We start from the raw sequence: 57,671 nt of genomic DNA on the forward strand, positions 1-57,671 counted from the left end.
GCCCTCGAAGCGCATGGCCGAAGGCCGAGTCTCGAGGGCTGAACGACGAGCCTCAAAGCGCCGAAAACCCCGCCGGAGCGAATCGGAGGCCAAAAATGCGGAGGCCGAATTACAAGTCCGCGATGGCTTCGATGATCGGCATGCGGGCCGCGCGCAGCGCGGGCGGGATCGAACCCAGCAGCGCGAGAACGAGTGCGGCCGAGGCGTATACGAGCAGCATCGGGCTCGGCGAATAGGTCACGGGGATGGTCATGGCCCGGCCGAACGCGATGTCGGCGAGGTACTGGACCGCGGCGCCGACGGCCAGCCCGAGCACCGCACCGGTCAGTCCGATGCCGGCGGCCTCGGTGAGCACCGCGCGCAGCATGAACCGGCGGCTGGTGCCCATCGCGCGCAGGACGCCCAGCTCCCGGCGCCGCTCCAGAACCGACAGCATCAGCGTGTTCAGCAGGGCGATCGTCGAGACCAGCACCACGATCCACAGGATCGAGCCGGACAGCGACGTGCCCTGCTTCACCCCGCCGGACACCGCCGCCACCGCGCCCGCGCCGGTGTCCACCGCCAGTCCCGGCGGCACGCTCCGGCGCAGCAGGTCGAGTTCGGCCGCGGGATTCACACCGGGCGCGTAACTGATGCCGAGGATGGTCTCCCCGGGCCGCTCGTACCACTGCCGCAACATGTCCAGATCCAGCAGCACCGTCCCGGTGATCGCGGAGAAGTACGGAATTACTTGCAGCACCTGGACTTTGCGGATACCCGTCGGGGTCGGCAGATCCAGCTCGGACCCCTCGTGCACGCCCAGCTGCCGCGCCACATCCCCCGACACGACCACGCCCTCCCCGCGCGCCATCCGGTCCTGCACACCGGGCCGGAGTTCGGCGACCGGTCCGGCCGGAACGCCGCGCTCATAGGCTTGCAGCATCACCTGGCCACGCCCCAGCGTCGCGAAGGCCATCTGGGCCGAACCCACGTCGGCCACCCCCGGCAGCGCCCGGATCCGGGCCTTCAGATCCGTCGGCAGCAGCGGCCCGGTCGGGAACTCCGCCAGCGAGGACGTGCTCACGTAGGCGTCCCGGCGCGCGAGGTCGGCGAAGTTGGCCGTCGCCGAATCGACCAGATTGTGCGACGCGCCGCCCATGGCGACCACCGCGGTCACACCGATCATCACCGTCATGGTTGTCGCCCAGACCCGGCGTGGCGCACGCTCGATCGTGGTGGCGCCCAACGCCCCCGGCGCACCGAACACGCGCGCGACCATCGCCGCGGACCGCACGATCGGCTCCGTCGCGGCGAAGCACAGCACCACCGCGGCGCTGATCGACAGCGAGATGGCCGCCAGGGACAACCGGCCGATGTCCGCGCGGGCGATCAGGATCGCCGCGGTGACCATGACGCCGCCGAGAAGTACCGCGCCCCAACGCAACAGCGGATTCACCACGTCGGATTTCGACACGCCCACCGGCGCCAGCGCCTCGATCGGCTGCACCTTGTAGATCTGCCGCGCCGCGATCGCGGCCGCGGCGGTGCTGGCCAGCACACATGCCGCGATGGCGACCGGGATCGCGTATCCGGGCACGAGGTATTCGATCCGCGCCTGCACCGAGGCCATCATCGCCGAGGGCACCTGATGAATCGCGGTGCGTCCCATGAACATTCCGAACACCGCGCCGATACCGCCGCCGATCAGGCCGAGCAGCGCGGCCTCGGCGATCAGGTCACGCACCATCGGCCCGCGCCGCCCGCCGATGGCCCGCAGCAGCGACAACACCGGACGCCGTTGCGCCACAGCCATACTCATCGCGTTGTAGATCAGAAATCCGGAGACGATCAGCGCGGCGGCCGAGGCCATCGTGGTCGAATAGCGCACCAATTGGATGGCCCCGCCCGCCTGCGCGGTGCGCAGGCTCGGGTCGGCCACCACCGCCCGGCCGTGCACCACCGCGGTGAGCGCCGAACGCAGTTGCCCCACATCGGCTCCCGGCGCGGGCACGATCTCGATCGAATCGAGTTGACCGGAGCGGCCGAGGATCTTCTGGGCCACCGGCAGTGCCGCCACGACGATCTGGCCACCGTTGAGCTGCCCGGACGTTCGGTCGTCCAGTACGCCCGCCACCGTCACCGTGGCCACCCCGAGGGTGAACCGCTCCCCCTCGTGTCGTCCGAGACCGGCGCCGACCAGTACGCCGTCCGGTACGGACAGCAGCTCGATCGCCTGCGAACGCATCGGCCCGGCCAGCGCGCTGCCCAGCGCGGATACGCTCGCATCGGCCCCGATCAGCAGCGTGCGGTCCGCGCCGACGCCGACCCTGGCCCGCACCATCGGCACCGCCGCCGAGACTCCGGGCACCGCCTGGATCTGCGGCAGCAGGCTCCGATCGAATCCACCGTCGGTGACGCCGGAGACCTCCAGTGCCGCTTTACCTCCCAGCGCCCTGGTGAGTTTGCCGACCGAGCCGGTGACCGAGCCGGAGATGCTCAGCACCGAGACCAGCAGCCCGGCCGAGACGGCCATCACGATCATCGCCATCAGGGTGCGGCCGCGATGCGCGAGCAGTTCACCGATATTGAACAGCCGCAAGCGGTCCCACGCGGCGGCGATCATGCGCGAACCGCCGGATGACCATCCACGGAACGTCGCTCGGCGGCGTGCTCACCGGCGGTGATCGACCCGATTCGCCCGTCCCGCAACGTGACCACGCGATCGCAGTAGTGCGCCGCACCCATGTCGTGGGTGACCATCACCACCGAATTCCCCTGCTCGGTGATCATGCCGAAGAGTTCCAGGATGGCCGCGCCGGTCTTGGAATCCAGGTTGCCCGTGGGCTCGTCGGCCAGGATCAGCGGCGGGTCCATGATCAGCGCCCGCGCCACGGCCACGCGCTGCATCTGCCCGCCGGACAGTTCGGCGGGGCGATGCTCGGCGCGCTCGCCCAGCCCGACCAGGTCCAGCAGTTCCAAGGCTCTCGGTTTGGCATTCCGTAATCCGGTGCCGTCCAGGAGTTTCGGGATGGCCACGTTCTCCCAGGCGGTCAGCGTCGGCAGCAGGTTGAAGAACTGGAAGACGAAACCCACACGGTGCCGCCGGAATTCGGACTGCCGGTCGTCACCGAGGTCGCCGATCTCCTCGCCCTGGAAGGTGATCGACCCGGAATCGGGCGAGTCCAGCGCGCCCAGCAGATGCAGCAGGGTGGACTTCCCGGACCCGGACGGGCCGATGACGGAGGTGAACTCGCCCGCGGCGATGTTCAGGCTGACGCCATCGAGGGCTCGCACCCGCTGCTGCCCCACTCGGTACTCCCTGACGACATCGGTCAATTCCAACATCGGTGTTCCCCTCCTCGTTTCGGCCCGCTCACCGGGCACTGTCTCCAGTCGTGGTGCGCGTCAGCGCACGAGCACCTCGGACGGATGCCACCGGCGAACGTCCTGGGCGTCGAGTACGGCGCGCAGCACCGGCTGTTCGGCGGCCAGCTCGAGGTATGCCTCGGCGGCCGACCGTCCCTCCAGCAACGCCAGGTCGAGCTTGACGTGCAGGTGGTTGTCCCAGCGGTACTGCAGCGCGGCCAGCACGCCGGCGGGCCCGCCGAACAGCCGATCGATGTCCGGAAGTCCGTGCAGCAGGCCAGGATTCGCCGGATCGGCGGCCGCGCGGGTCAGCACCACATCCAGGATCTCGGTACGGGCGTGCAAATCTTGCCAGGTCATGGCGCTCACCCCTTCCCTCTCGTGCCCGGCATCTGTCCGCCGAACGCTGTGGTGTCGACGCTACGGAGATGATCTCGGCGAATCGTCGTGCCGAGGGCGTGAGTTGGGCTCCTACTCCGGTAGGAGCCGGCACCCGCTCCAGGAACGATGATCGGTGTCACACCGACTGGCTAGCCTTGGTGCATGGAGGTGCTGCGGATCGTCGTGCTGACCGCGGCCGCGGTTCTGCTGACCACGGTGCTGTGGCGTGCGGTGGTCGGATGGCGTCACGCGCGCCAGCGGGTCGTGGAGTTCTGGCACGACCCGCGCGCCACATTCGACCAGCACATGGCCGAACTCCCGTTCGACTATCCCCCGGCGGTGATCCTCACCGCCGATCTGGCCCTGTCGATCGCCGCGGTGACCGCCGTGATCCAGCGGCACGGCTACTTCCCGACCGCCCTGCCCATCCTGGCGCTGTTGCTGGTCACCTTCGCCTTCCCGATCCTGACCATCTTCGGCGTCCCGCCGCGTCCGGGGCCGCTGTGCGCCGTCGGGCTGATCGCGCAGGGCTTGTTCCTGTTGCAGCCGGTGACGCTGGACGCCTCGCCGTTCGTACTGGTCGTCGTCGCCGGCGAGGTCGCGGCGATCGCCAGCAAGCGGATCAGCCTGCCGTTCGCCGCGATCGCGTTGCTGGAACTGCTGCTGTTCCACATCGTCGGCCCAGGGATCGACCCGCTGCCCAACTACGTCATCGGAGTCGTGCTGGGCACGCTGGTCGGGCTGATGATGCAGTACCAGCGGATGTACCTGTACCAGGAACGCGAGAATCAGGAGATCCGCGCCGCCCGCGCCGCCGACGAGGAACGCCGCCGGATCGCCCGGGAGGTGCACGATGTCATCGCGCATTCGCTCAGCGTGACTCTGCTGCATCTCACCGCGGCTCGTCATTCGCTGCAGACCGATCGCGACGTCGAGGAGGCGATCGACGCGCTCACCGACGCCGAACGGCTGGGCCGCCAGGCCATGGCCGACATCCGGCACACCGTGGGCCTGCTCGATCAGCGCCCGTCCAGCCTGACCCCCGAACCCGGAATGGACGATATCCCCGCTCTGGTCGAGGATTTCCTGGGTGCGGGCCTGAACGTGGATTACTCGGTGTCCGGGGATGTCACGACCGTCTCGGCGACGACGGGTCTGGCGTTGTTCCGGATCAGCCAGGAATCCCTGGCCAATATCGCCAAACACGCCCCGGACGCCGCGGCAACGTTGCGCATCGAGGTCACCGGTACGCAGGTCACCGCGGTTGTCACCAACACCCTCACCGGCCCGGTCCCCACTCGGCGCGGCCGCGGGATGGGCATCTCCGGTATGCGCCAGCGCGCCACTCTCATCGGCGGCACCCTGACCGCCGGACCCAGCGCCGGGCAGTGGCAGGTGCGCGCCGGATTCCCGATCGCCGACGCCTCACCGGGCCTGACGTGCCCGGTCTCGGGTTCGGACGATCATCTGCGGCCCGTGCGCGACGCGTTCACCGCTCTGACCCGCAAACTCCAGGAGGGTATGTGATTCCGGGTACTTCGCCGTCCGAGGAGAACGCACTCGGCGTTCTCGTCGTGGACGACCAGGAACTGGTGCGCGGCGGCCTGCGCCGGATCCTGCGCCGCCGCGACGGTTTCCTGGTGAGCGAATGCGCCGACGGCGACGAGGTCCCGGCCGCGCTCGCCGCGCAGCCCGTCGACGTCGTACTGATGGATCTGCGAATGAAGCGCGTCGGCGGCATCGACGCCACCCGGATCCTGCGCTCACGCAGCGACGCACCGCCGGTTCTGGTGCTGACCACGTTCGACGACGATCAACTGCTCTCCGGCGCGCTGCGCGCGGGCGCTGCCGGATTCATCCTCAAGGACTCCCCCGCCGAGGATCTGATTCGCGCGGTGCGCACGGTCGCGGCCGGCGGATCGTGGCTCGATCCGTCGGTAACCGGACGAGTGCTGTCGGCATATCGGACCGTCGCGCCGACTCCGGTGAAGACCCGTTCGGGCCTGGACGAGCTGACCGCTCGCGAGTACGAGGTGCTGCAGCGAATCGGTCGCGGGCGGGTGAACACCGAGATCGCCGCGGAGTTGGGGATCTCCGAGGTCACGGTAAAGAGCCACGTCGGACACATTTTCGGAAAGCTCGGGTTACGAGATCGCGCCGCGGCGATCGTGTTCGCGTTTGACCACGGAGTAGTCGCACCTGGAGAATCGTCGGCGTAGCGGGGCAGGCAACCCCGGTGAGGCAGCCGGGCACGGGTGTCGCACCCTGCCCAGGGACGGAGGTTTCACCGGTGAACGCATCGCGGCCGCGGACCGGCGGCCGATTCGGTCCGTACGAGCTGCGCTCCATGCTCGGCCGCGGCAGCATGGGCGAGGTCTACGAGGCGTACGACACCCACAACGATCGCGTCGTCGCCCTGAAGTTGCTGCCCGAGGAGCTGGCCCAGGATCCGGGCTATCGCGAGCGGTTCCGCCGCGAATCACACGCCGCGACGCGCATCGCCGATCCGCACATCGTCCCGATCAACCGCGCGGGCGAGATCGAGGGCATGCTCTATCTGGACATGCGCCTGATCCGCGGCGACAATCTGCGCGCCCTGCTGCGCCGGCAGGGGCCGATGGAGCCCGAGCGCGCGGTGCACATCATCGACCAGATCGCCACCGCACTCGATGCCGCGCACGGCGCGGGCCTGGTGCACCGCGATGTCAAACCGGCCAATATCCTCGTCACACCGACCGATTTCGCCTTCCTCACCGATTTCGGCATCGCCCGCAGCGAGGGTGACAGCGCGACCACGATGGTCGGCGTCACGGCGGGCTCGTACACCTACATGGCGCCCGAGCGGTTCGACTCCGGGCCGGTCAACGGCCGCTCGGACACCTATTCGCTGGCCTGCGTCCTGTACGAATGCCTTACCGGCACAACGCCTTTCCCGGTGCAGAACGTGAGCGGGCTGATCCGCGCGCATCTGTCCGAGACACCGCCGCGCCCGAGCCTGCAACGCCGGGACGTGCCCGAGGCGCTGGATGCCGTTCTCGCACACGCCATGTCGAAATCGCCCGACGACCGGTTCGCCACGACCGGGGAATTCGCCGGGGCCGCTCGTGCCGCGATGGGTCTGTCGGGCGAGCGCGAAACCGCCGTCGCGCCGCCACCGCCGCCGCCCGCCCCGGCCCCGGTCGAGCCGCCGCGGCCCGACGACACCGGCGCCGTGCAGGCAGGGCCGCTGCCGCCGCTGCCGCAACGCGTCGCACCAGGTCCGGGTGCGTCACGGCCGGTGTTGCGGCCCACAACGTTCCAGCCGTTCGGCCCCGACGGGCCGACGATCGCGGCGCAGTTCCAGCCGCGCGGCGACGAGCAGTACGAGCCCGCGCCCCAGCCGCGCGAGGAGATTCCCCCGGCCACCGGTTCGGCGACCACCGTCATGCGGACCGGCGCGGGCACGGGCATACCGTCCAATGCGGACGAGACGACCAACGCGATGGCTCGCGGGCCGGTCCCGACCTCCGCGGATCAGGACATTCCCGACGAACCCGCTCCTGCGCCACGCGGTTACGAGACGACCGGGTCGCTGCGCATCATCGCGCCGACCGATCCGGACGAGCACGATACCGGCAGCGATCTCCCGGTGATCACGCCAGCGGACCCCTCCCGGATGCCGCGGGAGGAATTCCAGTTCGCCCCGAAACCACCGCAGCCACCGGGACTGCCGCGGCGTTCGGACGAACCGGCCCCGCAATCGCCGAAGTTGCCGCAACGTGGGTCACAGCCGGAACCGGCTCTGCCGCAACGGGTATCGCAGGCCGAATCGATACCCCCGCAACAAGGCCGGGAACCGATCCGGTCGCCACAACTCCCGCAGCGCACACCGCAGCCGATCCCGCCGACGCAGCAATTCCCGCAACGAGCGCCGCAGCCGGTCCCGCCGGCGCCGGATCTGCCGCCGCGGGCGCCGGAATCGGCCGTCGCGGCATCGACCCCGCCGCCGCAGGAGCCCGAGCCTTTCGCCCAGGCGCCGAAATCGTCTCTGCGAGCACCGGAATCGGTCGATCCCACGCCGCACACCGAACTGCTTCCGCACGGCGCCACCGCAGCCGCCGCAGGGGTGATCGGCGCGGGTTACGCCGAGTACGAGGACGATTCGCAGTACGGCTACGACGACGAGACCGCGTACCGCACGGAGGACGGTTACGAGGACGAATACGACGATTACGATCCGGAGGCTACCGCCTCGGGCGAGGGTTACGGCGAATACGACGATAGTGAGTACGCCGAAAACGACTACGGCCGAAGCGGATACGACCACGGCGAATATGCCGACGGCGAATATGCCGACGGCGAATACGTCGATGGTGAATACGCCGACGGGGAGTACGCCGAGAACGATTACGTCTCGGGCGAATACGACACCAGCGCACCGCATTCCGTGCTCGATTACGGCCCCGACGACAACGGCGTCTACCCCGAGGACTACGAATACGCCGAGGCCGCAACAGGTTACGAGGATCGCGGCATAAAACCGAAGAAGCGTTCGGTGGCGGTGCCGTTGGTGCTCGGCTTCCTCGGCGCGGCGGTGGTCATCGGAGTCGCCGTGGTCGGCTGGCAGGTGTTCGGCAAATCTCCCACGACGAGTTCCTCGGCCGCCCAGCACGCCGGCGCGGTCACGGCGACCACGGCGCCGATGGCCGCACCGGCCACGCAGACCGCGGACACAACGACCACCGCGGCGACCTCGACTCCGCCCGAAGGATCCACGGCCTGCTCGTCGAGTTCGTCGGGGCACGACACCGCGTACACCCGGTCGGCCTCGGGTAACTCGCAGACGACCTGCGGTTTCGCCGAGGCGGTCCGCAAGGCGTACGCCAAGGCCGCCGATTCGAGCTCGGAGTCGCCGACCTCGGTGGTCGCGGTCAGCCCGACCACGGGCCGCTCGTACACCATGACCTGCAAGGCGACCGGCCGCTTGATCACCTGCACCGGCGGCGACAACGCCATTGTGTACGTGTACTGACCGGAAACCGTTCCGGCGCAAGTAGTTTCGTTTCCGCGAACGGGCGGCGGACGGTTCACCGATCCGACGAAACGTCACGCGTTACGTCACATTTGCGCCATCGCGACTCGGTGCATTTGACCCCGGGGGCGTGACGGCACAGAATGCCACGACTGAACGGTGGTCCGGACACGGGTCGCCGCGCGATGGTGGAGGTGGCCGGGTTGCAGGTACCCAGAGAGCCGGGCAAGTGGCGCAGGAGCCTCGGGGCGGCCGTATGCGGGCTGGCCCTACTGGCGAGCGCGGCATGCTCCAAGGCCGCCGAAGACACTCCACTCGATCCGGTCGTGACCCATCAGACCAGCTCGAGTCCCGGTCCGGTGGTCGCGTTGCCCGGATCGCTGGCCGCCGACTTCGCGTCGCTGCTGCCGACCCTGGGCGGGCACGCCGGGATGTCGGTCATGGCGGTCGGCGGCGACACCGCGACGTCCATGGGCGATTGGACCTCCGGCCCGGCCTGGTCGACGATGAAGGTGCCGCTGACCCTGGCCGTACTGAACAGCAACGGCAACACCCCCAGTTACGCCATGTCCGCGGCCATCACCGAATCGGACAACAACGCCGCCGACGCGCTGTGGCAATCGCTCGGCACCCCCGACCAGGCCGCCCAGGCCGTGCAGAAGATCCTGCAGCAGGGCGGCGACAGCACCACCAAGGTCCCCCCGACCCGGTCCCGCCCGGATTATTCGGCATTCGGCCAGGCCACCTGGGCGCTGGCCGACCAGGCCCGGTTCGCCTCGCACCTACCGTGCCTGCCCAACGCGAGCACCCTCACCGATCTGATGGGCAAGGTGGTTCCCGGCCAGCAGTGGGGCCTGGGCCATCTCCAGAACGTCGTCTTCAAGGGCGGCTGGGGCCCCGACCCGGCCGGCAACTACCTGGTCCGGCAATTCGGCCTGGTCACCACCTCGGGCGGTCAGATGGCGGTCGCGATCGCAGCCCAGGCGAATTCGGGATCCTTCGAGGACGGCACCGCGATGCTGAACAAGATCGTCCCACTGCTCACCCAGCACCTGAACGACCTCCCGACAGGTTCCTGCGCGAGCGCGCATTAGCCGGAATAGAGCCCGGTACGGGTCCGGCCCTGAAGACCCGTCCCAAGCGGCGCACGCCAAAACCGACGTACGCATGGCGAAGCGTCTCTGTCTGCTCCCCTACCGTGCAACACTGCGCACTCGAAGCCCATGACCGAAGGCCGAGCCCCGAAGCCGACACTCCGCGACGAAGCGCATCCGTCCCACTGGAAGCCGCCCACGAAGCGACAGGCTCACCAACAACAACCCCGAAGGTTCGACCCAGGCCGCGCCGAAAACCCGCCGAAGCGAAGCGAAGCGACGGCTGACGCGCCCAGCGGCGAAGCGTCTCCGTCCGCTGGGAGTCGCCCGCGAAGCGATAGGTTCAGCAACGCCAGCTCCAAGGGTTTTCGGCGCGGGCTCGTCGTTCAGCCCTCGAAGCGCATGGCCGAAGGCCGAGTCTCGAGGGCTGAACGACGAGCCTCAAAGCGCCGAAAACCCGCCGGAGCGGAGCGGCGGCCAAAGATACGGCAAGATAGGTGCCATGCGCATCGGAGTCTTGACCGGAGGCGGAGACTGCCCCGGACTGAACGCGGTGATCCGAGCCGTCGTCCGCACCGCGAACGGCCGCTACGGGGACGCGATCGTCGGGTTCCAGGACGGTTGGCGCGGGCTACTCGAGGATCGCAAGATCCACATCCACAACGACGATCGCACCGACCGGATCCTCACCAAGGGCGGGACCATCCTCGGTACCGCGCGCACCAATCCCGACGTGCTGCGCGACGGCCTCGGCCGGATCAAGCAGACTCTGGACGACAACGGCATCGATGCCCTGATCCCGATCGGCGGCGAGGGCACGCTCACCGCGGGCAGCTGGCTGGCCGACGAGGGCGTCCCGGTGGTCGGCGTGCCGAAGACCATCGACAACGACATCGATTGCACCGATACGACTTTCGGCCACGACACCGCTGTCACCATCGCCACCGACGCGATCGACCGCCTGCACACCACCGCCGAATCGCACCAGCGCGTGATGCTGGTGGAGGTGATGGGCCGCCACGCCGGATGGATCGCGATGAACGCCGGTATCGCGGCGGGCGCGCATCTGACCCTGGTCCCCGAGGTGCCCTTCGACGTCGACGAGGTGTGCACCATGATCAAACGCCGTTTCCAGCGCGGCGATTCGCATTTCATCTGCGTCGTGGCCGAGGGCGCCAAGCCCGGCGAGGGCTCGTTCGCCCTGCGCCAGGGCGGCATCGATGAATACGGCCACGAACGGTTCACCGGCGTGGCCCACCAGCTCGGCGTCGAGATCGAACGCCGCATCGGCAAGGAGGTCCGCACCACGGTGCTGGGCCACGTGCAGCGCGGCGGCACCCCGACCGCCTTCGACCGCGTCCTGGCGACCCGCTTCGGCGTGCACGCCACCGAGGCCGTGCACGACGGCCAGTTCGGCCAGATGGTCGCCCTGCACGGCACCGAAATCGGCCTCGTCCCCCTCTCCGAAGCCACCAAACAACTCAAACTCGTTCCGGCACACCGGCATGAGGAGGCCGCGGCGTTCTTCGGGTAGCAGTCCCGTCGGATGCCTTCCTGGACGACCAGGGCACCGAGCCGGGCGGATTAGCACCGAGTCCGAGGGACGGGCAGGCTCGGAGCGCTTCCGGGCGGAACATCGTCTCGGTTTCCATCCGCGCTGTTCCAGCGGCCAGGAGCGCGCAGCGGACACAGCAGTGCGCCTGGTCCTACCGGCCTGTTCCGGCGCAAAGGGCCTGCTGGTGCAGCTCGAGGGACCAGCATTGTGAGCGATCACTATCGCTTGCTCGCCGCTCCTGCTAAACGTCACGTGACTCGGAGTAGTTCTTCCTCGAGCGTCCCGAGCTGGCTACGCTCGTGCAATAGCCCAGTTAACGGGGAGGGAAGGAAGAAGTTGGACCATGTCTGCCGCCCCTCGACACCAGAATGGACTTACCGTATCCGGTCGGCCGATGTCGTTGCCGTTGAAAGACGTGCGGGGTCTGTCCCGGCGGATGGTCGGTCATTTCGTCAAAACCGTCGCCCCCTGCGGTACCTTGCCCGGTGACGCGATCCACGGCGACATCACCGTTATCACCCGCGTGTGCTTGGAACTGGCAGTCAGCATGCTGGATGGCAGCAACATCACGGAAAAGACCGGGCGACTCGAGGACGCCGCGGCGCAATGGGCTCGCGAAGGCGTGCCCATCGGTACTATTCACCACGCCATCCACGAGGGCTTCAAGATCGGCTTCGATCTGGTGGTGTCCACCGCCTCGGCCGAGCAGCGTGCCTCCGGCGCAGCCAACACCGAGCCGATACTCGGCCCCAGCACGACCGACTACCAAAGCATTCTCGACGGCGCCAAACTCGTGGTCGAGATGCTCGACACCATGACCACGGTGGTCTCGGTGGCCTATGTACGCGAACTGCGCGCGGTCGTATCGGAGCACCACACCGCGGTGCATACGCTCACCTCGGCGCTGCTCGGGGGGCACCCCACCTCGACCATGGCTCGCGAGTGTGGCATCGACATCGCCGCCCGCTACCGGGTAATAGCCCTCGCCATTCCTGCCCACCCGGACGAGTCCAATCCGGCGCTGGACGCGAAAGTCGTTGCCCGGCGCAAACTCCGGCGCGTGCAGGCAGAACTGGCCATTCGCTGCGACGACACCGTGCTGTCGCTGCTGTCGACCGACGGCGGCACCTTGCTCATTCCCGCCGCGCACATCACCGAGGCCGCTCTGGAAGACCTCGTCGGGCATCTGTCACGGGCCGGCCGGGTGCCCATCACCGCCACCATGGTCACCGCAGCCACCGACACCGTGCCCACCGCCGCGGACCAAGCCCACGAGCTGCTCGACATCGTCGCCAGGCTGGGATCGGGACCAGGTCTGTATCACTTCGACGACCTGGCTCTGGAATACCAGCTCACTCGCCCCGGCCCCGGTCGCGAACATCTCGGGTCGCTGCTCGATCCGCTGGACAAGCATCCGGAACTGCTGGAGACGCTGCAGGTCCATATCGCGCACAACCTGAACCGCCAGCACACGGCGCACCTACTGCACGTACACACCAACACCGTGGACTACCGGCTCAAGCGAATCGGTCAGCTCACCGGGTTCGATACCACCCAGGCGAGCGGGCTGTGGCACCTGCGTTCGGCATTGGTTGCCCACACTTACCGCGGGTGATCGGCGTGTGGTCCAGCATTCGACGGGACCGGAAACCACGCGCACGGCTTGAAATTCGATGCCGCCCAGGCGGCCTCGATAGACCGTGCCCGGCAGACCGGTCGGAACCGTAGCGAATCCACGGCTTCCCGAATACCCGTTTCAGGTGGGTGCTCGACATCCCGCCGTCCGGCAACGATGCCGACGACGGTCCACAACGGTGTGGACCTCCAACGGGCCCAAACCCATTCGGCCAAATCGAAATCGGATCACCTGATGGATTACATTCAGTGCCTCCTGTGCGGGAGCAAGTCGCTACCGACGACGAGTCGGTGCCGATGCCCGCATTTCTCCGACCGCGCCGAGGTAGGTACCCGGCCGGGAATGACTTCTGCCGATTGGTATGCGGTCGCCAGTTGGCTCGACCCGGGCAGGAATCATCCGGCAGGGCAGATGGGTTCGGAATAGTGACGCTCCCCCCGGCGGCCGCAGCGCAGCTTCCGCTCCGGCAAAACCATTCTGCTACAACATAATTCGTCGATGTCGGCGAATCGCCCTGCTCCGCCGAAGGATTCGACCACCTGCGCCGAGAAGGGTGCGCCCCGGCTGCCAGCGGTCACCGGCAGCGTCGTCGCCGGGTAGACCGTGCCCGCTCGACGTCGGTATCGACACCACCACCGAACCGACCGGCGGCGGGTCGGCGCCCTCCCGTTGGGCAAAGCCGACCCGGCGGGACGGCCGCTGATGTTAGTTTCTTGGCCGTGAGCCTCGAATCGGCCGGTGGCGTCGAGCAGCGCCCGTGCGATTCCCCGTATGTCGAGCGGGTCTATCGGGCTGAGCCGGGCGCCGGGGCGGTACCGGCGCGGATGCGGTCCGTGGCGAATTCGAACTGGGAACTCGTCGTGTGGCGCGACCGTGGACAGACGCATGTTTCGGTCCGCGGTCCCGAGACCGTTCCCACGGTGCTGGAGCTGGGGCCGAGTACAGGCCGAACGCTCGGGATCATCTTCCGGCACGGTGCGTTCCTGGCCCCGATGCCGGTGCCGGGGCTGGTCGACACCGCGGTGTCGAGTCCGCACACCACGGCCCGCTCGTTCGTACTGCAGGGCCAGGAGTGGGAAACCCCGTCCTACGACAACGCCGACGTTTTCGTCGACCGCCTGGTGCGCGCCGGACTGCTGGTGCGTGATCCGCTGGTCACCGATGTGCTCCGCGGTGATGCCACGACGTTGGTCACTCCACGGTCGGTGCAACGACGGGTAGCCGCGGCGACCGGGCTGACGCAGGGCGCGATCCGGCAAATCGAACGGGCGAGACAGGCGGTGCTGCTGCTGCGGCAGGGGGTGCCGGCGATCGAGGTCGCGCAGCGGGCGGGGTATCACGATCAGCCGCACCTGGCGCGTTCGCTGATCAGGTTCACCGGCCGCACGGCGTCCCAACTGCGCCGCGCCGACGACGAGGAGATGCTGTCGCTCCTGTACAAGACCGAGGTCGAGGTGCGCCCCTAGGTTTTGTGGTGTCGCCGGGAGCGCCGGCACACCGAACATTGGAGGCACGTCATGGCATTCACGCAGATCTACGTCAACCTGCCGGTCACCGACCTGGACGCGAGCAAGAAGGTGTACACGGCGATGGGGGGAACGATCAACCCCGACTTCACCGGGGACACCTCCGCGCAGGTGGTCTTCGCCGACGCGGTCGTGGTGCAGCTGATGACGCGAGAAACGTTCGCTACCTTCACCAAGCGAGACACCGCGGATGGTCCGATCGAGGTGATCAACGCGCTTGCCGCCGGTTCGCGTGAGGAAGTGGACCGCCTGGCCGACGCGGCGCTGGCCGCGGGTGCCACCGAACCGCGCGAGGCCCAGGACATGGGCTGGCTGTACAACCGGGCGGTCGACGACCCGGACGGCCACTGCTGGGAGCTGCTGGCCTACAACCCGGGCGCCATGGACGAGGACACCGCGACCGGCCAGGGCTGACGTCGGCAGCGGGCCGGACCGGTGAGGGGTAGGCAACGCTATGGCACTGCGCTTGCCCGCCCCACAGACCACGCGGCGGCGGATAGAGGTGCGAGATCCGGCTCGGCCGAGATTCGCCCGCTACTTGCCGTGCCACAAGTTCGGATCACGAACGTCCTCGCGCCACAACGACCTGTTACAGCTGATGAGCGGGCATACGGTCATGGTGATGAGGTCTTCCGCCCCTTATCTCGACAGGTTCGGCCGGGCAACCTCGATGAAAGGCTCCCCGCCGACACGCCGATACCGAGAGACGAGCTGACGATGCGCACCTACCTCGAACCCCGCCGCACCGCGCGTTCGGCTGGTGTCTTGGGGTCGACACGCTGCGCACCCACCCGATACCGGCCCGACCACGGATCTTCCGGCGCCGGCGTGTTGACCCTCGAATGCACGAAGGGGCGGTCATCGTGACTGTTGATGCACCCGCGCTGGGTGGAGTCCGGTCCCGTGATGAACTCCCGGACGAGTTCTTCACCCTGTTCCTGGACCCGACCCGCACCTACAGTTGCGCACTGTGGACCCGCCCGGACGACACCCTGGAACGAGCCCAGTCCGCGAAGATCGACCTGGCACTGGCTCAATGCGATCTGCGGCCGGGGATGACCCTCCTGGACGTCGGCTGCGGGTGGGGCTCGACCATGCTGCGCGCCATGGACACCTACGGTGTCAACGCGATCGGATTGACCGGTAACCGCCACCAGTACCGGTATGTGCGCGACCAACTCGTCGACCGGCTGATCCGCGGGCGCCCTTACGGCGGGGTCCGGCGGCAAGGCTGGGCCGAATTCGACCGGCGACCCGACCGCATCGTGTGCATCGGCACACTGGAACACCTCGCCCCGCAGCGTTACCCCGATTTCTTCGATTTCGCCTACCGGACCCTGCCCGAGGACGGAGTGCTGCTGGTGCAGACCGTCGTGGCACCAGACCACGATCACTCCGACGCCCACCGGACACGCTGCACGCACACCGATTTCCTGGGTGCCCCGCAAACCCTCTTCCCGGCCGGTCAACTCCCGCCACCGATCGGCCGCAACCCCACCGGGGTCACCGAGTACGCGGCAGATGCCGGATTCACCGTCACCCAAATCGGGAAACTGGGACCGCACTACACCACCACCCTGCAGTGCTGGGCCCACGGTCTGCGCGAGCACCGCGACGAGGCTATCGAGCTGGCCGGGGATGACACCTATAACGCCTACCTCGATTCCATGACCGGCTGCGCCGACTACTTCCGCGACGGCTATCTCGACGTCATGCAGTTCACTTGCAGAAAACTCACCACAGTGCACGAACCCGCGCCGTCCTCGATCGTGCCCCACGACATCCAGGCTCCGGCGGTGACCGGACGGCCTGCACTCGGTAACTCGTGGACCCACTAGCTGGGCCGGCGCACTGGACATCTCGCCCGGTGGCGGCCGGACGCACAGCCCGCGCGCAAGCCCGAACACGAGCGCTCGGGCCGTGGAAGAGGTTGTGCCGCAATGCCAACTGTCGTGTGCCGGGATCGGGGATGTTCGCCGGATACGGATGGTCTACGACCGATTGCCCGGCTGCGACGACGGGCTCCTACCGATCAACCAGACTCCCTTGCCTTCGAACGGTCCGAGCAAGTTGGTCACCGGGGTGGGCAATCAGCGCATCAGTCCGGTGACAGCCTTTCAGGGCCGGCACCATCGCCCCGGGCGCGAGGTGATTCCCTTCCCCCGCAACACTTTCAGCCGCTCCATCATTGCGAAGGGTAGTAACCGGCACGATTTCCTCGAGCGGCTCTCCGGAGTTGATTTCGGACCGCGCGATGCTGTTCAGGTCTGGGCCGGCCGACAGGTGCGGCTAGAGACGAACCGCCGCGCGGACGAGGTCGGCGACGGCTTTGGATCTGCTGTACGGCGGCCAGGCGATGACGGTCGTGACGGCCGGTGCGTCGGGAACCGGCACGACGGCGTGCCCCTCGCCCAGGTGGGTTCGCACCGACTCGGGCATGATCGCGCATGCTCGTCCGAGCGCGATCAGCTGGGCCAGCTGGGTGTGGTCGCGCACCTTCGGGCCGGGGCCGTCCGGGTAGCTGCCATCCGGCCGGGGCCAGCGCGGCAGCGGCAGGCCGGTGAGGGCGGCAACCTCGGCCGAGGAGATGTGTGAGCGGGTGGCGAGGGGGTGGCCCGCGGGCAGGACCAGGATCTGCTGCTCGGTGTGCAGATCCTCGGTGTCGAATCCTGCGATGGTGTCGAACGGCCGGTGCAGCAGGGCGACGTCGGCGCGCCCGTCCCGCAGCAGCCGTTCCTGTTCGCCGGGCCCGCACAGCATCACCTCGACGGTGACGGCGCCCGGTTCGGCGGCATACGCGTTCAGCAGTTTCGGCAACAGTTCGCTGGCCGCTCCGGCCTTCGTGGCCAGCACCACCCCGGCCCGGTCGGCTGCCGCGCGACGGGTGCGGCGCTCGGCGGCCGCGACCGCGTCGAGCGCGGCCCGCGCCTCCCGCAGCAGCACCGACCCCGCCTCGGTCAAGCTGATCGAGCGCGAGTTGCGTTGCAGCAGAACCACTCCGAGGCGTCGCTCCAACTGCTGGATCGCCCGCGACAGTGGCGGTTGCGCGATGGCGAGCCGCTCCGCCGCCCGCCCGAAGTGCAACTCCTCGGCGACCGCGACGAAATATCGCAACTCCCGCGTCTCCACCGCACCATCGTATCCGCGGCTCACCACGTCCGATACCCGTGCGGTATCGCTGACCACTCGGTAGGTCTTGGACGCACCACCCGGGCCCGAACCACCATCGACGGTATGAGTGAATCGACGATCGCGCTGGTGACCGGCGCGAACAAGGGAATCGGATACGAGATCGCGGCGGGCCTGGGCGCGCTCGGGTGGCGAGTCGGTGTGGGCGCGCGGGATGCGCAACGTCGCGACAGCGCGGTGGAGAAGCTGCGCGCGGCCGGGACCGACGCGTTCGGCGTACCGCTGGACGTCACCGACGACGCGAGCGTCACCGCCGCGGCCGAGCTGATCGCCGAGCACGCCGGCGGCCTGGACGTCCTGATCAACAACGCCGCGATCACCGGGGGCATGCCGCAGGCGCCCACCGAGGTGCATCCGGCGACCGTGCGAGATGTCGTGGATACCAACGTGATCGGGGTCATCCGCGTCACCAACGCGATGCTGCCCATGCTGCGGGAATCGGCCTCGCCGCGGATCGTGAACATGTCCAGCAGCGTCGGATCGCTCACGCTGCAGTCCACGCCCGGCACCGAAGTAGGGCCGATATCCGCCGCGTACGCCACGTCGAAATCTCTGCTCAACGCCGTCACGATCCAGTACGTCAAGGAACTGGGCGATACCGAGATCCTGATCAACGCCGCCTGCCCCGGTTTCACCGCCACCGACCTCAACGGGTTCCGCGGCGTCCGCACGCCGCGGCAGGGCGCGGCGATCGCGATTCGTCTGGCCACCCTGCCCGACGACGGACCGACCGGCGGATTCTTCGACGACGCCGGAACCGTGCCCTGGTGAAGTCCGCGATACGCAGATCTGCTTGATACCGGTTCCGCAGCGCTCCGACGGTCCCGGACAGGCCCAGTGAACAGGCGTGTGCCCCGGAAAGGGCATGCGCCTGTTGTCGTTTCGGCGGCGGCGCGGACCCGGCCGGGACTCGACGCGGTAAGCCGCGTATCGGCGATTCGGCCGCGCGTCATGCGTTCGGCGGCACGGCGGGACGCCCCACGGGCGAGGCCGAGTAGCAGGGAGGCTCGGCGGCTGCCCTGATGGCCGCTGCGATCCAGCAGGGGCGGCCGACGGGTTCCGATGCGCTGTTCGCCCGCGCGATCTTTCTCGCGCACAGAGGTTTCTGCACTGTTTCAGGGCACCGTTCATGCTTCGGAATTCCAGCACGGTGAATTCCGGAACGGATTGTTGCGATGTGCCGTGTTCCAGTGGGCGCATCGGGTTATGTCCGGCATCTGCTCGGGTTTCCAGTTTGTCGGTGGTAGTCATTACAGTCATGGCAGCACTCTCCGAAGACGTAGATTGCAGACGAATATCCGACGGCGGCTTGGTGATTCACGCACCATCCGGCACACATCGAGTACACACCGTGTCGTACCGGCTGGAGACCGAGCCGAAGACATTCGTCGCCAACGGAAAACGTTCCAATCAATCTGAACGCAACAGTCACAGCCAAAGGGGGCCTCATGACGATCGAAGCGACCACCGTGCCACGCAGGCTGCTCGCCAGACGGCTGGTCGAGTTGCGGGCGTCCGCCGACCTGACCCGAGACGCCGCGGCCGAACTGGCCGAGATCGGCCGACAAACCCTGTGGCGCTTGGAGAACGGCCGCACCTCGGAGGTCAAGAAGCCGACCATCCGTGCGCTGTGCCGCGTCTACGAGGTCGGTGACGAGGATCTGAACAATCTGCTGTGGCTGGCGGACGAGTCGCGCAAGGAGGGATGGTGGCAGCCGTACAGTATTGCGATCCTGCCCAACCGCGACCTGTTCTTCAGTCTCGAGGAATCAGCGAGCCGGATCATTTCGTTCCAACTCACCCTGATACCGGGACTCGCGCAGACAGCCGGTTACCGCCGCGCAATGGCATTGGACTACCTGCCGAAATTGAACACCGAGCAGATCGACCAGCACATAGAACTCCTCACCAAACGCCAGCAGCGCCTGAGTAATTCGGCGAATCCCGTAATTTTCGAGATATGGATCAGTGAGGCAACGCTGCGTCACCGAATCGGTGGCCCATCGGTAATGCAGGACCAGGTACATCATCTTCACGAACTCAGCATGAGTCCGAATATCTCAGTGCGCATTGTTCCGCTCTCGAACGAGGGATATATGGGACTCCAGGTGAACTCGTTCGTGCTGCTCGAATTCCCGAGCCACCTCAATCCGACACTTGCTCAACCTCCGGTGGTCTACATCGAGAACTATACTGGGGCTTTGTATCTGGACAAACCAGCGGAGATCGAAAGGTACCGACAGGCCCTGTCGGATATCGAAGCAGCATCACTTGACGAACACCAGTCCAGAGCGCTTCTGCAAGCGATCGAAAGCGAGTACGCGACATGAACATCGACCTGTCCACCGCTGAGTGGTTCAAGAGCAGACGAAGTCAACTCGGTGGCGACTGCGTGGAGGTCGCACACCTCGATCAAGGCATGGTCGGCGTACGCGACTCCAAGCACCCCACCGGCCCGGCACTGATCTTCACCCCGGCGGAATGGGATGCGTTCGTGGCCAAGGTGAATGATCACACGTAACCGACGACGCAAGCCTCACGACGCGGCGGGCACGACCTCGTTCGCCGCGTCGGCAGGCCGCTCCTGGGACTCGGCGCGGGACTGCCGCGCGCGCCGATCGCGATGGTGATGAATTTGATCCGGAGGCCATCAGATGCAGCCGGGTGATCACGGCGGTCAACCCGAACGCGACCGCCATCAATGTCACCAACCGCCCGGCTCGGGCCGCCACCGCATCCTCGTCCGCTGTCCGCCGATCATGAGAGACGACACTTTCATACCCTCGGTCCGAACGCCGCTGAACCGAATACGCAGGGGCCCAAGGGGTGAACGCGATGCCCACCCTTCGGCGCTTGCTACCTTGGTGTCGCCTCGACTGCGAAAGGAACTCCGAACCGTGGAACCCGGCTCCCCCGTCGACCTACAGAAGGATCAGCCCCATACCGCCCGCATGTACGACTATTACCTCGGCGGCAAGGATCACTACCGCGCGGACAGGGAGGCGGCGGAAAAGGTCGTCGGCATCTGGCCGGGGGTGCGGGTGGCCGCGCGGGAGAACAGAGCTTTCATCCACCGCGTGACGCGGTTTCTCGCACAGGCGGGCATTCGCCAATTCCTCGACATCGGAACCGGAATCCCGACCGAGCCGAGTCTGCATCAGGTCGCCCAGCAGGTCGCGCCCGAGGCGCGAGTGGTCTACGTCGACAACGACCCGCTGGTGCTCGTGCACGCCAGAGCACTGCTGGTCAGCTCACCGCAAGGCCGCACCAACTACGTCTCCGCCGACGTCACGATGCCCGAGACGATCCTCGACGCGCCGGGTTTGACCGAGACGCTGGACCTGACCCAACCGGTGGCGCTGAGCCTGAACGCGTTGATGCACTTCGTCCCCGACGAACACGGCGCCTACGACATCGTCGATACGCTGATGGCCGGGCTGGCACCCGGCTCGTATCTGGTGATGACGCATGTGACCCCGGATTTCGATCCGGCCGCGATATCCACCGTGGTCGGCATCTACCGTGGCAGCGGCATGCCGTGCCAGGTGCGCACGCGGGAGGAGTTCACGCGGTTCTTCCGGCAACTGGAGTTGGTCGATCCGGGCGTGGAGGTGCCACACCGCTGGCGGCCCGACGGCATCGCGCCCGCGCAGACAGTGGACGCGGAGGTATCCGCCTACGCGGGCGTCGCACGCAAGCCGTAGCCGGGCTCTACAGCGGAGTCTGATCCCACCACTTGGCGAGCACCTCGTGCGCGGGGGTATCGCCCATCATCTCCACCGGCCCGGTGTCGAATGCGTACAGCAGCGTATTCGCCCGGGTCGGATCGGATTCGAAGGAGACGAGCATCTCGGCTGTCTCGGTGCGCATGTCCTCGGGCACGATCCAGTTGCGGACGGTGAACGCCGATTCATTCTTGTTGCCGGTGGCCGTCCGCGTGATCGGGGCCGCGGCCAGTGCGGCCTGCGCGGCGGCCGGGCTGTCGAAGACCGCCAGCGCGTAACCGAGCGAGGTCTGGCGCGAGGTGCACTCCCAAGCGCCGATCCAGTTCGCCGAGCCCAGCGGATTGCTGCGTCGAATCACGCTCGTCACCGGATCGCCCTGGAATACCTTGCCGGGTTGACCTGGCCGGCTCCGCTGACAGGACACCCGGCCCTGGTAGGCGTCCCCGGTATTCGAATCCCCCTGCGGCAGCAGGGTCGGGAAGTTCTGCTGGACGGCGGTGACGGCGTCGAAGCGCCGCGTCACCGTCGGGGTGGCGGCGCCCGGCGCGGTGGCGGGGCCGGTGGCCTTCGGCCCGGCGGCGGCACCGGTATGCGAACCGCTGGAGAGCACGAGGAACCCCACACCGGCCAGGATCACCAAGGCGACCACACCGAGCACGAGCCACATCAGCATGTTGGACGTCCGCCTCGAAACTGGTCGCGGCACAGCCGAATTCGGCGCGAATCCCGCAGGCGGCGGCACCGGGGGCACGGCGGGCGCCGCAACTCCCACCCCCACCGGATGACCGTTCATCGCCTGCCGCGCGGGCGGCGCCCCGGCGGGGGCGAGGGGCATTCCCGGACGCACCGCGGCGGGCGGCACCGCGGCGACCGGCGGTGCGGGCGGGACCGCGGGAACCGGTGCGGTCAGCGCCTGCTTCGCCGCCGCGGCGAATTCCGCACAACTGCCGAACCGATCGGGCGCCCGCTTGGCCATCGCCCGCGCGAGCACCAGGTCCATCGCCGGATTCACCCCGGGACGACGCGCGCTCACCGGCGGCAGCGGCAGCAGCAGATGGCCGTGGATCAGCTCGTTCGGATCCTCCGAATCGAACGGCCCGGTCCCGCTCAGCAGCCAGTACAGCGCACACCCCAGGGCGTACTGGTCGGAGTGGTTGTCCAGCGGCGAGCCGGTCATCTGCTCGGGCGAGGCGTAAGCCAGTGTGGCGGTGAACATTCCGGCCTGCGTCAGGTGGGTGGAATCCTCCCGCAGCCGGGCGATGCCGAAATCGGTGAGATAGACCCGCTCACCCTTACCGTTGGTATCCCGGCCGAGCATGATGTTGGCGGGCTTCACATCCCGGTGCAGCACGCCGTTGCCGTGCGCGTAATCCAGTGCGGCGGCGACGCCTTCGATGATCTGCACCGCTCGCTCGGGCGGCAGCGTATGCGGATTCACCGCGGCCGCGTCGACGCCATCGATGTACTGCATGCTGATCCACAGCTGCTCGTCCTCCACGCCGCGGTCGTAGACCGCGACGATGTTCGGATGATCCAGCTGGGCGACCAGATCGGCCTCGCGCTCGAAACGGGCGCGAATCTCCGCGTCCGCGAACAATTCCCGGTTCAGCAGTTTCAGCGCGGTCTGCCGTTGTAATCGCGGGTGCCGCGCCAGATACACCGAACCCATGCCACCTTGGCCGAGCAGTCGCTCGACGGTGAAACCGGCGAACACGTCACCGCTGCGCAGCACCTACGACCCCCTTCCGGCGACGGGCTCATCCCCGCGTGCGCGGGGAGGGCGGTATGAGTCGATGCCAGCCGCATCCTACTCGACCTGGGCGCAGTACTTCCTGATCGGGAACTCAGCCCGGCGTCACCAGACCCGATTCGTAGGCCAGGACCACCGCTTGGGCGCGGTCGCGCAGATCCAGCTTCGAAAACACCTTCGATACATGCGTTTTCACGGTCTGTTCCGCGACGAACAGGGTCTCGGCGATCTCGTTGTTCGACATGCCGCGGGCGATGAGTTCGAGTACTTCGCGCTCGCGCGGAGTAAGGGCGTTCAATGCCGGGGACGGGGTGCGGCGGGCGCGGCGGCGGGTGACGTCGGCGATGAGCCGCCTGGTCACCGTCGGGGCGAGCAGCGCCTGACCGTCGGCGACCACCCGCACCGCGCGCACCAACTCCTCGGCGGGGGCGTCCTTGAGCAGAAAACCGCTGGCGCCCAAGCTCAATGCCTCGTAGACGTAGTCGTCGATATCGAAGGTGGTCAGCATCAGCACCCGAACCGGCGGATCGAATCCGGCGGCGAGGATGGCGCGGGCGGCGTCGAGGCCGTTCATCTCCGGCATGCGCACATCCATCAGCACCACGTCGGGGCGCAGGCGTTTCGCCTCGGACACCGCGACCTGTCCGTTGGCCGCGTCACCGATGACGCTGATATCGGGCTGCGCGGCCAGCAGCGCGCCGAATCCCTGCCGAACCATCGCCTGGTCGTCGGCGATCAATACGGTGATGGGCACGGGCTCGCGCCTATACGAACCGGATGATCGACAGCAGACCCGCGACGAGGCAGTACACCGCGAACGGCAGCATCGTGCGGGTCTTGAAGAACCGTTCCAGGAAGCGCACCGCGAACCACGCGGCCAAACCGGCGACGATCGCACCGACTACGGCCTGGCCGATGATGTCGCGTCCCTGCGGGCCGGCCAGTTCGGGGAGTTTCAGCACGCCCGCGGCCAGAATCACCGGCGTGGCGAGCAGGAAGGCGAATTTCGCGGTGTCCTCGTGGTCGAGTCCGCGCAGCAGACCGCCGACCATGGTCAGACCCGAACGGCTGAATCCGGCCAGCAGCGCGCCGGACTGGGCCAGACCTATACCGAGCGCGTCCTTCACGCTCAAGGACGCGAGGCGCTCGTTCGAGACGACATGCTCCTCGGTCAGCACATCACCGGCATGGCCGGCCTGCGCCTCCTCCTCGGCGAATTTGCGTCCGTAATCCGACAGCGACGGCGCGTTGCGGCGGCGCAGCCCCTCGCCGACGATCAATACGACGCCATTGAGCATCAGGAAGATGCTCGCGTAGATCGGTTTGGCGAACAGTGTGCGCAGCGGATGCTCCAGCACCAGGCCGAGGAGTCCGACCGGAATGGTGGCGATGACAATCAGCCAGGCCAGCCGCTGGGTGGAGGTCTCGATGCGGCGGGTGCGCAGGGTCTGCACGAATCCGATGATGATGTCGCGCCAGTCCCGCCAGTAGTACCCCAGCAGCGCGATCGCCGTCGCGACGTGCAGGGCGACCACGAACGCCAGGTACGGGGTGCCGGATTTGGAATCCCCCTGCTGGACGAGTTCCTGCCAGCTGCCGCCGATCCACGCCGGGACCAGCACCGAATGGCCGAGACTGGAGATGGGGAACAACTCGGTGACGCCTTGCAGCGCGCCGATCACGATGGCTTGGAAGTAGGTGAGCATCGTGACGAGTCTCCCATGTGCGCTATCGATCCGCCGCACCAGTTCCCGGGCCTCTCCGGCTCATTTCCGGCCCGGCGGCGAACCGTCGCTGCGACACCTGTTCGCGGTCTCCGCGATAACCGGCGAAAGTGCTGGTAGACGCGATTCACGACCGGGTTGTCACACGGACGCACGCCCGCATCGTGGCGATACAGATGACCCTTGCGCCTTGCCGACCGACCGGCTCGCGCATTCAGGCCGGACCGGCTGCCCGCCCCAGGACCGCAACCCGGCACACGGCGGGCCGACCATCTACCTGGGCCGTGCCGACCGGTCACCAGAGCCGATCCTCGTCGCCTCGGCCGCACGTGGACGCCGCGCCGGACGGCAGCAGGATGTGGTCTCGTGGCTCACATCGGCCGAAGCCGCGACCTGACAACCGACCCGCCCCGAGCCGGACCGGTAGGTGATTGCCGCACCCGAGCACACGGCGGGCCCACCACCAGGCACGCCGATCGGTCGCCGGAGTCGCCTCGCCCTCGCAGCCGCCTCGCTTCCGCAGCAGTCTCGGTCCCGCAGTCGTCTCGCCCCGGAGCCGCCTCGCCCCTGGAGTCATCTCGCTCCCGGAGCCGTCTCGCTCCCGGAGCCGTCTCGCTCCCGGAGCCGTCTCGCTCCCGGAGCCGTCTCGCTCCCGGAGCCGTCTCGCTCCCGGAGCCGTCTCGCTCCCGGAGCCGTCTCGCTCCCGGAGTCCATCTCGCCCCTGGAGCCGTCTCGCTCCCGGAGTCCATCTCGCCCCCGCACTCGTCTCGCCCCCACAGCCGCCTCGCCCGCGCAACCGTCTCGCCCCGCAGGCGTGGCCCGAGTCCACTGTGGATCGGCACGGCCGATGCCGTTGCGTCTCGGTCTCGCATGCTCAGGACGCCGCGGAAGGGGCGGCGACGATGGACGGCGTCGACGGGAGTGCGGCTCGGACCTCGAAGCCGCCGTCGGGGCGCGGTTCGGCGGTGAGAGTTCCGCCGATGGCCTCGGCACGGGCGCGCATACCCGCGATGCCGGTTCCGGGGGTGCCGTCGGCCGGTGAATCGCCAGGGCCATTGACGACCAGCAGCTCCACCAGGTGTTCGCCGATGGTCAGGTTCGCCCGTACCGCCGTGTGCGGGGCGTGACGCGAGGCGTTGGACAGCGATTCCTGCACGATCCGGTACAGCGCCAGACCGACCGTGTCCGGCACGGTGTGCAACGGGCCCTCGACGGTCCAGTCGATCGCGACACCGGCCCGGCGCGCACTCTCCAGGAGCAGGAGGATGTCGGCGGCCGTGGGTTGCGGTGCGTGGTCGGGCAGTTGGCCGTCGCTGCGCAGTACGCCGAGCATGCTGCGGACCTCGTTCAGCGCCTCCCGAGCCGATGCGCCGATCGATTCGAATTCCGCACGCGCGGCGGGTGATACGTCCGAGACGCGGTAGGGCGCGGTCTGCGCCTGCACCACCACCATCGACATGTGATGTGCGACGACGTCGTGCAGATCGCGGGCGATGCGCGCCTTCTCCTCGAGCACGGTGCGGCGGGCCCGCTCCAGCTCGCTGACCTCCTCCTGTTCGACCAGCGCCCGGCGGGAGAGCACCAGCCAGCGCACCAGCAGACCGAACAGGACCAGACCTGTCATCGCGATCGGCCAGCCGAAGGCCGACGAGGCGACCGACTCGTCCGCGCCCGCCATCGTCGTGCCGAACAGCAGCGCCGAGGACAGCCAGGCGACCAGCACGATCTGTATCTGCGCACGCACCGCCACCCCGAACAGCAGCGCGAAGAACACCAGGATATGCACGACCTGGAACGGCAGGTGATTCCCTGGCTGATGCGGAATCGCCAACGCGATCAGCAGTGCCGAACCCGCCGAAATCGCCCAGCCCAGAGCCGGATTCACCCGCAGCAGCACGACGGGCAGCGCCGCGAGACCCGCGATGAACGGCTGCGCCGCCGCGGGCACCTGATGCGTCAGGTGCAGCGTCGGCCAGGCCACCGAGAACATGATCACGGCCACCACGCCGACGGCCACGTCGAACCACAATCGCAGCCGTTTCGGGTCCCGCGCCGTTCGCGCCAGCATCCGCATCGTCCGAGCCATACCCATGACCCTAGAAACCCCCGCCACCGAATTCCCTCATACCGCCGGGTGAATTCACCCCCCTACCCCGGTACGAGAGATGTCGCCGTCTCCCCCAGCACGTCGGCCCACGAACAGATCCCCAGCGTGAGGCCCGATTCACCCCGAGATTCATACGTTCACAACCATGAGCGAGCCCCATGCCGCACCCCCGCAGAACGTCGGCCCCGAACCCGCTGAAGCCGCGTTCCCCGAGCCCGCCGACCACCGCGAATCAGCCCTGCACGAATTGCATTGCCCGCCAGAGTTGTCGAACCCGATTGCCGAGGCTGCGACGAATTCGCCTGCCGCGCCGGCACATGAGGGCCCACCTCCGGCGCCCGAGTCGGCATCGGTGGACGCCCGGACCAGCAGTGCCCGCGAAATGCCCTCTGCACCAATCGAATACCCGTCCACCCTGGCGATGAGACCAGCGGATCGCTCGCAATACCACTCCCCCACCGGCCACCCCGAACCCATACGCGAGGAGACAGACCGAGCGCCGAAACCGCGGCGAGACTCGAAACCGACCACACCGATCGGTGAGCCGCCCGCACCCTCACATCGCTCCAATGACCAGGCCCTCATCGACCACATCGAAGCCGTCCGCCGTTCCGGAAGCCGAAGGGGTAAAACCGAGCGTGACTCGGAATCACTGCCGGAACCGGCAGGCCGAGGGCCCGGGGGCGCGGAACCATCGCGGCGCCCGAAGAACCACACCCACACCCCCGAGACCCGACACACCCCCGCACCACCACATCGCTCGAATCACCAACCCGCCATCAACAGCCCGGAGTTCGCGCCTGGGCCCGGAGGCGCAGAAGACACGCGTGACTCCGAACTGCGGGAGGCGACGGGTGGAGGTCGCGCGGATGTGGAGCCATCGCTTCGTTCGGATGATCGGGCATCCGGTGCACGACTCGCCACGAGTGTTCGGCAGCGTGTGCGGAAATCGTCGTGGTGGGGGCCGGCCGGAATCGGTGCGGTCGGGGTGGCGGTGTTCGTTGTCGGGCAGCCGGTTGCGGGGGCGGCGGTGGGGAGTCCGGTCGGGGAGAATTCCGCGGCCCGGGTGGCTGTGGCGGAGTTGACCGGGGCGCATCCGGGCAATGCGGTGCTGCCCGCGGATTTCGCCGCCGAGCGCGGGTATCGGCCGGTACTCGCCGGTGGGCTGCTGGTCGATCCGGGTGGTGACTGTTCCTCGCCGGTGCGATTGCCTGCGGAATTCCGTACCGCATGCCGGGCCCACGATCTCGGGTACGACCTGCTGCGTTATGCCGACGATCGCGGGCAGCCGCTCGGTCCGTGGGCGCGGCAGGCGATCGACGCCGTCCTCGAACAGCGCATGCTGGCCGCCTGCGACGACCGCCACGGTCTGCACCGGGCGCAGTGCCGGGCGATGGCCGCCGTCGCCGGAACCGCCGTGGATTTGAACTCCCGTCGCCAGAACTACGCGACGCCCCGCGCCGAGTACCTGTTCGGCATCCGGTTGGCGGGCGAACACCTGGGTTATCAGTTCCTGGCCATCGGCGCACCTGCCGCCCTGGTGCTCAGCGCCGTCGCTCTACTCCTGGCCGAGATCGTGCGCGGCAGACGACGGCGTAAACCGACCTCGGACGACCGTACGGAGACAACGCGATGAGGCCGGACGCACCAGCGAATTGCGCACGAGTACAAGAGGTTCCGACGCGTACATCGACTGCCGAGGTTCGAATCGGCAGCGAACCCGCCGGCGCCTGCACGCGACGGCGCTTTCCGATGCCGCGCACGGGCACGGTGGTCGCGGCGGCGTCCGGGACGCTGGTGTCGCTGGCCCCCGGGCTGTTGCCGCGGACCTCGATCGCGCAGGGGCTGCTCACCGGTGTGCTCGTGGCGTTGTCCATCGGCGTCGGCGCGCTCGCACGAAAAACGCTGCGACACAGGCTTTTCAGTGCCGAATGGCATCGGGTGCGCGGTGCGGTCCTGGCAGGCTGCGCACTGGCGGTGGCGCTCGCGGTGACGCGGGCCGAGTGGTGGCAGAACCGGCTGCGGGCGGCCATGGGATTCCCGGACGTCGGCGCCGGATATTGGCTCGAATGCGCGGCCGTGGCGCTGCTGGTCACATTCGCGCTGATCGGAGTCGTCCGAGCGCTGCGGTGGGCCGTTCGATCTGCGATGCGGGCACGGAACCTCACGCTGACGATCGTCGCGGCGCTGGCGATACAGGTGGCGCTGATGCCCGCGATGGCCGACGGGCGGCGGGACGCCCACGCACGAGCCGATGCGCCGACCAGTACCGCCGGCGCGCAACCGTTCTCCGAGAGCCTTTCGGCCGGTGGCGAACCAGTACTCGACCCGTCGTCACTGGGGACACAGGGGCGGAGGTTCATGTCCGCCGAGGCCGGGAGAGCGATCCGCGTCTACGCCGGGCTCGATTCGGCGCCGGACCTGAATTCCCGTGTCGCCCTGGCCATCCGCGAACTCGAGCGGTCGGGTGCGCTGCATCGACCGAATCTCGTCGTCATGGTCCCGACCGGATCGGGGTGGGTCGACGAACACGCGGTGACGGGTCTGGCACGCCGGTTCGGCGGCGACGTCGCCATGGTCGCCGTGCAGTACTCCGACGCGCCGAGCTGGGTCGGCTACCTGTTCGGCCGCAGCGCCGCCGAACAGTCGCAGCGAGCCCTGTTCACCGCGCTCGAACGACGACTGGCCGCCCTGCGACACCCACCGCGCCTGTACATCTACGGCCAAAGCCTCGGCGCGACCGCCGGAAGTTCGATCTTCACCGACGACGCCGATCAACGCCACCGCGTCTGTGCCGCGCTCTGGGCGGGCCCGCCCGCCGATCGCGTCCACCACGCCGGCGCGCGGATCCTGGCCAACTCGTCCGACCCTGTGGTCCAGTGGTCATCCGAACTGCTATGGCACGCACCGGATCTCACCGACACCCGGCCCGACGCGCCACACCCGCCCTGGATTCCGCTGATCACCTTCATCCAGACCGGCACAGACCTGCTCTCGGCCCTGGCTCCCGCACCGGGACACGGCCACCGCTACGGCATCGACCAGGGCACCGCGCTGGACGGCTGCCGCTGACCGTTTCGTGAGGCCGAAATCCCTTGCGGGATCAGGCAATCGGCCCGCGCGCCGCCTCGTAGGCCGCGCCGACGCGGTAGAGGCGGTCGTCGGCGAGGGCCGGGGCCATGATCTGCAGACCGACCGGGAGATTGTCGTCCGCGCTCAGCCCCGAGGGGACCGACATGGCGCAGTGCCCGGCCAGGTTGGTCGGCAGCGTGCACAGATCGGACAGGTACATCGCGAGCGGATCGTTGACCTTCTCCCCCAGCTTCCACGGGGTGAACGGACTGGTCGGCGAGACCAGGACGTCGACCTGCTCGTAGGCGCGATCGAAGTCCTGGGCGATCAGGGTGCGCACCTTGAGCGCCTGCCCGTAGAAGGCGTCGTAATATCCCGCGGACAGCGCGTAGGTGCCGATCATGATGCGGCGCTTGACCTCCGGGCCGAATCCGGCCTCGCGAGTAGCAGCCATGACCTGCTCGGCGCTGTGCTGACCGTCGTCGCCGACGCGCAGGCCGTAGCGCATCGCGTCGAAGCGCGCCAGGTTCGAGGAGACCTCACTGGGCAGGATCAGGTAGTAGGCCGGCAGCGCGTGCTCGAAGTTGGGGCACGACACTTCCAGCACCTCCGCACCCAGATCCTTCAGCGTGGCGACCGCGGCGTCGAAGGAGGCCAGCACGCCGGGCTGATAGCTGTCCGAATGCAGTTCCTTCACAACGCCGACCTTCAGTCCGCGCAGATCGCCGCGCGCACCCTCGCGTGCGGCGGTCACCACGTCGGGCACCGCGACGTCGCGCGAGGTCGAATCCCGCGGGTCGTATCCGGCGATGACCTCGTGCAGCAGCGCGGTATCGAGCACCGTGCGACCGCACGGGCCGCCCTGATCCAGCGAGGACGCGCACGCGACCAGGCCGTAGCGCGATACCGTGCCGTAGGTCGGCTTGGTGCCCACGGTCGCGGTCACCGCGGCGGGCTGGCGGATCGAGCCGCCGGTGTCGGTGCCGATGGCCAGCGGGGCCTGGTACGAGGCCAGCGCGGCCGCCGAACCGCCGCCCGAACCGCCCGGAATCCGCTCGGTGTCCCATGGGTTGCGGGTCGGGCCGTAGGCGGAGTTCTCCGTGGACGAACCCATCGCGAACTCGTCCATATTGGTCTTGCCGACGATCGGGATGCCCGCCGCGCGCAGCTTGCTCGTCACCGTCGCGTCGTACGGCGACACCCAGCCCTCGAGGATCTTCGATCCGCAGGTGGTGGGCATGTCGATGGTGGTGAACACATCCTTCAGCGCCAGCGGCACACCGGCCAGCGCCGAGGCCACCTCGCCGCCCGCGATCGCGCGGTCCACCTCGGCCGCGGTCAGCAGCGCCTGCTCACCCGCGACGTGCAGGAAGGCGTTGAGCTCCCCGTCCACCTCGGCGATGCGCTGGAGATGCGCCTCGGTGACCTCTACCGAGGACACCTCGCGGGCGTGGATCTGCTCCGCCAGCTCGGCCGCGGACAACCGGGTCAGATCTGCCGCACTCATGCTGCACCTCCCTGCGAACGAGCGGGGGCCTGCGTGGTCACGCTCGGCTGCCGCCTCCGGCCCTGACCACTCATTCGCCCTCTCCCAGAATCTGCGGAACCTGGAACCGCTGCTCGTCGACCGCGGGAGCGCCCGAAAGCGCCTCATCGGGCGTCAGGCACTCGACCGGCACATCCGCACGGGTCACATTCGTGGTCGGGTTCGGCGACGCGGTGGCGGGAACGTCGGCGGCGACCTCCGAGATCACCTGCACGTGGCTCAAGATCGAATCCAGCTGGCCCGCATACAGGTCGAGCTCTTCATCGGTGAGAGCGAGCCGGGACAACCGGGCGAGGTGGGCAACCTCGTCGCGGGAGATGGCGGGCACCGCGGGACCCCTTTCGGCAGGTTCGAGCGTTGAACAGGTCCGGCAGCGAGGCGATCGCGCCGGTTGACACCGATAGCCTAGCGAGTCCACCCGCAGGGCTCTGTCTTTGGCCTCCGCTTCGCTCCGGCAGGGCCGCGGCCTTCGCTGTTGGCGTTGACGGTGGTCGGCAGAACTGGGTGCCCTTCAGGACATCGGGTTGACCGATCAACGTCCACCAGGCTTCAGTGGCACGAACGGCCGATCGGGACCACAATGCGAGTGACGTAGGTCACCGCGGAAACTTCGAGTCGATTACCCGCCATCACGGGTGTAAAGATGACCAGGCTCGGGTATCCGTCCGAAAGTTTCGGTCGCACAGGAAGGAAGGGACGCACGTGTCATTTCTGCTCCGCGTGCAACTTCCGGATCGCCCAGGAAGTCTCGGATCTCTCGCCCTCGCCTTGGGCTCGGTGGGCGCGGACATTCTCTCACTCGACGTAGTCGAGCGCGGGGCCGGTTACGCCATCGACGATATCGTCGTCGAGGTCACCCCGGGCGCCCTGCCCGACACGTTGATCACTGCGGCCGAATCGATAGAGGACGTCCGCGTCGATTCCCTGCGCCCGTATTCGGGGGTGCTGGACACGCATCGTGAACTCGAACTGATTGACCAGGTCGCGGGGGCGCGCGACGATCGATTACAGGTGCTCGTCGACGGTCTGCCGCGGGTGCTGCGCGTCGGCTGGAGCACGGTCCTGGACATGGGCCCACAGGGCGCGTATCGGCTGGTCGGCAGCCAGAGCGCGCCCGAAACACAGGCGGCGACGGCTCCCTGGATGCCCCTGGAGAAGCCGGTCGCCCTCGACGGCGAGGGCGATTGGGTGCCGCAGATCTGGAAGGACATGGACACCAAGCTGGCCGCCGCACCGCTGGGAAACACCGGCAGGGTGCTGATGCTCGGCCGGCCCGGTGGGCCCGACTTCCGCCCCTCCGAGATCGCCCGGCTGGGTTATCTCTCCGGCATCGTCGCCACCGTTCTCGGCTGAGCGCTCGCCCGATCGGCGCGCTCACCCGGCCGGCGAAATGCGAAGGGCTACAACGCCAAACGCATGACGGTCAGCGGCAGGCCCTTCTCGGTCGCCCAATCCCGTTCGGGCACACGGGTGAAGCCGATCCGGTCGTACATCCGGCGGGCGGCGGCCATTTCAGGCATGGTGGTCAGCACCACCGCGTCGAAATCCTCCGCTCGGGCGATGTCGATCACCGCGCCCACCAGCGCGGCGCCGATCCCCTCCCCGCGGGCTCGCGGGTCGACCGCGAGCATCCGGAATTCCAGCTCGTTCGCGCGTGCGATATCGGCGAACGGCGTCCCCGGGCGCGCGATCGTCACCGAACCGACCACCTCGCCCGCCCGTGACGCGACCAGCACCTGCGCCGAGCGCGCACGCGTGGACGTGTCGAAAAGTTCTGCGACGTAAGGACTCTCGGGGTGCACATGCCCCTCGCCGACGTAGACGCCGACGGTCAACGCGCCGACGTCGGCGAACTCCTCCTCGCGCGCGGCGAGGATCGTCAGCTGCGTGGTTCGCGCGCTCATTCCGCGTTCTCGTCTCCGGTGGCGGCCTCGTCGGATCCATCCTCGGTCGGCTCGGCGGGCGTCACCGCTTCGGGACCGCTTTCGAGCAACGTGCGGAATCCCTCCTCGTCCAGGATCGGCACCCCCAGCTCCTCGGCCTTGGCCGCCTTGGAACCGGGTGCGTCGCCGATGACGACGAAGGCCGTCTTCTTCGAGACCGAACCGGCCGCCTTACCGCCGCGCACCAGAATGGCCTCCTTGGCCTCGTCGCGCGAAAAGCCTTGCAGCGAACCGGTGACCACGATCGACAGACCCTCGAGATTTCGTTCGATCGAGGCGTCGCGCTCGTCCTGCATGCGCACGCCCGCGGCACGCCACTTGTCCACGATGGCGCGATGCCAGTCGACGGTGAACCATTCGATCAGTGCCGCCGCGATGGTCGGACCGACGCCGTCGACCGCGGCGAGCTCCTCGCCCGATGCCTGCTCGATCCGTTCCATACTGCCGAACTCGGCCGCCAGGGCGCGCGCCGCGGTCGGCCCGACATGCCGGATGGACAACGCCACCAGCACCCGCCACAGCGGACGGTTCTTGGCCGAATCCAGATTCTGCAGCAGGCGACGGCCGTTGGCCGAGAGGCCGCCGTTCTTGTTGACGAAAAGCGTTGTGGTGAGCAGCTTTTCCTCGGACAGGTCGAACAGGTCGCCCTCGTCGGCGATGACGCCCGATTTGAGCAGGTCGACCGCGGCCTCGTAGCCCAGGGATTCGATATCGAACGCGCCGCGCCCGGCCATGTGGAACACCCGCTCGCGCAACTGCGCCGGGCAGTGCCGCTGATTCGGGCAGCGGATGTCGGCGTCGCCCTCCTTCTCCGGGGCCAGTTCGGTGCCGCATTCGGGGCAGTGCGTAGGCATCACGAACTCGCGCTCGGAGCCGTCTCGCATATCCACCACCGGCCCGAGCACCTCGGGGATGACGTCACCGGCCTTGCGGATGGTCACCGTATCGCCGATCAGCACGCCCTTGCGGACGACCTCGGCGGCGTTGTGCAGGGTCGCCATCGCCACGGTCGAGCCCGCGATGGCGACGGGTTCCATCACCGCGAACGGGGTGACCCGGCCGGTGCGGCCGACGTTGACCTGGATGTCGCGGAGTTTGGTGGTGGCCTCCTCCGGCGGGTATTTGTAGGCGATCGCCCAGCGCGGGGCGCGGGAGGTGGAACCGAGCCTGCGCTGTAACGCGATCTCGTCGATCTTGACGACCTGGCCGTCGATCTCGTGCTCGATATCGTGCCGGTGCTCACCCCAGTAGGCGATGCGCTCGAGCACCGCGTCGGCGCCCTGCACCCGCACGGTGTGCGCGGAGACCGGCAGGCCCCACGCCTCCAGGGCCCGGTACGCCTCGTGCTGCGAGGCCGGGCTGAAGCCCTCCATGCGGCCGAATCCGTGACAGATCATCCGCAGCCGCCGCCGTGAGGTGACCGCCGGATCCTTCTGGCGCAGTGAACCCGCGGCGGTATTGCGCGGATTCGCGTACGGCGCTTTACCTTCCGCGACGATCGCGGCATTGAGATTCTCGAAGTCCTCGAGCCGGAAGTACACCTCACCACGCACCTCGAGCAGCGCGGGGATCGGGAACTCCTCGGTCGGGGTGAGTTCGGTCGGGATGTCGTCGATGGTGCGGGCGTTGAGCGTGACGTCCTCACCGGTGCGGCCGTCGCCCCGGGTGGCGCCGCGAACGAGCCGCCCGTTCTCGTAGACCAGGTTGAGGGCGACGCCGTCGATCTTCACTTCGCAGACGTAGTGGATGCCGGGGCCGGTCTCGGCCTCGACCCGGCTGATCCAGGTGCGCATCTCGTCGGCGTCGAAGACGTTGTCCAGCGAGAGCATGCGCTCGAGGTGGTCGACCGCGGTGAACTCGGTGGCGAAACCGCCGCCGACGAGCTGTGTCGGTGAATCGGGGGCGCGCAGATCCGGATGCGCCTCCTCGAGTGCCAGCAGGCGCTGGAACAGCGCGTCGAACTCGCCGTCGGAGATGATCGGCGCGTCGCGCACGTAATAGCGGAACTGGTGTTCGCGCACCTGTTCGGCCAGCTCCTGCCACTGCAGGCGCTCGTCGCCGGTGGCCGCGCTGATCTCGCTACCGGATACCTCCGATGTCACCGATTCCCTGGTCAGCTCGTTCACGGGTCGAACACTAGCCCAACCCACCGACACACTCGGCGCGACCTGCGACGCCCCCGAGAAGCGAAAATCACGGACAGCGGCCCGGCCTGCCGCCGGCCTCCTTCGTCCTGCCGGGCTTCCGATTCGAAAGCCGTTGCGGGTCTTGTATCTTGACTTGATGGCAGTGACATCCGACGTGAATCCGAACGAGCCGCACATCGCCCGGATGTACGACTACTACCTGGGTGGAAAGGATCACTACCAGGTCGACGCCGAGGCCGCCGAGCAGGTGCTCGCGGCGCTGCCCCACGTTCGCATCGCCGCCCAGGCGAACCGGGGTTTCATGCACCGCGCGACGCGCTATCTGGCCGCCGAGGCCGGTGTGCGGCAATTCCTCGACATCGGAACCGGAATCCCCACCGAACCCAATCTGCACCAGATCGCGCAGGAACACGCGCCCAGTGCGCGAGTCGTCTACGCGGACAACGATCCGCTCGTGCTCGCCCACGCCCGCGCTCTGATGAAGGGGACACCCGAGGGGCGCACCACCTACATCCAGGCCGATGCCACCCGCCCGCGGGAGATCCTGGACTTCGCGAGCGACACCCTGGATTTCGACCAGCCGATCGGGTTGTCGGTGATCGCGCTGATGAACTTCGTGCCCGACGCCTACGAGATCATCGCGGCCCTGACGGCCGCACTCGCGCCCGGGTCCCACCTGGTCATGACGCATCTGACGGCGGACTTCGATCCGGAGGGCGTCGGCGCGACGGCTCAGGTGTACCGGGAGCGCGGAATGCATTGCCAGCCCAGGACCAAGAGCGAGATCACCCGGTTCTTCGATGGCCTCGAACTACTCGATCCCGGAGTGGTGCCCATCCACCGGTGGCGCGCCCCCATCGAACCGCCGAAATCGCGAGACGCCCAGGTTCCCGGCTACGCGGCCGTCGCGCGCAAGCCCTGATTCGCGGGAACACCGCCCGCGCCGCGCGGGTTGCAGGCCATATGGAACTCGCCACCGCCCTGGACTTCGCCCGCGCACACACCCGTTCGGTGCTCACGACCGTTCGCCGCAGCGGCCGGCCCCAGCTGTCGAACGTCACCCACTGGCTCGCCGACGACGGCCTGATCCGCATCTCGATCACCGCGGACCGGGCGAAATACGTCAACCTGCGGCGCGAGCCCTGGGCCGCCCTGCACATCACCCGCGAGGACTTCTGGGCCTACGCGGTGATCGAGGGCGATGTCGAGCTCACCCCCGTCGCCGCGGACCCCGCCGACGCCACCGTCGCCGAACTGATCGACTACTACCGTGCCCTGTCCGGCGAACACCCCGACTGGGACGACTACCGCCGAGCCATGGTCGCCGACCGCCGCGTGATCGCCCGCATCACCCCGACCCGCGCCTACGGCATGCTGCCCTGACCGGAAGCCGTTGCACCGGCGCGGGTTTCGCAATCCCTTCGTGGTGAGGACGGTGCACCGCACGCTCGGCACGAGGTGCACCCGCGTTCGAATCGACCGAAAGCGTTGCGTGGCCGAGGCTTTGGACCATCGCGGACAACAGGTGTGGTCGCATCTCCGACTGCCGCCGATGCGCCCGCGCGATCGGCAACGGCTTACCGGCCCGTTCGGCGGCCCGCGCCGCGGTGTCTGTCACATCCCGCATCACGCTCACAAATCTGTACTGCCGCAGATCTTTTCGAGTTCGGTCAGGCAGATCGTCCGCACGTTTCCGATCGCGTCTTCCAGGACCCGCGGATCGCGGGTGAGTGCTTCGACGACCTCGTCCACGACGGTGAGTCCGGCTCGGGCGAGCAGGGTTTTCTCGTTGGTGATCCACTCGCCGCGGGCGGCGAGAATTGCGTGTGCGAAACAGGATGCGGCGACTGCGATCTGGCCCGCGCAGGAGGTGAGGCGGCCGCGCGGAGCGTGGTTCGCCGCGGCGTAATCGAGGGTGAGCTGGGCGTGGGTGGCCCAGACAGGTGGGGCGTTGCGGCGCAACGCGTCCGGATAGGCGGGACGTGGGAGGCAGCCGCGCAGAGTGCGATTGATCGCCAGCTCGGCTACCACCAGGTAGGTGGGGATACCCGCCAGGTGAAAGGCCAGCGGCTCGATCCGGAATCTGCCCGTCTCGGCCGCACGCAGTTGCGCGTCCACCACGTCCAGGTCGCGATAGTGCACGTCGACGCGGCGGTCGTCGATGGTCAGCCACGCACCCCCGTTGAAGACGCCGCCGCCCCACTCCCCCAGCGCGGAGACTCGTCCGGGCCAGCCGACGGCCGTCAGGTCCGCCGGGTCGAACGCGCCGCGATAGTAGACGGCCAGATCCCAGTCGCTGTCGGGGCGAGCGACGCCCTGCGCCCGCGACCCGCCCAGTGCCACCGCGGTGACACCCGGTAGTCCTCGCAGCGTGTCGGCGGTCGTGTTCAGGAACGTCTCGTCGTCCACGCTGCTCCGTCCATCGTCGCGACGAAATTCGTTCGCCGCCTTCGGATATCGCCTTCTCCCGATCCGCCGCCGCACCGAACCGCCCCGGCCTCGCCGCCGCTGGTGGTCGAAACTCGCGCGCGGCGAGCCTACGCCTGATCGGGCTGCCGAGGTTCGGGCAGTACCTCGCCGGTTTCCAGCAGGGTCTTGAGGTTCGCCAGGATTGCGGGCCAGCCCTCGGTGATACCCGCGAGCATCGCGCTGCCGGGACCGAATCCATCGTGCACCACGGTGAGTTTCACCTGTTCACCTAGCGGTTCGATCTCGAAGCGCACCCGCGAGCGCGGTTCACTGGACAGTTTCTCGAAATCCTCTGCGCTGAAACCGAATTCGTCGGCGAATGCCTGGTCGACAGTGTGCCAGGTGTAGGACAGCAGACGGTAGGGCCGCGCCTCGAGCACGACCTGTTCGGGGTCCTTGCCGGTCCAGCCGCGCTGGGACCAGATCATCGGCGAGCCGGGCTGCCAGTCGGTGTCGAAACTCGCGCCCCAGTAGCGGCTGGTGAAGGCCGGATCGGTCAGCGCCTGCCACAGCTGACGATCGGTGGTCTTGATGTAGGTCGTGTAGACGAATTCGTTCGATTCGGTCATGGTCACGCTCTCCAATGTGGATTTCAGGTCGGCGAGCAGGTGCACTCGCCCGCGGTCGTAGCGATTGATCCAGCGATCGGCGATGGCGTTGATGGGTTCGGCGTTCAGATAGTGCAACTTCTCCCGGCCGCGACGGCGGGTGGCGACCAGATTCGCCGCCTCCAGCACCGCGAGATGTTTGCTGACGGCCTGCCTGGTCATCGCCAGCCCGGCGCACAGCTCACGCAGCGTCTGACCGTTGTCCGCGTTCAGGCTGTCGAGCAAGCGGCGGCGGCTGGGATCGGCCAATGCCTTGAACACCTCGTCCACATCACCATCCTCCATATGCAACCATCCGGATGCATATCCAGATATTAGGCAGCCAGATGGTTGCATGTCAACACCGGCCCGGTGTCGAAGCCTCCGGCGGCGGGCGGCAGGATCACATCCGTGCTGCGCAACTTTCAGGTGACCAATCACAGATCGCTGGCCGAACCGCAGGAACTGCGGCTGGTCGGCACCCGGGCCGGGGCACTGCCGGCACCCGTGACCGCGGTGCACGGCCCGGCCGCCTCGGGCAAGTCGAGCCTGATCGACGCGCTGGGCCAGATGCGCGACGCGGTGCTGAACTCGGTGACCGGCTGGGACCCGTACGCCGGTCCGGTGCGCAGCCCGCATCTCGGATTCGCCGAGCGCCCTTCGGAGTTCACCGCGACGTTCGTCGCGGAGGGCGTCCCCTACACGTACGGCTTCCGGCTGGACAACGCCGATGTGTGCGCGGAATGGCTGCACAGCCACCCGCACAATCGCAAACGCATCGTCTTCGAGCGCGAGGGCGAGCAGATCCGCATCGGCCCGCAGTTCGAACCGGTGCGCTACGGCATCGGCGCGCTGGCGCCGCTGGTGCGCCCGAACGCGCTGCTGCTCAGCCTGGCCGGGCAGATGTACGCCGAGGCGCTGGTGCCGGCCTACCGCTGGTTCTCCGCACAGCTGGACGTCCTGCGCGGGCGGGAGGACGCGCAGGCCATCGCGCGCCGCCTGGCCGGACATCTGTCCCGCTCACCGGAGACCGCCGCCCGGTTGCTGACCCTGCTGCGCTCGGCCGAACTGGGTATCGAGGATCTGCTCATCGCCGAGCCCGACGCGATGTACGCGGACTACCTGCGCGATCTGGACACCGAAATCGCCGGTGCGGCAAAGGAACTCGATGCCTGCCTGGCATCGCCCGGGCATGCGGCGCAGTTCGAGAGCACGCACGGGCTCAGCCCGACGGCCCTGGAACGCGAACTGAGCAATCTGCGCGCGGCCCGCGACACGCTCTACACCCGGATGGTGACCCGGCGCGGCGCGGGCCTCGGCCTGGTGCACGAGGGCATCGACACGCCGTTCGACATCGCCGACGAGTCCACCGCGACGCTGGCCCTGCTGCGCCTGCTGCCCAGCGTGCTGGACGCCCTGGACACCGGTCGCGTGCTGGCCGTGGACGATATCGACACCGACCTGTCCGGTGACACCGCCGACCGGCTCGTCCAGCTGTTCCAGAATCCCGAGACCAACACCCGTGGGGCGCAACTGATCTACACCACAAGTAACCGGACCCTGGTCGATCGGGGCAACGGCCGCTCGTCCCGCCGCACCACCGTCTGGCAGCTGCGTCGCACGTCGACCGGGACCAGTGAACTGACCGCACACTGAGCCGGGCAGGCGCGCGCCGTGGTCGCCCGGCGCGGCCCGCCGCCGGCTACGCCTAGCATGGTCACCATGCTGCTGCAGATCGTGTTCGTCGTGGTGATCGCCGGTGCGCTGGCGGCCACGGTGATGTTGTACCTGCGCGGACGCGGTGGGGCACCACGCGCCAACGCCGAGTTCGGGACCCTGTACGTCACGGGCGTCAGCCCCCGGCCCGCGGCGCAGGGCGAGCAGTACGTCACGATCACCGGTACCCTCGCCGGCCCGTCGGTCACCGGGGAGACGGTTTACGGCCGCTACGCCTGGGACGTCAACCAGTGGCCCAGCCCCGGCGACGAGATCCCGGTCAGCTACCCGCCCGGCAAACCGCGGCACTGGCAGGTCGCACATCCGGGAGCACGCCCGCCCCTGGGCTCCTGAGCAGCGGAGCCCCGGCGGCGCGGTAACTCCGCCGAACATCCAGCGGCCACCGTCGTCCGCACGCCGCGACGATCGCCGAGCCGAACAGCCCTGCGGCCCAACGCCTGTGCGACACCCGCGGCAATACAACCACGTGACGACTCGTCCGCACACGACCCCGCACCCAGCAGACCCACGACCCGCCCGACAGGACGCGACACCCTCAGCCGTACAACCACGTGACGACTCGTCCGGACACGACCCCGCACTCGGCAGATCCTCGCCCCGCCCGACAAGGCACGCCCCCTCGCCGAACAACCACGTGCCAACCCGGCCCAACAGGACCCGGCACTCAGCAGACCACCCGACCCGCCCGACAGGGACGACTCGGCGCGGATCACCGCGGCCGGATGTCCGTGCCGCTCAGTCGAAGGTCAGCGATTCGGGATCTTCCGCGAAGGCGCGGGCGATTTCGGTCGCCAGGGACAACGCGCGACGCGCCCAGATCAACGGGGTGTTCGCGAGACCGCAGGCGGGGGTGATCAGGATGCGGTCGGCGAGGGTTCGGCGGCCCACGCCGAGGCGGTCGACCAGGCGGACCGCCGGTTCGGCCGGTTCGCGCCAGGCGACCGGGGCCGTCGGGGACTGGACGGGAATCAGGCCGAGCGCCAACTGTTTTCCGGCCTCGAGCAGTTCACCGATATCGTCCAGGTCGGCGGTACGGATCGTGGCGAGATCGAAACCGATTGCGGCCGCGGCACTCGCGCGCAAGAACTCCAGAGCGGGACGGTCCGCACAGGTGTGCACCAGGACCGGGGCGGGCACCGCGGTGATCACCGAGTCCAGCACGGCCAGCGCCTCGGGCGCGGGGACCGCACGCACCGAATCCAGCGCGCTGGTTCCGGGCAGCGATCCCTCCAGCACCGCGGTAGCGGACGGTTCGTCCAGTTGCACAACGACTTTCGCGTCGAGCCGGGTGGCCACCTCGGCAACGTGCCGGGTCAGTCCCTCCGCGAGCGATTCGGAAAGGTCGCGCACCGCACCGGAATCGGTGAGCACCCGATGTCCGTTGCCCAGCTCGAGCTGCGCCGCCAATGTCAGCGGGCCCGCCGCCTGCACCTTGACCGTCCGCCCGGCCCCCGCCGAACCCGTACCCGCCCAAGCTTCTTCGAGTGCGTCGAGATCGGTCCGCAGCAGATCGCGAGCCCGCCGGGACACCGCGCCCGCCCGCGCCGTGAGCCGATATCCCCGCGTCGTGGCGTCGAACGGCATATCGACCAGCAGCGCGCCCGACCGCCCGATCATGTCCGAACCCGTTCCGCGACCGGGCAATTCGACCAGGTGCGCCAGATCTCCCAGCTCACCCACGATCGTCGCGGCGGCCTCGCGCGAATCCGTACCGGGCCACGACCCGACCGCCGTCGCGATACCGCCGCGCAACAACTGTTCGACCTGCCCCGCGCTCATCGCACATCCCCTCGGTCGATGCCGGACCACGCGGCATCCATCGCACGCCGCCGCTCGATATCCATCACATGCCACCGCCCGCTGCCGCGCGGCAGCGGTCGCGAAATCCTCACCGACGGGTGTCCGACGCCAGTTCGGCGGTGCCGTGGTCGCGTTCGCGGTCGGCCCCGGTGATGGTGCCGCTGCCGATGACCTCGTCGCCGAGCGTATCGGGGCGGTACAGCACCACGGCCTGACCTCGGGCGACACCGGTCAGCGGTTCGCGCAGCCGGGCCACCAGACCGTCGCCGGCCGCCTCGGCGATCGCGGGCGCGGTGCCGCCGTGCGCGCGGACCTGCGCGATGCACTCGATCGGCCCCTCGGGACGTTCGCCGGAAGTCCAGATCGCGCGATCGGCTCGCACGGTCCACACGTTCAGCTCGTCCGCGCCGCCGACGCGCACGGTCCCGGATTCGGGATCGATATCGGTGACATAGCGGGGACGGCCGTCCGCGGCGGGGCCGGGCAGGCCCAAACCCTTGCGCTGGCCGATGGTGAACCCGTGCACGCCGTCGTGTTCGGCGAGCCGATGTCCGTCGGAATCGACGATCGCACCCGGCCGGATGCCGATCTTCGCACCCAGGAAGGCGCGGGTGTCACCGGACGGGATGAAGCAGATGTCGTGCGAATCGGGCTTGTTCGCCACGGCCAGACCGCGTTCGGCGGCCTCGGCGCGGATCTGCGGCTTCGGAGTGTCGCCGACCGGGAACATCGCACGCGAGAGCTGCTCGGCGGTCAGCACCGCGAGCACGTAGCTCTGGTCCTTGTCCGCATCCACCGCGCGCCGCAGCACGCCGTCCTCGAGGCGGGCGTAATGGCCGGTGGCCACCGCGTCGAACCCCAGCGCCACCGCCCGGTCGGCCAGGGCGGAGAACTTGATCTTCTCGTTGCAGCGCAGGCACGGATTCGGCGTCTCGCCCGCGGCGTACGCGGCGACGAAGTCGTCGATCACGTCCGCTTTGAAGCGATCGGCGAAATCCCAGACATAGAAAGGGATTCCGAGTACATCGGCGGCCCGGCGGGCATCACCGGCGTCCTCCTTGGAGCAACAGCCCCGCGAGCCGGTGCGCAACGTCCCGGGGGTCGCGGACAGCGCCAGATGCACACCGACCACCTCGTGACCCGCGTCCACCGCGCGTGCGGCCGCGACGGCCGAATCGACGCCGCCGCTCATCGCCGCGAGCACTCTCATCGCGAACCTCCCTGCGCACTCGCCAGTCCCGCCGCCTGGGCACGCTCCACCACGGGCGGCAGCACCTCCAGAACTCTGTCGACATCGGCCCGGGTCGAGGTGTGCCCCAACGAGAATCGCAGCGAACCCCGCGCCTCGTGCGCCTGCGCGCCCATCGCCAGCAGGACGTGACTCGGCGCGGCCACCCCGGCGTTGCACGCGGATCCGGTGGAACATTCGATCCCCGCCGCGTCCAGCAGCATCAGCAGTGAATCACCCTCGCAGCCGGGAAAGGTGAAGTGCGCGATACCCGGTAGCCGCAGCTCGGCGGGCCCGTTCAGCACGACGTCGGGAACCGCGGCCCGCACGCCGGCGATCAGGTTCTCCCGCAGGCGGATCAACTCTGTTGTGCGCGTGGGTAATCCGCGCACGGTCTCGCGCAGCGCCGCGGCCATGCCGACCGCGCCGGGCACATCCGAGGTCCCCGAGCGCAGATCGCGTTCGTGACCGCCGCCGTGCAGCAGCGGAACGCAGCCCACCTGACGGCCCAGCAGCAGCACGCCGACGCCGTGCGGTCCGCCGACCTTGTGCGCGGCGAAACTCGCCGCGGCCGCGCCACTCCCGGCGAAATCGATGCGCAGCTGGGCGGCGGCCTGTACCGCGTCGGTGTGCAGTGGGACGTCGAATTCCTGTGCCACGGCAGCCAATTCGGCGATGGGCTCGATCGTGCCGACCTCGTTGTTGGCCCACATGATCGAGATCAGCGCGATCTCACCGGCGTGCTTGGTCAAGATCTCCCGCAGCGCGCGGGGCGAGACCAGCCCATCGCGGTCGACCTCGAGCAGACTCACCCGGGCGCCCTCGTGCTGTTCGAGCCATTCGACCGCATCCAGCACCGCGTGGTGCTCCACGGCGCTGACCAGAATTCTTGTGCGCTTGGGGTCGGCGTCACGGCGCGCCCAGTAGATCCCCTTCACCGCGAGATTGTCGCTCTCGGTGCCGCCCGAGGTGAAGATCACCTCCGAGGGCCGCGCCCCCAGATCGGCGGCGATGGATTCGCGCGCCTCCTCGAGCAGTCGCCGCGCGACGCGCCCGGACCCGTGCAACGACGACGCGTTGCCCGCCGCACCCAGGACAGCCGTCATCTCCTCGACAGCGGCGGGGAACATGGGTGTTGTGGCCGCATGGTCGAGGTAGACCGTCTGGGGCACCGCACCGACCGGACCCGGGAAGACCGACTTCATGACCGTGTAAGCCTAACCGACCGTTGACCTGCGCATCTTGGGGGGATCCCTTCCGGTTCTGCGATTTATCCACGATTTACCCACGATTCGTAACCCGGTGACCGTCCTGCGGTATTCCCGCAGCCCGTCATGCAGGGCTTCACCAAGCGTGGACGCCCCTGTCCGCTGCCCGTCCACCAGATGGCTGTAGACGTCCAGTGTGGTGGTGTTGTTCTTGTGCCGCATGCGCCGGGTGACGTCGGCCAGGCTGTAGGCACCGGCCGCGAACCACAACATTGCCAGTCGCGGACCCATCTGGTAGCAGGTGATACTTCCACGGAACATGTTTCAGATTTACAGCGTCAACTCAGGCGCCGGTCCGGTCTGTGAGAAGGTCGGCGACCGTATGTGGTTCGCGGCCGAGGAGTTCGGCCAGCAGTGGGTCGGTATCGGCGAAGTGGCCTTTTCGTGCGGCGTGGAAGAACCGCAGCAGCATGCGGGCCATGGGCTCGGGTGTGCCGTTCGCGATCTTGTCTGCGAGCCACTGCTCGTCGTCGACCACGACTCGGGTGATGCCGCGGCCGGTGAGTTCGCTTGCGGTCGTGGCGATGTCGGCGAAGGTGACGGCATTACGCGCGGTGAGCGTGACGGGGCCGTCGAAGGGACGCCGCGCGGTGAGGATGATCGCGGCGGCTTCGGCCGCGTCGGCGCGGTCGGTCCAGGAGACGGGGCCGTCCGCCGGCGCGATGATGACACCGTTCTGCTGCCAGGGGCCGAGCAGCCAGTCGAGGCTGTGCGTGTAGAAGCCGTTGCGCAACGAGGTCCAAGCGACACCCGACCGCGCGAGCAGCGCTTCGGTGGCGGCGTGCTCGGGCGCCGGGTCGAACGGGCTGTCGCGGCGCGCGTTCTGGTGGCCGGTGTAGAGGATGCGCTGCGCGCCGGCGGTCACCGCGGCGTCGATCGCGTTGCGGTGCAGGCCGATTCCGTCGGCATCGGGATCGTTCTGGGAGACGATCAGTACCCGTTCGGCGCCCTCGAACGAGTCGCGTAGCGAGCCCGGGTCGTCGTAGGAGCCGCGCCGGACACGCACGCCGCGGTCGGCGAGATGCTGCGCCTTGGCGACATCGCGGACGCTGACGCCGATCCGGTCCGCGGGGATACGTTCGAGCAGGTGCTCGACGGTGGCGCCTCCCAGGGCGCCGGTCGCGCCGGTGATGACGATCACGGTGGTTACCTCCGTGGGGTCGAGGATGGCTGTAGCAGCGGCCACAGGATGTCGTCGACGACGTGTTCGACGAAGCGCTGGTCGCAGGGCTCTCCGACGAATACGAGCCGGTGCACGACGAGCGCCGGGACTATCTCGGCGAACAGAGCGGCCGCTCCGGGAGCGAGGTCTTCGCCCTGCACGCCGCCGAACGGCTGCTCGGTCATGGCGGCTTCGTCGCGTCGCAGGATCCTGCGCATCTCCGCCGCCAGGTCCGGATCGCTGCGCATGCCGGCGAACAGCGCGCCGAGCAGCCCGATCTCCTGCTCGGCGATCTGCTCGGCCAGCCATCCGACGATCTGCAGCAGGGCCTGCCGGAAATCGCCGGTCCGCGTCGCGGGTGGGATGCGCGCCGCGCGGTGCTCGACTGCCGCGGCCACCAATGCGGCCTTGCCCGCGTAGCGTCGGTAGATCGTGGGTTTGCCCACCCCGGCCGCGGCCGCGACCGACTCGATGGACAACTGGTCATAGCCGACCTCGACCAGCAGTCTCAGCGTCGCACCGAGGATCGCCCGGTCCCGGCCGGCATCGCGCGGCCTGCCCCGAGCAGGCTCCGCGTTGCGTGTACCGGGCATGCGCACCTCTATTTATGAAACGGAACAGGAACGTAAATAAAATAGCTCGGATTGCGCCGGAGATCAACCCGCGAGCTGGTCACGCCCGCCCCAGTCCTCGTTCCCCAGGGCGACCGACTGTGTCACCCCGAACAGGCTCACACAGGTAGCGGGAACCGCAGCCTGGCCGCACCTACAACGTCCGCCCATACCGCTGAGCGGGCGTTCGGGAACGCAGCATCAGCCGATCAAACAGCGCGACAACTCATTCCACTTCTGCGTAGCCGTCGGTGGTCCGACAAGCACCCGCGACGTCGCGTATGCCGGCCGACAGAAACCCCGGAACGATCCCTACCTGCCACTTCGGCGTCGGGCATATCCCCGGGGTCTCGCCATTTCCGGGAGGCCACGCCCCTTTCAAGCCATCTGCTGACCGCGATCACCCGACCAGACGCAGGGCGCTGGCCGGCATCGAGAACGGGTCGCGAGTACTACGGGGTGTATTCACCGGAACCCGCAGGCAGCGTTGCTGCGAATGCGCTTGCGGCACTGCGGAAATCGGCGCACCCGGGCGCGATCGCGGCGATGAAGGAGAGCTACGACGCTGAGGATATCGACAGAGCCCTCGCGGCGCTTGCCGGATGGATCACCGGGATGGGGCAGGCGAGAGGTGAGGCATCCCGGGGTGTTTGGTGCCTTTTGGCTGGACCGAGCGGGTTCCCGGACCTTCGAAGGATCGTCAGCAAGTGTCATCATGCCTTGCGGGACAGGTGTTTTCGCTTGCCAACCCTCCGTCGTGCAAAGTTCGGGCTAAGGTATCGTGTGGATCGGCAACGGGCCTGTGTGATGGTGATCGGATCCTCCGAAGTCCTCGGCCTCGGATCTGCTGAAAGAGGGGCGAGATACTGTGGACCTTTGTGACGTCCCGTGCGGGCCTGGACGTTTGCCTGTTGTCGGACACGGTTGGAGACTGTGGCGTGATCCGGTCCAGTTCATGGTGGATCTGGCCGCCGTCGGGAAGATAGCGCGTGTCGAGATCGGAAATCTCGTTGTCCATGTCATCACCGATTTCGATCTACTCCACAGGGTGTTGGTGGAGAACTCCGACGCCTACGAGCGAGGGCTTCTGTTCGAACGCATCCGTCTCATATTCGGGGAATCGCTGATCGTCGCGGACGGTCAGCGGCACAACGATATTCGTCGTCTGCTTCAACCGGCGTTCCATCGAACAGAGTTGGAAAGCTACGCGCACGTCATGAAGCGTAACGCGGAGGTCTTGGCGAGTTCGTGGCGACCAGGCCAGATCGTCGAGGTCCGTTCCGCAATGCTGGAGGTGGTGATCGCCAACCTGCTGGGGTCCATGTTCTCGCACGAACCCGATACCGAGGAGCTACGACTCATCTCGGGTCTCATCGAGGATATCGGCGCAGGCGCCATAGTGGGCAGTGTGCTGCCGAAAAGGCTGGCGAGCCTGCCATTACCGATGAACCGCAAATTCCTGTCTGCTGGAACGCAGCTGCGGGACTACTGCCGGGAGCTGCTCGTGGCGCGCCGGGCCAGCGGTGACCGCCGGAACGACCTGATAGACATCCTGCTGGATTCCTCAGATGATGAGAACCATAGTGACGAGTTCCTGGTAGAGCAGGCCATGACCATCCTCTTCGGCGGAATCGACGCCTCGACCGCCGCACTGACCTGGGCTCTGTACGAGCTGTCCCAGCATCCGGAAGTGGCTTCGAAACTGCAGCAAGAGATTTCCGCCGCAGGAGATCTCACCCCCCGCAGCCTCGACCAGCTCGACTATCTGAACCGGTTCCTGAACGAGGTCACGCGAACCCATTCGGCACTGCTGCAGACCAGACGCAGCGTCACCACGGTCGAACTCGACGGTTTCACATTTCCCGCCGGGACCAATATCGGCTACAGCATCGCGGCCATCCACCGCAATCCGGACATTTTCGCCGAGCCGGACGTTTTCGACCCCGATCGGTGGCCGGCCTCGAACTCCGGGTCGAAATGCAGGAGCTTCGTTCCGTTCAGCATGGGCAAGCAGATGTGCATCGGTAACAATTTCGCGTGGGTGGAACTGCAAACGACTCTCTACGGCCTGCTGTCGAAGTGGGAGTTCCGGCCCACCACAACCAAGAAGTTGCCGCGAGTCATGGGGCCGATCCCTGTGCCGGGAAAACTTCCGCTCGAGGTTCGCCCGGTCTCCGGATAATCGCGCGGCCGAGAACAACCGGCGTCGCCGGGCTCGTGAGGCCCGGCTCAGGTCGTGTCTGATTCGGCGAGCGTTCTACGACGCCTGGACGTCCGGCGCATGAGGATCGGTAGAACGGCTGTGATGACGAAGAGGGCGACGGCGACGAGGATGAAGTAGAGCAGAGATCCGGTGCGGCCGAAACGCGGGACGAAGGCGACTTCCTGGCCGGTCGCCGCGACGGCGTTGAGGAACGGGGCGTAGGCCTGCAGGGTGTATCCATGGGGTAGCAGATTGATGGCGTTCTCTGCAACGTAGACCCAGAACAGGAGAACGGCGACCGCGGCGGACGGAGTGCGAATCAGCGACCCGACCGCGACACCTACTCCGCATGCGGCGAACGCGTAGGTCGGGACGGTCCAGAGGAACCGGATACCGGCGGAGTCGGTGAGGTTCACAGCTGCATAGATGTGGGGGAACTGGTGTGGCAGTGTGACCATGACGACGATGAGTAGAACGGTTGTCGATATCGCTGCAATGGCGCCGTAGTAGATCCACCGGGCCAACGCGACCGTCCATGCCCGGGGAAACAGGAAGACATTGAGATCGCTTGTCTGACCGAGCCATTGGGTGGCGTGGGCGTAGGCGGCGGTGACCATCATGATCGACACCGAGAAGGTGATGACCCAGTACACGGAGTTGGTGGTGGAGACCGTCGCCACGTAACTCTGCCCGGGGAGGGCGGCGAGTCGTTCTGCGACAGCGGCGATTCCGAAGGTGATGACCAACGGCAGCACGAAGGTGAGGGGCACCGCGGCGGTCCACAGGAAGCTGCGCCCGGTGGTGCGGGTCCATTCAGCGGCGACGCCGCGGCGGATGAGGGTGATCGGCCCGGGGCTCCTCATGGGGCCACGCCGGACGTGAATTGAGTTGGCGGGCCGGCGATTCGCAGGTAGGCGTCTTCGAGGCTGGTCTCTCCGGGCCCCAGGGTGTCCATGACATGGGCGAACGGCTGGTCGGTCAGAACCCGCCGGTTCCCGAGGATGACGATGTGGTCGGCGTTGCGTTCGACCTCATCGAGCAGGTGCGTGGCAACCAGGACACAGGTCCCGGCATCGGCGAGGCGGCGCAGTAGTTCGCGTATCCAGCGGATGCCCGCGATGTCGAGGCCGTTGAGAGGTTCGTCGAGCAGCAGAGTTCGAGGCTCACAGAGCAATGCGGCGGCAATGCCGACACGTTGGAGCATCCCGAGCGAATAGTGCGCCAGCCGGCGATCGGCGACCCGGACGAGGTCGACGATCTCGAGGACGTCACCGACCCGGCCGGTGGGCAGTCCGCGAGCGCGCGCGATCCAGCGCAGGTGCCGCCGTGCGGTGTGGCGTGGGTCGAAAGCTCGGTAGTTGAGGTGCATTCCGAGAGTTGCCGGTGTGGAGTGATGGGCCCGGATGAGGGTGTCGTCGACCCGGACGGTGCCGGTGGCAGGCGCGATGATGCCGCAGATAGACCGCAGCAGAGTGGTTTTGCCGGTGCCGTTCAGACCGATCAGGTAGGTGAGCGCACCGTCGGCCACGCTCAGTTCCGGGACTTCGAGGACGGTCACGCCCGAGTAGCTCAGGGTGAGTCCACGGATGTCGATCACGACGCTGGGAGCCGGTCAGAAGTCACAGGACATCGCCAGCCCCACGGCCTTGACGCCCTCGCACACGGAGCTGTTGGACAGCTTCCAGACACCATCGATACGCTTCCACACCACCCGCGCAACCAGATCCGGTCGTCCCGCTGTCTTGCTGCGCAGCATGGCGGTGTGCACATTGCCGTTCTGGGTTTCGGGACCGGTGACCTCGTTCGACCCGAGCGGAGGTCGGAACAGGCCGAGGTTGTAGAGGGTGCGCGCGACCACGACCGCCTTCATGCCGCCTTCCATATTGGCGGCCTTGGCCTCGTCGGAGGCGGGTGTCTCGATCAGGAACACGACCTGGTTCTGGAGATCGTCCAGGGTGGGGACATCCCTGGTGATGAGGAATGTGCCGGGAGCGGCGGAGGCGACAGGAGCATCGACAACAGAGGCACCGGTCGCGACCACGGCGACCGTAGCGACCGTCGACACTACACCAGCGACAATTTTGAGGATCTTCATCTTTTCATTCTCTGATCGACTGGGACAGAACCTGATTCACGCTCGAAAGTGAAGGCGACCGACAAACTGGCGCGTTTGAGACTACTCCTGTCCCATCGGGCTCTCAGGGTTTACGTCCGATGGCACCGAGCATCACCATTCGAGTGTCCGGCAATCCAGGGCGCAGCCACCGCTGTACCGGCACCACACCAGGTTCGAACAACTCGAAGCCGTCGAGGAATGCCTCCGTCTGCGCGGTGGACCGAAAGGCGACTTGGGCTGAAGTATCGTTGGTCCCAGTAAGCACCCTGAGTATCTCTGGGTCGGAATCACTGGAGCCGTGAGCGATCGCCATATAACTGCCCGATGCCAGCTGATCACGGAAGGTGGCGGTGATCTCGGCGGGGCGTTCGTCGTCCATCACATAATGCAGCACACTGATGAGCAGAATGGCCACTGGCTCGTCGAGGTCGATCAGGGCACGATCCGTCAGCTGATCGAGGATGTCGCGGGGACGACGGACGTCTCCCAGCAGTGCGGCGACACCGGGTGATTTGGCCAGCAGCGCATCGCAATGGGCGACTACGACGGGGTCGTAGTCCACATACACCACCCGCGCCGACGGCTCGATCTCCCGAGCCACCTCATGCACGTTGGGCGAGTTCGGGATACCCGAGCCGACATCGATGAACTGACGGATACCTGCCTGCGCGGCCATCTCGACGGCTCTGCGCATGAAACTACGGGTGAACCACGCCAAGGTCTTGAGTTCGGGAGCGCGCGAGAGCATTTGATGCGCCATCCCCCGGTCGATCTCGAGATTGTCCTTGCCGCCCAACAGGTAGTCATACACCCGGGCGGAGGTCAGCTGATCCTCGAACGGGTGCGGCGTTCGGTCGTTTCCCAGCGCTGGATCCTCGGTTCCTTCGACCACGGACGTAACCGTAGCCGATCGCCACCCCAGGCGAGTATCCTCCACAGATCCGCCGACCCGAACCATCGACGAACCGCGCACCGGCACAATACGATCCAGCATCCAGCATCCAGCATCCAGCATCCAGCATCCAGCATCCAGCACTCAGCGACACGTCTGCGAGCACCTCCCCACTGCCGCCGCCGGCCGGCCCCGATTCGCGCCCCGCGCTGTCGAAGCGTTCGTCGCGACCGGTGTTCATGCCACTGCCGAGGTTCCAGCCGACGCCGATCTTTCGGAACTGATGGTCCGCGTCGGAGTACAACACTCTCGCGTGTTCTGCGGAGGCCGAGATATCGGCCGACTTTCCCGGGCGCACAGTCGGTTCCGAGACTGCTGGACTACCGGCGACGGACACGGGTAGTCAACTGTGACCGCAGGCTGTTTCAGAGATCGGTTTCAGCCAAGGCGACTGCGTGCGCTACCGCGGACCGCGCCCGGTCGACGGTCGTATAGCGGCCCAGACCACAGGGGGCCGCGACGTCCAACAGACCGCCGTAGGCCGACTCCGCCGCCGCCAGCGCCTGTCGTGCTTGCGTGAGCGGCTGCGTCGGAAGCGCAAGCCCGGCGATAACACGGGTAGTGGCAGGCATTTCGAGGCGTGCCAGTGGCGCGTAGTACCGTGGCCGAACCGGCGCCTGTCTGCCGTCGCCGATAGGCAGGTGGACGAAATCGAGATGCCTTCCCGCAGGCCAGTACCGCGCTATCGCGTTGGCCAGCGCGACGACCGGAGCCGTCGATCTCGGCACCACGGCGGGCTTGTCGTCGAGGCTCCCGTAGCACAGATGTACTCCGAAATGGGCCTCGTAGGGCGCTCGTGCCACGAGGCGTGCGATCGCCCGACCCACCGCGGCGGCCAGGCCCTGCCGCAGGACCGCCGGTGTGTATGCACTCAGGAGCGTTTCCGCGGCCAGTTCGAGCTGGAATACGACGTTGTCCCCCAACATCTTATGAATTCGGACGATCTCCCTGACAGTAGCGTCGAGGATCGGCCGGTAATAAGGGAAGCCCCGCTCACCGCCGCCGGCCGAACCTCGACGCAACACGAGCATCCGTGCCTCGAAAGCGATGAAACCGATGACGAAGGGCGTCGGTATACCTACCTGCAAGCGAAGTCCGGGATCGGTTCGGCGCGCATCGGCCAACGCCTCGAGGGCACGCCCGGTCTCGTCCGCATAGCCCAGCGCGGCGTCGACATCGGCTTCGGTGAGCGATCGGCCTGCCCGAAGCCGAAATGTGTTGCGGGAACGCAACGTCGACCAATCACCACGGCGCACGGGCTCCAGCGCCGGGATGTCATCGAGCCGGTCGATGATGGGTCTGATATACCACTGGGCGCGGTATGGATCCGCCTCACCGCCAGGAACCACGCCGTCCAGGAACTCGCCCGCCGTGTCGACGGCGAACGCCATCGCCTTACCTGGACTGTCCAACTGTGCGGGCAAGCTGCCCACGAAGTGAATCCTACGCTTGGGCTGCACAGCGTCAGTGTCGCATACGGCGGTCCCGAGCGGTCCGTCCATGTATCCGATGACGTTGTGCGGCACGGCAAATCCGAACCGCCGGTCGCGCCGGCAGCGCGCGACAACTCTCGCCTGCGACGTGGCCGCCAACCCCTTGAACCCGGTGAACCCCGAACGATTCACCCAAACGTCGGGAAACCCTTTCGGCCCCAACACAAACCACCGACCATCTCCCACCACACAGCCCCCGGCCCACACCCCCAGATCGCCAACCCGGCCGATCTCGGCCGAACCCGACGCCGGATCCCAACTCCGTTCGGTTCATCCATCGAAGTCGACGAAGCCCCCACTGCCGGAGCACGGCTCGGCGCCGAGGACGGTATACGGCTCGCTGATGCGGCCCGTAACCACGACAAGGCCGCGACGGATACCATCAAGGACGGCCTGTTCGCGCTGTCGGGCCGGTTGGAGAACGCACCGGCTCGCCGGCCGTCCATCGGCGGGCGACCGGCGAGAATTTTCGCGGTCACCGCAGGTGCTGACCGAAGAACGCGAACACCCTGCGCCACGCGTCCGCCGCGGCCTCCTCGTCCGCGCCGAAGCCGACGATGCGAGCTACCGCCTGCAGCGGGACGCGGTCGGCGAAGCTGTGCCCGGCATCGGGATACGTCTTGATGTCGTGCGGAATCCTCTTCTCGGCCAACACTTCTTCCAAGCGCGGGCCGCTGCCCCGGTTCATCGGATCGCGCCGGCCGAAGCTGGCGACGATGGGACACGCGCCGTCGACGATTTCGGCGTACTTGCCCTGCAGGGGCGGCGGGTAGAACGGCGCCGACGCGCCGAAGCCCTTGGTGGAGGCGACGAGGGCGAACCCGCCGCCGGAGCAGAATCCGGCGATGCCGACCGCGCCGGTGCAGTCGGACAGCCCCGCCAGCAGTTCGCGCGCGGCCGCGATGTCGTCGAAGGTCCGGCCCTCGTAGGCCATGAGATCGCGGAACATCGATCGCACACAGCGGATCATCCCGCCGCGGGCATACAGGTTCGGCACGATCGCCAGGTAGCCGCTGTCGGCGATCCGCCGCGCGATCTCGCGGTGCGCGTCGCGGAGCCCCAAGGCGTCGTGGACGACGACCACGCCGGGCCAGGGCCCCTGTCCGGACGGCGTCTCGAGCACCGCGTCGATGGTTCCGTTGGACGTTTCCACGCTGATATCCGTCATGGCGCTCCGACTTTCCCTCGATAGGTCCGGTGTCTGCACCTGGAATTGTGCGGCCCGATCGGCCGGCTTACAGCACGTTGCTGATATCGACGCCGTTCCGGGTGATCCGGACCGCGCCGCCACGGTCGGTGATGGCGCCGAGCATAGGCTCGATGGCGCCGATGAGCTGGCCGAACGCGGGCGCGAACTCCTCGGTCATGGTGACGGGCACGGCGAAGCGGAGAACGTATTCGGTGAACTGCCCGGTATCGGCCGGATCTGGGGACGTGCTCATGGTGCGTCCTCTCGTACACGAATGGCGGATTTGCCTCGACAGACCGGTATAGCCGGATGAACCCCGGGTCGAAACCTGCGCGAGGTCGGCCATCGATTCCGCCGTACCCGCGCGATCGCGAGAATGTCGCCTTCGTCCCGGTACGACCGTTTCGAGTTTGACGACGCCGGCTGCGGGAAGCCCGTTCGGGTCGGAAGGAGGAAGCCATGACCGATCCCCGAGAGACCTACGACCCGCCGCAGGACACCGGCGCACCGGACTCGGTGGAGACCGACCCGGCCGCGCTGAACAGCGCCGAGGATCTCGATGAGGACCGACTTCGGCAGGATCCGCTGGAACAGGCGATGGATCCGCCCGAGCACTGGTCGGGAGTGGACAAGTACGGCATGACCGCCTCGGAGCAGGCACGGACGCGACCGCTCGACGAACGCCTCGCCGAGGAGGAGCCCGATCTCACCGGCACCGCGACGGCCCCGCAGCCGCCGGACCGGGACGCGCAGGAAGCGGATCTCGTGGCCGGCCTGCGCGAATCCGATACCAGCAAGCTCGGTGCGCACACCTATGCCGAAGACCTCGGAACCGCGGCCGACGAACCGAGCGAGCCGCGCGAGCAGGTCCCGGAACCGCCCGACTGACATGCCGCATCGAAGCCGATTCCCTGTCGACACCACCCTGTGGGAGACATGATGACCGAACCGCAGAACCGACGTATCGATCCGGCGACCGCCCGCCGCAATCCACGACGACTCCCGCGCAGGCACCACGCCGGCGAAGGAATCGAGGACAACTACAACGTTCCCGGCATCATCCTGTGCGGACTGGCGATGGTCGCACTCGCACTCACGCTCACCGCGGCGGGATACGGCTTCGCCGGCTGGGCGGTGATCTGCGCGGTGATCTGCGCGGTCTGCGCGATCGCCGGAGTGACCTGGCTGCTGCTGGAACGGCGACGCACCAATCAGCGGCTGCCCTCGGTTCCGGAGCGGCAGGGCCACTGATCGACGCGCAGGCCCCGGGTGAAACGCGCCACACGACCTCACGCGGAAACGCGCCGCACGACCTCACGCGGCGGAGCGGATCGCCCGTAGATCGTCGACGAACGCGTCGTAAGCGCGTTCCCGGTCGGGATCCCGGAGTATCGCCGAGGGATGCACCGTCGCCAGCACCCGATACCGCGGCGAGGTCATGACCTCGCCGCGGTGTTCGGTGACCTTGAACGTGTTTCCCAGGATCGCCTTGGCCGCCACCGCGCCCAGGCAAACCACCAGCGCGGGATCGACGACGTCGAGTTCGGCGGTCAGCCACGCCGAACATGCCGTCACCTCGGAAGCGCTGGGCCGCTGGTGAATTCGCCGCTTACCGCGCTGCTGGAATTTGAAATGCTTCACCGCGTTGGTCAGGTAGACCTCGTCCCGGTCGATGCCGACCTCGGACAGCGCCCGGTCCAGCAGCCGACCGGCCGGGCCGACGAAGGGATGCCCCTGCCGGTCCTCCTGATCTCCCGGCTGTTCCCCGACCATCACGATCCCGGCTGCGGACGGGCCCTCGCCGAAGACGGTGCGGGTCGCGGCGTGATAGAGTTCGCAACCGCGACATCCGCACGCCGCCTCGCGAAGCCCCGCCAGATCGGCACCGTCGGGAACGAATTTCGCGGAACCCGGAACGCTCATCGACTTCCTTTCCGTGCGAGCCCGGGTCAGCGTCAGTTCTCGAGGGTCGTACCCGGGGCGTGCCCGTAATACCGCCGATACCGCGCGGCGAAACGGCCGGGATGTCCGAAACCCCATCGTGCCGCGATCGAACCGACCGTCGCGCCGTCGTCGACGGATCCGGCCAGAAGTTCCTCGTGCGCACCGTGCAGCCGCATCCGGCGCAGATACTCCATCGGAGTGGTGTCGAAATGACGGCGGAACGCCAATTGCAGCGTCCGCGTCGTGACATAGGACGCCGCGGCGATATCGCCGACCGCGATGTCGTCGAGGATATGGGATTCCATATACGCGATCGCTCGCCGGACGGTGGCCGGGTGGCCATCCGCGATTTCCCCTGGTGCGGAGCCGGCGTCGGCGGTATTCGGGAACGTATCCAGGACCGTCGCCGCGAGATACTGCGTGGCTGTGGCCGCCACCAGCCGCGGCACCTCGCCGTCGTACCCGTCGGCCAGCTGTCGTACGTGCTCGATCGCGGAGCTGAGCCGGGCTCCGGCGGCCACGGACACCGGGCGATGCCCGATCAGGGCCACCTGAGCCGCGGCGGGATGCTCGGCCGAGGCGACGCGAGTCAGCTCGTGCGGCTCGAACATCGTGATCGTGTAGCGGGCGCGATGGATGACACCGGAATACGGCAGATCCGGCGGTGTCAGGATGCCGATCTCGCCGGGCTGGAAGAAGTCGGTGACGCCCTCGTCGCGGTAGTTCTCCTCGATGGACCCCGTCTCCACCCCGCACAGGCAGATCTTGCCCAGCGGATCGGCGTCGTAACGCATGTCGAACCCCAGCTCCAGCCGGTCCAGATTGACCGTTCCGACCACATCGCGGGTGATATCGCTGCGAATCGGCGCTTCTGCGGCATTTCCGATCTGCATCGTCGTGTAGTTCCTGTTCAGGAACTCCTCGGTGGCCGCCAAGCTGCCACTACTGAACCTCGTACCCATGCCGTTGCGTCCTCCTCTGCCCCGGCGACTGCTCGGAGCCGACGAACCACATCGTCCGCAGGGCTCAATACTGTCGATGTCACAGAATACCCAGGACGCTCCGGCACAAACCTGGCAAATGCTCCGTTTGCCGAGGTCGGCGGCACACTCCGGCCCTGGCGACCGCCGTTTCACACCGGCGATGTGAATGAATCGGTGT

At 67.8% G+C, this 57,671-nt stretch carries 52 protein-coding genes and 1 pseudogene; 24 read left to right on the forward strand and 29 right to left on the reverse strand.

All coding sequences use genetic code 11. The features are described from left to right. Positions 1-109: 109 nt before the first annotated feature. From AC5WS7_RS24045 to AC5WS7_RS24055, 3 genes are read right to left on the reverse strand one after another with little or no spacing between them, the layout of a single operon-like run. Positions 110-2,602, reverse strand: coding sequence for an FtsX-like permease family protein (locus AC5WS7_RS24045; protein ID WP_495956829.1), 2,493 nt, complete (start codon positions 2,600-2,602; stop codon positions 110-112). Beyond that, on the reverse strand, positions 2,599-3,324 hold the full coding sequence (locus AC5WS7_RS24050) for an ABC transporter ATP-binding protein (RefSeq protein ID WP_495956830.1): 726 nt from the start codon (positions 3,322-3,324) through the stop codon (positions 2,599-2,601). The genes AC5WS7_RS24045 and AC5WS7_RS24050 overlap by 4 nt, the downstream gene beginning before the upstream one ends. Positions 3,325-3,384: 60 nt before the next feature. After that, the gene (locus tag AC5WS7_RS24055) at positions 3,385-3,705 is read right to left on the reverse strand and encodes a hypothetical protein (RefSeq protein ID WP_495956831.1); all 321 of its coding nucleotides are present in this window, start codon (positions 3,703-3,705) and stop codon (positions 3,385-3,387) included. Between the two features lie 183 nt (positions 3,706-3,888). Between AC5WS7_RS24055 and AC5WS7_RS24060 the strand changes: the two genes are divergently transcribed. The 9 genes from AC5WS7_RS24060 to AC5WS7_RS24100 all read left to right on the forward strand — a co-directional run bounded on the left by AC5WS7_RS24060 (position 3,889) and on the right by AC5WS7_RS24100 (position 16,386). Beyond that, a complete protein-coding gene (locus tag AC5WS7_RS24060; protein ID WP_495956832.1) occupies positions 3,889-5,253 on the forward strand; it encodes a sensor histidine kinase in 1,365 nt (454 codons plus the stop codon). Further along, positions 5,253-5,945, forward strand: coding sequence for a response regulator transcription factor (locus AC5WS7_RS24065; RefSeq protein ID WP_495957169.1), 693 nt, complete (start codon positions 5,253-5,255; stop codon positions 5,943-5,945). The genes AC5WS7_RS24060 and AC5WS7_RS24065 overlap by 1 nt, the downstream gene beginning before the upstream one ends. 71 nt (positions 5,946-6,016) lie before the next feature. Beyond that, entirely contained in the window at positions 6,017-8,737 is a 2,721-nt protein-coding gene (locus AC5WS7_RS24070) for a serine/threonine-protein kinase (RefSeq protein ID WP_495956833.1), read from the forward strand. 203 nt (positions 8,738-8,940) lie between these two features. Beyond that, complete coding sequence (locus AC5WS7_RS24075; protein ID WP_495956834.1) at positions 8,941-9,831, forward strand: serine hydrolase; 891 nt, start codon at positions 8,941-8,943, stop codon at positions 9,829-9,831. A gap of 502 nt (positions 9,832-10,333) precedes the next feature. Continuing rightward, complete coding sequence (locus tag AC5WS7_RS24080) at positions 10,334-11,365, forward strand: ATP-dependent 6-phosphofructokinase (protein ID WP_495956835.1); 1,032 nt, start codon at positions 10,334-10,336, stop codon at positions 11,363-11,365. A gap of 415 nt (positions 11,366-11,780) precedes the next feature. Beyond that, positions 11,781-13,001, forward strand: a complete 1,221-nt coding sequence (locus AC5WS7_RS24085; RefSeq protein ID WP_495956836.1) for a PucR family transcriptional regulator — start codon at positions 11,781-11,783, stop codon at positions 12,999-13,001. A 740-nt stretch (positions 13,002-13,741) separates the two neighbouring features. Then, positions 13,742-14,488 (forward strand): helix-turn-helix domain-containing protein, encoded by a 747-nt coding sequence (locus tag AC5WS7_RS24090; RefSeq protein ID WP_495956837.1) that lies wholly within the window; start codon positions 13,742-13,744, stop codon positions 14,486-14,488. A 51-nt stretch (positions 14,489-14,539) separates the two neighbouring features. Then, positions 14,540-14,962, forward strand: coding sequence for a VOC family protein (locus AC5WS7_RS24095; protein ID WP_495956838.1), 423 nt, complete (start codon positions 14,540-14,542; stop codon positions 14,960-14,962). A gap of 449 nt (positions 14,963-15,411) precedes the next feature. Beyond that, positions 15,412-16,386, forward strand: coding sequence for a class I SAM-dependent methyltransferase (locus AC5WS7_RS24100; protein WP_495956839.1), 975 nt, complete (start codon positions 15,412-15,414; stop codon positions 16,384-16,386). Positions 16,387-16,837: 451 nt separating this feature from the next. Here AC5WS7_RS24100 and AC5WS7_RS24105 read toward each other — a convergent pair whose 3' ends face one another. After that, the gene (locus tag AC5WS7_RS24105; protein WP_495956840.1) at positions 16,838-17,677 is read right to left on the reverse strand and encodes a LysR family transcriptional regulator; all 840 of its coding nucleotides are present in this window, start codon (positions 17,675-17,677) and stop codon (positions 16,838-16,840) included. A 105-nt stretch (positions 17,678-17,782) separates the two neighbouring features. On the opposite strand from AC5WS7_RS24105, the gene AC5WS7_RS24110 reads away from it, so the two are divergent. From AC5WS7_RS24110 to AC5WS7_RS24125, 4 genes are all read left to right on the forward strand, one after another. After that, entirely contained in the window at positions 17,783-18,508 is a 726-nt protein-coding gene (locus tag AC5WS7_RS24110; protein ID WP_495956841.1) for an SDR family oxidoreductase, read from the forward strand. Between the two features lie 677 nt (positions 18,509-19,185). After that, on the forward strand, positions 19,186-20,067 hold the full coding sequence (locus AC5WS7_RS24115) for a helix-turn-helix domain-containing protein (RefSeq protein WP_495956842.1): 882 nt from the start codon (positions 19,186-19,188) through the stop codon (positions 20,065-20,067). Then, the gene (locus AC5WS7_RS24120) at positions 20,064-20,258 is read left to right on the forward strand and encodes a DUF397 domain-containing protein (protein ID WP_495956843.1); all 195 of its coding nucleotides are present in this window, start codon (positions 20,064-20,066) and stop codon (positions 20,256-20,258) included. The genes AC5WS7_RS24115 and AC5WS7_RS24120 overlap by 4 nt, the downstream gene beginning before the upstream one ends. Positions 20,259-20,634: 376 nt before the next feature. Then, a complete protein-coding gene (locus AC5WS7_RS24125) occupies positions 20,635-21,441 on the forward strand; it encodes an SAM-dependent methyltransferase (protein WP_495956844.1) in 807 nt (268 codons plus the stop codon). Between the two features lie 7 nt (positions 21,442-21,448). On the opposite strand, the gene AC5WS7_RS24130 is transcribed toward AC5WS7_RS24125, so the two are convergent. The 4 genes from AC5WS7_RS24130 to AC5WS7_RS24145 form a co-directional block, all read right to left on the reverse strand. Next, the gene (locus AC5WS7_RS24130; protein WP_495956845.1) at positions 21,449-23,194 is read right to left on the reverse strand and encodes a serine/threonine-protein kinase; all 1,746 of its coding nucleotides are present in this window, start codon (positions 23,192-23,194) and stop codon (positions 21,449-21,451) included. Positions 23,195-23,306: 112 nt separating this feature from the next. Then, positions 23,307-23,966 carry a response regulator gene (locus AC5WS7_RS24135; RefSeq protein ID WP_495956846.1) on the reverse strand — a complete coding sequence of 220 codons (660 nt, stop codon included), beginning with the start codon at positions 23,964-23,966 and terminating at the stop codon, positions 23,307-23,309. A gap of 10 nt (positions 23,967-23,976) precedes the next feature. Beyond that, on the reverse strand, positions 23,977-24,918 hold the full coding sequence (locus tag AC5WS7_RS24140) for an undecaprenyl-diphosphate phosphatase (RefSeq protein WP_495956847.1): 942 nt from the start codon (positions 24,916-24,918) through the stop codon (positions 23,977-23,979). An 892-nt stretch (positions 24,919-25,810) separates the two neighbouring features. Beyond that, positions 25,811-27,022, reverse strand: coding sequence for a sensor histidine kinase (locus AC5WS7_RS24145; protein ID WP_495956848.1), 1,212 nt, complete (start codon positions 27,020-27,022; stop codon positions 25,811-25,813). A 1,009-nt stretch (positions 27,023-28,031) separates the two neighbouring features. Between AC5WS7_RS24145 and AC5WS7_RS24150 the strand changes: the two genes are divergently transcribed. Next, entirely contained in the window at positions 28,032-28,679 is a 648-nt protein-coding gene (locus AC5WS7_RS24150) for a hypothetical protein (RefSeq protein ID WP_495956849.1), read from the forward strand. Positions 28,680-28,795: 116 nt separating this feature from the next. Beyond that, on the forward strand, positions 28,796-30,115 hold the full coding sequence (locus AC5WS7_RS24155; RefSeq protein WP_495956850.1) for an alpha/beta-hydrolase family protein: 1,320 nt from the start codon (positions 28,796-28,798) through the stop codon (positions 30,113-30,115). A gap of 31 nt (positions 30,116-30,146) precedes the next feature. Here AC5WS7_RS24155 and gatA read toward each other — a convergent pair whose 3' ends face one another. Together gatA and gatC are read right to left on the reverse strand one after the other, a co-directional pair. Further along, positions 30,147-31,622 carry an Asp-tRNA(Asn)/Glu-tRNA(Gln) amidotransferase subunit GatA gene (gene gatA / locus AC5WS7_RS24160; RefSeq protein WP_495956851.1) on the reverse strand — a complete coding sequence of 492 codons (1,476 nt, stop codon included), beginning with the start codon at positions 31,620-31,622 and terminating at the stop codon, positions 30,147-30,149. A gap of 70 nt (positions 31,623-31,692) precedes the next feature. After that, positions 31,693-31,989 carry an Asp-tRNA(Asn)/Glu-tRNA(Gln) amidotransferase subunit GatC gene (gene gatC / locus AC5WS7_RS24165; protein ID WP_067889096.1) on the reverse strand — a complete coding sequence of 99 codons (297 nt, stop codon included), beginning with the start codon at positions 31,987-31,989 and terminating at the stop codon, positions 31,693-31,695. Positions 31,990-32,363: 374 nt separating this feature from the next. Here gatC and AC5WS7_RS24170 point away from each other — a divergent pair, with 374 nt between their 5' ends. Continuing rightward, positions 32,364-33,014: an ACT domain-containing protein gene (locus AC5WS7_RS24170; RefSeq protein WP_495956852.1), complete on the forward strand. Its 651-nt coding sequence runs from the start codon at positions 32,364-32,366 to the stop codon at positions 33,012-33,014. A gap of 47 nt (positions 33,015-33,061) precedes the next feature. Here the strand turns inward: AC5WS7_RS24170 and AC5WS7_RS24175 are convergent, their stop codons facing one another. Beyond that, positions 33,062-33,565 carry a GNAT family N-acetyltransferase gene (locus AC5WS7_RS24175; RefSeq protein WP_495956853.1) on the reverse strand — a complete coding sequence of 168 codons (504 nt, stop codon included), beginning with the start codon at positions 33,563-33,565 and terminating at the stop codon, positions 33,062-33,064. After that, on the reverse strand, positions 33,562-35,706 hold the full coding sequence (gene ligA / locus AC5WS7_RS24180; RefSeq protein WP_495957170.1) for an NAD-dependent DNA ligase LigA: 2,145 nt from the start codon (positions 35,704-35,706) through the stop codon (positions 33,562-33,564). Before ligA ends, AC5WS7_RS24175 begins: the two co-directional genes overlap by 4 nt. Before the next feature lie 181 nt (positions 35,707-35,887). On the opposite strand from ligA, the gene AC5WS7_RS24185 reads away from it, so the two are divergent. Then, positions 35,888-36,673: an SAM-dependent methyltransferase gene (locus tag AC5WS7_RS24185; RefSeq protein ID WP_495956854.1), complete on the forward strand. Its 786-nt coding sequence runs from the start codon at positions 35,888-35,890 to the stop codon at positions 36,671-36,673. A 41-nt stretch (positions 36,674-36,714) separates the two neighbouring features. Further along, positions 36,715-37,134, forward strand: coding sequence for a PPOX class F420-dependent oxidoreductase (locus tag AC5WS7_RS24190; RefSeq protein ID WP_495956855.1), 420 nt, complete (start codon positions 36,715-36,717; stop codon positions 37,132-37,134). Between the two features lie 249 nt (positions 37,135-37,383). On the opposite strand, the gene AC5WS7_RS24195 is transcribed toward AC5WS7_RS24190, so the two are convergent. Further along, positions 37,384-38,160: a nucleotidyltransferase domain-containing protein gene (locus AC5WS7_RS24195; RefSeq protein WP_495956856.1), complete on the reverse strand. Its 777-nt coding sequence runs from the start codon at positions 38,158-38,160 to the stop codon at positions 37,384-37,386. Positions 38,161-38,288: 128 nt separating this feature from the next. Continuing rightward, positions 38,289-39,098: an ArsR/SmtB family transcription factor gene (locus AC5WS7_RS24200; RefSeq protein ID WP_495956857.1), complete on the reverse strand. Its 810-nt coding sequence runs from the start codon at positions 39,096-39,098 to the stop codon at positions 38,289-38,291. Positions 39,099-39,218: 120 nt separating this feature from the next. On the opposite strand from AC5WS7_RS24200, the gene AC5WS7_RS24205 reads away from it, so the two are divergent. Together AC5WS7_RS24205 and AC5WS7_RS24210 are read left to right on the forward strand one after the other, a co-directional pair. Continuing rightward, positions 39,219-40,463, forward strand: coding sequence for an AAA family ATPase (locus tag AC5WS7_RS24205; protein ID WP_495956858.1), 1,245 nt, complete (start codon positions 39,219-39,221; stop codon positions 40,461-40,463). 66 nt (positions 40,464-40,529) lie between these two features. Then, positions 40,530-40,877: a hypothetical protein gene (locus AC5WS7_RS24210; protein WP_495956859.1), complete on the forward strand. Its 348-nt coding sequence runs from the start codon at positions 40,530-40,532 to the stop codon at positions 40,875-40,877. Between the two features lie 402 nt (positions 40,878-41,279). Here AC5WS7_RS24210 and AC5WS7_RS24215 read toward each other — a convergent pair whose 3' ends face one another. The 6 genes from AC5WS7_RS24215 to AC5WS7_RS24240 form a co-directional block, all read right to left on the reverse strand. After that, positions 41,280-42,323: a methionine synthase gene (locus AC5WS7_RS24215; protein ID WP_495956860.1), complete on the reverse strand. Its 1,044-nt coding sequence runs from the start codon at positions 42,321-42,323 to the stop codon at positions 41,280-41,282. Between the two features lie 109 nt (positions 42,324-42,432). Continuing rightward, positions 42,433-43,554, reverse strand: coding sequence for a tRNA 2-thiouridine(34) synthase MnmA (mnmA, locus tag AC5WS7_RS24220; protein WP_495956861.1), 1,122 nt, complete (start codon positions 43,552-43,554; stop codon positions 42,433-42,435). Further along, on the reverse strand, positions 43,551-44,777 hold the full coding sequence (locus AC5WS7_RS24225) for a cysteine desulfurase family protein (protein ID WP_495956862.1): 1,227 nt from the start codon (positions 44,775-44,777) through the stop codon (positions 43,551-43,553). Before AC5WS7_RS24225 ends, mnmA begins: the two co-directional genes overlap by 4 nt. Positions 44,778-44,789: 12 nt before the next feature. Continuing rightward, positions 44,790-45,101, reverse strand: a complete 312-nt coding sequence (locus AC5WS7_RS24230; protein ID WP_495956863.1) for a hypothetical protein — start codon at positions 45,099-45,101, stop codon at positions 44,790-44,792. Positions 45,102-45,123: 22 nt separating this feature from the next. Further along, positions 45,124-45,981, reverse strand: a complete 858-nt coding sequence (locus AC5WS7_RS24235; protein ID WP_495956864.1) for an NmrA family NAD(P)-binding protein — start codon at positions 45,979-45,981, stop codon at positions 45,124-45,126. Positions 45,982-45,986: 5 nt separating this feature from the next. Further along, entirely contained in the window at positions 45,987-46,595 is a 609-nt protein-coding gene (locus AC5WS7_RS24240) for a TetR/AcrR family transcriptional regulator (protein ID WP_495956865.1), read from the reverse strand. A gap of 464 nt (positions 46,596-47,059) precedes the next feature. Here AC5WS7_RS24240 and AC5WS7_RS24245 point away from each other — a divergent pair. Both AC5WS7_RS24245 and AC5WS7_RS24250 read left to right on the forward strand, forming a co-directional pair. Beyond that, positions 47,060-47,210, forward strand: a pseudogene (locus AC5WS7_RS24245) (IS256 family transposase); the annotation flags it as partial. A gap of 271 nt (positions 47,211-47,481) precedes the next feature. Beyond that, positions 47,482-48,795: a cytochrome P450 gene (locus AC5WS7_RS24250; RefSeq protein WP_495956866.1), complete on the forward strand. Its 1,314-nt coding sequence runs from the start codon at positions 47,482-47,484 to the stop codon at positions 48,793-48,795. A gap of 47 nt (positions 48,796-48,842) precedes the next feature. Here the strand turns inward: AC5WS7_RS24250 and AC5WS7_RS24255 are convergent, their stop codons facing one another. From AC5WS7_RS24255 to AC5WS7_RS24285, 7 genes are all read right to left on the reverse strand, one after another. Next, complete coding sequence (locus AC5WS7_RS24255; RefSeq protein ID WP_495956867.1) at positions 48,843-49,679, reverse strand: ABC transporter permease; 837 nt, start codon at positions 49,677-49,679, stop codon at positions 48,843-48,845. After that, positions 49,676-50,413: an ABC transporter ATP-binding protein gene (locus tag AC5WS7_RS24260; protein ID WP_495956868.1), complete on the reverse strand. Its 738-nt coding sequence runs from the start codon at positions 50,411-50,413 to the stop codon at positions 49,676-49,678. Before AC5WS7_RS24260 ends, AC5WS7_RS24255 begins: the two co-directional genes overlap by 4 nt. Before the next feature lie 15 nt (positions 50,414-50,428). Then, positions 50,429-50,911: an MTB12 C-terminal domain-containing protein gene (locus AC5WS7_RS24265; RefSeq protein ID WP_495956869.1), complete on the reverse strand. Its 483-nt coding sequence runs from the start codon at positions 50,909-50,911 to the stop codon at positions 50,429-50,431. A gap of 103 nt (positions 50,912-51,014) precedes the next feature. Next, positions 51,015-51,824 carry an SAM-dependent methyltransferase gene (locus AC5WS7_RS24270; RefSeq protein ID WP_495956870.1) on the reverse strand — a complete coding sequence of 270 codons (810 nt, stop codon included), beginning with the start codon at positions 51,822-51,824 and terminating at the stop codon, positions 51,015-51,017. A gap of 425 nt (positions 51,825-52,249) precedes the next feature. Beyond that, on the reverse strand, positions 52,250-53,317 hold the full coding sequence (locus AC5WS7_RS24275) for a hypothetical protein (protein ID WP_495956871.1): 1,068 nt from the start codon (positions 53,315-53,317) through the stop codon (positions 52,250-52,252). 535 nt (positions 53,318-53,852) lie between these two features. Beyond that, entirely contained in the window at positions 53,853-54,545 is a 693-nt protein-coding gene (locus AC5WS7_RS24280; RefSeq protein ID WP_495956872.1) for a dienelactone hydrolase family protein, read from the reverse strand. Positions 54,546-54,612: 67 nt separating this feature from the next. Next, positions 54,613-54,819 (reverse strand): hypothetical protein, encoded by a 207-nt coding sequence (locus tag AC5WS7_RS24285; RefSeq protein WP_495956873.1) that lies wholly within the window; start codon positions 54,817-54,819, stop codon positions 54,613-54,615. Between the two features lie 206 nt (positions 54,820-55,025). On the opposite strand from AC5WS7_RS24285, the gene AC5WS7_RS24290 reads away from it, so the two are divergent. Both AC5WS7_RS24290 and AC5WS7_RS24295 read left to right on the forward strand, forming a co-directional pair. Then, entirely contained in the window at positions 55,026-55,454 is a 429-nt protein-coding gene (locus AC5WS7_RS24290; RefSeq protein WP_495956874.1) for a hypothetical protein, read from the forward strand. A gap of 51 nt (positions 55,455-55,505) precedes the next feature. Beyond that, a complete protein-coding gene (locus tag AC5WS7_RS24295) occupies positions 55,506-55,817 on the forward strand; it encodes a hypothetical protein (RefSeq protein WP_495956875.1) in 312 nt (103 codons plus the stop codon). Between the two features lie 63 nt (positions 55,818-55,880). Here the strand turns inward: AC5WS7_RS24295 and AC5WS7_RS24300 are convergent, their stop codons facing one another. Together AC5WS7_RS24300 and AC5WS7_RS24305 are read right to left on the reverse strand one after the other, a co-directional pair. Next, positions 55,881-56,489, reverse strand: coding sequence for a UdgX family uracil-DNA binding protein (locus AC5WS7_RS24300; RefSeq protein WP_495956876.1), 609 nt, complete (start codon positions 56,487-56,489; stop codon positions 55,881-55,883). A 32-nt stretch (positions 56,490-56,521) separates the two neighbouring features. Continuing rightward, a complete protein-coding gene (locus tag AC5WS7_RS24305; RefSeq protein ID WP_495956877.1) occupies positions 56,522-57,472 on the reverse strand; it encodes a helix-turn-helix transcriptional regulator in 951 nt (316 codons plus the stop codon). Between the last annotated feature and the right edge of the window lie 199 nt (positions 57,473-57,671).

The sequence above is a fragment of the Nocardia sp. PLKS1-43 genome (assembly GCF_059510335.1).

Excerpts from the sequence above, each read along its gene's own strand:
- AC5WS7_RS24190 (WP_495956855.1), top strand. The coding sequence starts at position 36,715 with ATGGAACTCGCCACCGCCCTGGACTTCGCCCGCGCACACACCCGTTCG.
- AC5WS7_RS24115 (WP_495956842.1), top strand. The coding sequence starts at position 19,186 with ATGACGATCGAAGCGACCACCGTGCCACGCAGGCTGCTCGCCAGACGG.
- AC5WS7_RS24305 (WP_495956877.1), bottom strand. The coding sequence starts at position 57,472 with ATGGGTACGAGGTTCAGTAGTGGCAGCTTGGCGGCCACCGAGGAGTTC.
- AC5WS7_RS24300 (WP_495956876.1), bottom strand. The coding sequence starts at position 56,489 with ATGAGCGTTCCGGGTTCCGCGAAATTCGTTCCCGACGGTGCCGATCTG.
- gatA (WP_495956851.1), bottom strand. The coding sequence starts at position 31,622 with ATGAGTGCGGCAGATCTGACCCGGTTGTCCGCGGCCGAGCTGGCGGAG.
- AC5WS7_RS24225 (WP_495956862.1), bottom strand. The coding sequence starts at position 44,777 with ATGAAGTCGGTCTTCCCGGGTCCGGTCGGTGCGGTGCCCCAGACGGTC.
- AC5WS7_RS24285 (WP_495956873.1), bottom strand. The coding sequence starts at position 54,819 with ATGAGCACGTCCCCAGATCCGGCCGATACCGGGCAGTTCACCGAATAC.
- AC5WS7_RS24085 (WP_495956836.1), top strand. The coding sequence starts at position 11,781 with ATGTCGTTGCCGTTGAAAGACGTGCGGGGTCTGTCCCGGCGGATGGTC.
- AC5WS7_RS24050 (WP_495956830.1), bottom strand. The coding sequence starts at position 3,324 with ATGTTGGAATTGACCGATGTCGTCAGGGAGTACCGAGTGGGGCAGCAG.
- AC5WS7_RS24145 (WP_495956848.1), bottom strand. The coding sequence starts at position 27,022 with ATGGCTCGGACGATGCGGATGCTGGCGCGAACGGCGCGGGACCCGAAA.
- AC5WS7_RS24185 (WP_495956854.1), top strand. The coding sequence starts at position 35,888 with ATGGCAGTGACATCCGACGTGAATCCGAACGAGCCGCACATCGCCCGG.
- AC5WS7_RS24290 (WP_495956874.1), top strand. The coding sequence starts at position 55,026 with ATGACCGATCCCCGAGAGACCTACGACCCGCCGCAGGACACCGGCGCA.
- AC5WS7_RS24255 (WP_495956867.1), bottom strand. The coding sequence starts at position 49,679 with ATGAGGAGCCCCGGGCCGATCACCCTCATCCGCCGCGGCGTCGCCGCT.
- AC5WS7_RS24295 (WP_495956875.1), top strand. The coding sequence starts at position 55,506 with ATGACCGAACCGCAGAACCGACGTATCGATCCGGCGACCGCCCGCCGC.
- AC5WS7_RS24140 (WP_495956847.1), bottom strand. The coding sequence starts at position 24,918 with ATGCTCACCTACTTCCAAGCCATCGTGATCGGCGCGCTGCAAGGCGTC.
- AC5WS7_RS24045 (WP_495956829.1), bottom strand. The coding sequence starts at position 2,602 with ATGATCGCCGCCGCGTGGGACCGCTTGCGGCTGTTCAATATCGGTGAA.
- AC5WS7_RS24280 (WP_495956872.1), bottom strand. The coding sequence starts at position 54,545 with ATGACGGATATCAGCGTGGAAACGTCCAACGGAACCATCGACGCGGTG.
- AC5WS7_RS24175 (WP_495956853.1), bottom strand. The coding sequence starts at position 33,565 with ATGAGCGCGCGAACCACGCAGCTGACGATCCTCGCCGCGCGCGAGGAG.
- AC5WS7_RS24230 (WP_495956863.1), bottom strand. The coding sequence starts at position 45,101 with ATGTTCCGTGGAAGTATCACCTGCTACCAGATGGGTCCGCGACTGGCA.
- AC5WS7_RS24120 (WP_495956843.1), top strand. The coding sequence starts at position 20,064 with ATGAACATCGACCTGTCCACCGCTGAGTGGTTCAAGAGCAGACGAAGT.
- AC5WS7_RS24210 (WP_495956859.1), top strand. The coding sequence starts at position 40,530 with ATGCTGCTGCAGATCGTGTTCGTCGTGGTGATCGCCGGTGCGCTGGCG.
- AC5WS7_RS24155 (WP_495956850.1), top strand. The coding sequence starts at position 28,796 with ATGCCGCGCACGGGCACGGTGGTCGCGGCGGCGTCCGGGACGCTGGTG.
- AC5WS7_RS24215 (WP_495956860.1), bottom strand. The coding sequence starts at position 42,323 with ATGAGCGCGGGGCAGGTCGAACAGTTGTTGCGCGGCGGTATCGCGACG.
- AC5WS7_RS24110 (WP_495956841.1), top strand. The coding sequence starts at position 17,783 with ATGAGTGAATCGACGATCGCGCTGGTGACCGGCGCGAACAAGGGAATC.
- AC5WS7_RS24265 (WP_495956869.1), bottom strand. The coding sequence starts at position 50,911 with ATGAAGATCCTCAAAATTGTCGCTGGTGTAGTGTCGACGGTCGCTACG.
- AC5WS7_RS24055 (WP_495956831.1), bottom strand. The coding sequence starts at position 3,705 with ATGACCTGGCAAGATTTGCACGCCCGTACCGAGATCCTGGATGTGGTG.
- AC5WS7_RS24080 (WP_495956835.1), top strand. The coding sequence starts at position 10,334 with ATGCGCATCGGAGTCTTGACCGGAGGCGGAGACTGCCCCGGACTGAAC.
- mnmA (WP_495956861.1), bottom strand. The coding sequence starts at position 43,554 with ATGAGAGTGCTCGCGGCGATGAGCGGCGGCGTCGATTCGGCCGTCGCG.
- AC5WS7_RS24240 (WP_495956865.1), bottom strand. The coding sequence starts at position 46,595 with ATGCCCGGTACACGCAACGCGGAGCCTGCTCGGGGCAGGCCGCGCGAT.
- AC5WS7_RS24095 (WP_495956838.1), top strand. The coding sequence starts at position 14,540 with ATGGCATTCACGCAGATCTACGTCAACCTGCCGGTCACCGACCTGGAC.
- AC5WS7_RS24060 (WP_495956832.1), top strand. The coding sequence starts at position 3,889 with ATGGAGGTGCTGCGGATCGTCGTGCTGACCGCGGCCGCGGTTCTGCTG.